Origin of the sequence: Xanthomonas sp. NCPPB 4467, from assembly GCF_041475665.2 — a bacterium.
GTDB lineage: Bacteria > Pseudomonadota > Gammaproteobacteria > Xanthomonadales > Xanthomonadaceae > Xanthomonas > Xanthomonas dyei.
In genome coordinates this window covers 2,122,075-2,178,335 of record NZ_CM191260.1, presented here as the reverse complement: position 1 = coordinate 2,178,335, position 56,261 = coordinate 2,122,075, and the positions used below count along the sequence as shown (strand labels likewise).

General features: G+C 65.4%; 53 protein-coding genes and 3 other RNA genes (2 of these 56 only partly in view). 29 read left to right on the top strand and 27 right to left on the bottom strand.

What is annotated here, in order from left to right; genetic code table 11:
- Nucleotides 1–1,624: the 5' portion of an NAD-dependent DNA ligase LigA gene (ligA, locus tag ACCQ06_RS09605; RefSeq protein WP_316692038.1), read on the bottom strand. 878 nt of this gene lie to the left of the window's left edge; only the first 1,624 of its 2,502 coding nucleotides appear in the window; the start codon lies at nt 1,622–1,624; its stop codon lies off the left edge, out of view.
- 345 nt (nt 1,625–1,969) lie between these two features.
- On the opposite strand from ligA, the gene ACCQ06_RS09600 reads away from it, so the two are divergent.
- Nucleotides 1,970–3,094, top strand: coding sequence for a pyridoxal phosphate-dependent aminotransferase (locus tag ACCQ06_RS09600; protein WP_316692036.1), 1,125 nt, complete (start codon nt 1,970–1,972; stop codon nt 3,092–3,094).
- Between the two features lie 237 nt (nt 3,095–3,331).
- Here ACCQ06_RS09600 and ACCQ06_RS09595 read toward each other — a convergent pair whose 3' ends face one another.
- The 7 genes from ACCQ06_RS09595 to ACCQ06_RS09565 all read right to left on the bottom strand — a co-directional run bounded on the left by ACCQ06_RS09595 (nt 3,332) and on the right by ACCQ06_RS09565 (nt 10,259).
- Nucleotides 3,332–3,715, bottom strand: coding sequence for a hypothetical protein (locus ACCQ06_RS09595; protein WP_104617384.1), 384 nt, complete (start codon nt 3,713–3,715; stop codon nt 3,332–3,334).
- A gap of 8 nt (nt 3,716–3,723) precedes the next feature.
- Complete coding sequence (gene zipA, locus ACCQ06_RS09590) at nt 3,724–4,458, bottom strand: cell division protein ZipA (RefSeq protein ID WP_228323437.1); 735 nt, start codon at nt 4,456–4,458, stop codon at nt 3,724–3,726.
- 56 nt (nt 4,459–4,514) lie between these two features.
- On the bottom strand, nt 4,515–8,018 hold the full coding sequence (smc, locus tag ACCQ06_RS09585) for a chromosome segregation protein SMC (RefSeq protein WP_316692034.1): 3,504 nt from the start codon (nt 8,016–8,018) through the stop codon (nt 4,515–4,517).
- Nucleotides 8,019–8,228: 210 nt separating this feature from the next.
- The gene (gene rplI, locus ACCQ06_RS09580) at nt 8,229–8,678 is read right to left on the bottom strand and encodes a 50S ribosomal protein L9 (RefSeq protein ID WP_104617381.1); all 450 of its coding nucleotides are present in this window, start codon (nt 8,676–8,678) and stop codon (nt 8,229–8,231) included.
- A gap of 233 nt (nt 8,679–8,911) precedes the next feature.
- Nucleotides 8,912–9,142 carry a 30S ribosomal protein S18 gene (gene rpsR, locus ACCQ06_RS09575; RefSeq protein ID WP_005991243.1) on the bottom strand — a complete coding sequence of 77 codons (231 nt, stop codon included), beginning with the start codon at nt 9,140–9,142 and terminating at the stop codon, nt 8,912–8,914.
- Nucleotides 9,143–9,153: 11 nt separating this feature from the next.
- Nucleotides 9,154–9,585: a 30S ribosomal protein S6 gene (gene rpsF / locus ACCQ06_RS09570; protein WP_039411444.1), complete on the bottom strand. Its 432-nt coding sequence runs from the start codon at nt 9,583–9,585 to the stop codon at nt 9,154–9,156.
- 335 nt (nt 9,586–9,920) lie between these two features.
- The gene (locus tag ACCQ06_RS09565; protein WP_055844665.1) at nt 9,921–10,259 is read right to left on the bottom strand and encodes a HesB/IscA family protein; all 339 of its coding nucleotides are present in this window, start codon (nt 10,257–10,259) and stop codon (nt 9,921–9,923) included.
- Nucleotides 10,260–10,446: 187 nt separating this feature from the next.
- On the opposite strand from ACCQ06_RS09565, the gene asnS reads away from it, so the two are divergent.
- The 14 genes from asnS (at nt 10,447) to ACCQ06_RS09495 (ending at nt 23,238) form a co-directional block, all read left to right on the top strand.
- Entirely contained in the window at nt 10,447–11,841 is a 1,395-nt protein-coding gene (asnS, locus tag ACCQ06_RS09560) for an asparagine--tRNA ligase (RefSeq protein ID WP_316691950.1), read from the top strand.
- Nucleotides 11,842–11,869: 28 nt separating this feature from the next.
- Nucleotides 11,870–12,220: a hypothetical protein gene (locus ACCQ06_RS09555; protein WP_104617388.1), complete on the top strand. Its 351-nt coding sequence runs from the start codon at nt 11,870–11,872 to the stop codon at nt 12,218–12,220.
- Nucleotides 12,217–12,522 (top strand): hypothetical protein, encoded by a 306-nt coding sequence (locus tag ACCQ06_RS09550; protein ID WP_104617378.1) that lies wholly within the window; start codon nt 12,217–12,219, stop codon nt 12,520–12,522. Before ACCQ06_RS09555 ends, ACCQ06_RS09550 begins: the two co-directional genes overlap by 4 nt.
- Nucleotides 12,519–12,854, top strand: a complete 336-nt coding sequence (locus ACCQ06_RS09545; RefSeq protein ID WP_104617377.1) for a hypothetical protein — start codon at nt 12,519–12,521, stop codon at nt 12,852–12,854. The genes ACCQ06_RS09550 and ACCQ06_RS09545 overlap by 4 nt, the downstream gene beginning before the upstream one ends.
- Nucleotide 12,855: 1 nt before the next feature.
- On the top strand, nt 12,856–13,488 hold the full coding sequence (locus ACCQ06_RS09540; RefSeq protein ID WP_316691947.1) for an FMN-binding negative transcriptional regulator: 633 nt from the start codon (nt 12,856–12,858) through the stop codon (nt 13,486–13,488).
- Nucleotides 13,489–13,581: 93 nt separating this feature from the next.
- Nucleotides 13,582–14,244 (top strand): carbonate dehydratase, encoded by a 663-nt coding sequence (gene can / locus ACCQ06_RS09535; RefSeq protein WP_005996458.1) that lies wholly within the window; start codon nt 13,582–13,584, stop codon nt 14,242–14,244.
- 85 nt (nt 14,245–14,329) lie between these two features.
- Complete coding sequence (locus ACCQ06_RS09530) at nt 14,330–14,860, top strand: 3-hydroxyanthranilate 3,4-dioxygenase (RefSeq protein ID WP_104617376.1); 531 nt, start codon at nt 14,330–14,332, stop codon at nt 14,858–14,860.
- Nucleotides 14,861–14,920: 60 nt separating this feature from the next.
- Nucleotides 14,921–17,050 carry an FUSC family protein gene (locus ACCQ06_RS09525; RefSeq protein WP_316691943.1) on the top strand — a complete coding sequence of 710 codons (2,130 nt, stop codon included), beginning with the start codon at nt 14,921–14,923 and terminating at the stop codon, nt 17,048–17,050.
- A gap of 32 nt (nt 17,051–17,082) precedes the next feature.
- Nucleotides 17,083–18,357, top strand: a complete 1,275-nt coding sequence (kynU, locus tag ACCQ06_RS09520) for a kynureninase (protein WP_316691941.1) — start codon at nt 17,083–17,085, stop codon at nt 18,355–18,357.
- 169 nt (nt 18,358–18,526) lie between these two features.
- A complete protein-coding gene (locus ACCQ06_RS09515) occupies nt 18,527–19,894 on the top strand; it encodes an FAD-dependent oxidoreductase (protein ID WP_316691939.1) in 1,368 nt (455 codons plus the stop codon).
- Nucleotides 19,895–20,234: 340 nt separating this feature from the next.
- Nucleotides 20,235–21,680, top strand: coding sequence for an exodeoxyribonuclease I (sbcB, locus tag ACCQ06_RS09510; protein WP_316691937.1), 1,446 nt, complete (start codon nt 20,235–20,237; stop codon nt 21,678–21,680).
- Nucleotides 21,677–22,363 carry a DUF2461 domain-containing protein gene (locus ACCQ06_RS09505; protein WP_316691936.1) on the top strand — a complete coding sequence of 229 codons (687 nt, stop codon included), beginning with the start codon at nt 21,677–21,679 and terminating at the stop codon, nt 22,361–22,363. Before sbcB ends, ACCQ06_RS09505 begins: the two co-directional genes overlap by 4 nt.
- A gap of 121 nt (nt 22,364–22,484) precedes the next feature.
- Nucleotides 22,485–23,051: a DUF2939 domain-containing protein gene (locus ACCQ06_RS09500; protein WP_316691935.1), complete on the top strand. Its 567-nt coding sequence runs from the start codon at nt 22,485–22,487 to the stop codon at nt 23,049–23,051.
- 110 nt (nt 23,052–23,161) lie between these two features.
- Nucleotides 23,162–23,238: non-coding RNA, sX9 sRNA (locus ACCQ06_RS09495), on the top strand.
- 33 nt (nt 23,239–23,271) lie between these two features.
- On the opposite strand, the gene ACCQ06_RS09490 is transcribed toward ACCQ06_RS09495, so the two are convergent.
- From ACCQ06_RS09490 to ACCQ06_RS09445, 10 genes are all read right to left on the bottom strand, one after another.
- Nucleotides 23,272–24,015 carry a spermine/spermidine synthase domain-containing protein gene (locus ACCQ06_RS09490; protein ID WP_316691933.1) on the bottom strand — a complete coding sequence of 248 codons (744 nt, stop codon included), beginning with the start codon at nt 24,013–24,015 and terminating at the stop codon, nt 23,272–23,274.
- Entirely contained in the window at nt 24,012–24,977 is a 966-nt protein-coding gene (locus ACCQ06_RS09485) for a 5'-nucleotidase (protein ID WP_228323448.1), read from the bottom strand. The genes ACCQ06_RS09490 and ACCQ06_RS09485 overlap by 4 nt, the downstream gene beginning before the upstream one ends.
- Nucleotides 24,978–25,144: 167 nt before the next feature.
- A complete protein-coding gene (locus ACCQ06_RS09480; protein WP_316691932.1) occupies nt 25,145–25,921 on the bottom strand; it encodes an NAD kinase in 777 nt (258 codons plus the stop codon).
- Nucleotides 25,922–26,080: 159 nt separating this feature from the next.
- A complete protein-coding gene (rlmKL, locus tag ACCQ06_RS09475; RefSeq protein ID WP_316691931.1) occupies nt 26,081–28,216 on the bottom strand; it encodes a bifunctional 23S rRNA (guanine(2069)-N(7))-methyltransferase RlmK/23S rRNA (guanine(2445)-N(2))-methyltransferase RlmL in 2,136 nt (711 codons plus the stop codon).
- 166 nt (nt 28,217–28,382) lie between these two features.
- Entirely contained in the window at nt 28,383–29,996 is a 1,614-nt protein-coding gene (locus ACCQ06_RS09470) for an ABC-F family ATP-binding cassette domain-containing protein (RefSeq protein WP_316691929.1), read from the bottom strand.
- Between the two features lie 256 nt (nt 29,997–30,252).
- Nucleotides 30,253–30,328: non-coding RNA, sX9 sRNA (locus ACCQ06_RS09465), on the bottom strand.
- A 181-nt stretch (nt 30,329–30,509) separates the two neighbouring features.
- Entirely contained in the window at nt 30,510–31,469 is a 960-nt protein-coding gene (locus ACCQ06_RS09460) for an SAM-dependent methyltransferase (protein WP_316691927.1), read from the bottom strand.
- A 164-nt stretch (nt 31,470–31,633) separates the two neighbouring features.
- Nucleotides 31,634–32,140 carry a GNAT family N-acetyltransferase gene (locus ACCQ06_RS09455; protein WP_228323505.1) on the bottom strand — a complete coding sequence of 169 codons (507 nt, stop codon included), beginning with the start codon at nt 32,138–32,140 and terminating at the stop codon, nt 31,634–31,636.
- 44 nt (nt 32,141–32,184) lie between these two features.
- Nucleotides 32,185–32,712 (bottom strand): alpha/beta fold hydrolase, encoded by a 528-nt coding sequence (locus tag ACCQ06_RS09450; protein ID WP_104613846.1) that lies wholly within the window; start codon nt 32,710–32,712, stop codon nt 32,185–32,187.
- A complete protein-coding gene (locus tag ACCQ06_RS09445; RefSeq protein WP_316691921.1) occupies nt 32,709–33,200 on the bottom strand; it encodes an MOSC domain-containing protein in 492 nt (163 codons plus the stop codon). The genes ACCQ06_RS09450 and ACCQ06_RS09445 overlap by 4 nt, the downstream gene beginning before the upstream one ends.
- Nucleotides 33,201–33,223: 23 nt before the next feature.
- Here ACCQ06_RS09445 and ACCQ06_RS09440 point away from each other — a divergent pair, with 23 nt between their 5' ends.
- Nucleotides 33,224–33,799, top strand: coding sequence for an N-acetylmuramoyl-L-alanine amidase (locus ACCQ06_RS09440; RefSeq protein WP_104613848.1), 576 nt, complete (start codon nt 33,224–33,226; stop codon nt 33,797–33,799).
- A 46-nt stretch (nt 33,800–33,845) separates the two neighbouring features.
- Here ACCQ06_RS09440 and ACCQ06_RS09435 read toward each other — a convergent pair whose 3' ends face one another.
- The 4 genes from ACCQ06_RS09435 to ACCQ06_RS09420 form a co-directional block, all read right to left on the bottom strand.
- A complete protein-coding gene (locus ACCQ06_RS09435; protein WP_104613849.1) occupies nt 33,846–34,796 on the bottom strand; it encodes a DUF1684 domain-containing protein in 951 nt (316 codons plus the stop codon).
- Between the two features lie 87 nt (nt 34,797–34,883).
- On the bottom strand, nt 34,884–35,756 hold the full coding sequence (locus tag ACCQ06_RS09430; RefSeq protein WP_316691918.1) for a sulfurtransferase: 873 nt from the start codon (nt 35,754–35,756) through the stop codon (nt 34,884–34,886).
- Nucleotides 35,753–36,550, bottom strand: coding sequence for a CoA pyrophosphatase (locus ACCQ06_RS09425; RefSeq protein ID WP_316691916.1), 798 nt, complete (start codon nt 36,548–36,550; stop codon nt 35,753–35,755). Before ACCQ06_RS09425 ends, ACCQ06_RS09430 begins: the two co-directional genes overlap by 4 nt.
- A gap of 115 nt (nt 36,551–36,665) precedes the next feature.
- Nucleotides 36,666–37,364: an FKBP-type peptidyl-prolyl cis-trans isomerase gene (locus ACCQ06_RS09420; RefSeq protein WP_104613852.1), complete on the bottom strand. Its 699-nt coding sequence runs from the start codon at nt 37,362–37,364 to the stop codon at nt 36,666–36,668.
- A 164-nt stretch (nt 37,365–37,528) separates the two neighbouring features.
- Between ACCQ06_RS09420 and ACCQ06_RS09415 the strand changes: the two genes are divergently transcribed.
- The 4 genes from ACCQ06_RS09415 to ACCQ06_RS09400 all read left to right on the top strand — a co-directional run bounded on the left by ACCQ06_RS09415 (nt 37,529) and on the right by ACCQ06_RS09400 (nt 39,550).
- Nucleotides 37,529–38,311, top strand: a complete 783-nt coding sequence (locus ACCQ06_RS09415; protein ID WP_316691913.1) for an enoyl-CoA hydratase/isomerase family protein — start codon at nt 37,529–37,531, stop codon at nt 38,309–38,311.
- Between the two features lie 8 nt (nt 38,312–38,319).
- On the top strand, nt 38,320–38,691 hold the full coding sequence (locus tag ACCQ06_RS09410; protein WP_316691911.1) for a hypothetical protein: 372 nt from the start codon (nt 38,320–38,322) through the stop codon (nt 38,689–38,691).
- Entirely contained in the window at nt 38,688–39,398 is a 711-nt protein-coding gene (gene nth / locus ACCQ06_RS09405) for an endonuclease III (RefSeq protein ID WP_316691909.1), read from the top strand. Before ACCQ06_RS09410 ends, nth begins: the two co-directional genes overlap by 4 nt.
- A gap of 76 nt (nt 39,399–39,474) precedes the next feature.
- Nucleotides 39,475–39,550, top strand: a non-coding RNA gene (locus tag ACCQ06_RS09400) — sX9 sRNA.
- Nucleotides 39,551–39,789: 239 nt separating this feature from the next.
- On the opposite strand, the gene ACCQ06_RS09395 is transcribed toward ACCQ06_RS09400, so the two are convergent.
- The 3 genes from ACCQ06_RS09395 to ACCQ06_RS09385 form a co-directional block, all read right to left on the bottom strand.
- Nucleotides 39,790–41,349, bottom strand: a complete 1,560-nt coding sequence (locus ACCQ06_RS09395; RefSeq protein ID WP_104613856.1) for a SulP family inorganic anion transporter — start codon at nt 41,347–41,349, stop codon at nt 39,790–39,792.
- Between the two features lie 11 nt (nt 41,350–41,360).
- A complete protein-coding gene (locus ACCQ06_RS09390) occupies nt 41,361–42,041 on the bottom strand; it encodes a carbonic anhydrase (RefSeq protein ID WP_005996719.1) in 681 nt (226 codons plus the stop codon).
- Nucleotides 42,042–42,154: 113 nt separating this feature from the next.
- Nucleotides 42,155–42,475, bottom strand: a complete 321-nt coding sequence (locus ACCQ06_RS09385; protein WP_211287624.1) for a hypothetical protein — start codon at nt 42,473–42,475, stop codon at nt 42,155–42,157.
- Between the two features lie 337 nt (nt 42,476–42,812).
- Between ACCQ06_RS09385 and ACCQ06_RS09380 the strand changes: the two genes are divergently transcribed.
- The 9 genes from ACCQ06_RS09380 (at nt 42,813) to rnt (ending at nt 52,064) form a co-directional block, all read left to right on the top strand.
- A complete protein-coding gene (locus ACCQ06_RS09380) occupies nt 42,813–44,063 on the top strand; it encodes an OprO/OprP family phosphate-selective porin (RefSeq protein ID WP_316691901.1) in 1,251 nt (416 codons plus the stop codon).
- A 197-nt stretch (nt 44,064–44,260) separates the two neighbouring features.
- On the top strand, nt 44,261–45,280 hold the full coding sequence (gene pstS, locus ACCQ06_RS09375) for a phosphate ABC transporter substrate-binding protein PstS (RefSeq protein ID WP_104614217.1): 1,020 nt from the start codon (nt 44,261–44,263) through the stop codon (nt 45,278–45,280).
- Between the two features lie 336 nt (nt 45,281–45,616).
- Nucleotides 45,617–46,708 (top strand): phosphate ABC transporter substrate-binding protein PstS, encoded by a 1,092-nt coding sequence (gene pstS, locus ACCQ06_RS09370; RefSeq protein WP_316691900.1) that lies wholly within the window; start codon nt 45,617–45,619, stop codon nt 46,706–46,708.
- 112 nt (nt 46,709–46,820) lie between these two features.
- Nucleotides 46,821–47,795, top strand: coding sequence for a phosphate ABC transporter permease subunit PstC (gene pstC / locus ACCQ06_RS09365; protein ID WP_039420811.1), 975 nt, complete (start codon nt 46,821–46,823; stop codon nt 47,793–47,795).
- Entirely contained in the window at nt 47,795–48,664 is an 870-nt protein-coding gene (gene pstA, locus ACCQ06_RS09360; protein WP_039420809.1) for a phosphate ABC transporter permease PstA, read from the top strand. The genes pstC and pstA overlap by 1 nt, the downstream gene beginning before the upstream one ends.
- Before the next feature lie 22 nt (nt 48,665–48,686).
- A complete protein-coding gene (pstB, locus tag ACCQ06_RS09355) occupies nt 48,687–49,517 on the top strand; it encodes a phosphate ABC transporter ATP-binding protein PstB (protein ID WP_039420807.1) in 831 nt (276 codons plus the stop codon).
- 110 nt (nt 49,518–49,627) lie between these two features.
- Complete coding sequence (phoU, locus tag ACCQ06_RS09350; protein WP_005994733.1) at nt 49,628–50,338, top strand: phosphate signaling complex protein PhoU; 711 nt, start codon at nt 49,628–49,630, stop codon at nt 50,336–50,338.
- A 125-nt stretch (nt 50,339–50,463) separates the two neighbouring features.
- Nucleotides 50,464–50,856, top strand: a complete 393-nt coding sequence (locus tag ACCQ06_RS09345) for an RcnB family protein (RefSeq protein WP_316691890.1) — start codon at nt 50,464–50,466, stop codon at nt 50,854–50,856.
- A gap of 566 nt (nt 50,857–51,422) precedes the next feature.
- Nucleotides 51,423–52,064, top strand: a complete 642-nt coding sequence (gene rnt, locus ACCQ06_RS09340; protein WP_104613860.1) for a ribonuclease T — start codon at nt 51,423–51,425, stop codon at nt 52,062–52,064.
- Between the two features lie 254 nt (nt 52,065–52,318).
- Here the strand turns inward: rnt and ACCQ06_RS09335 are convergent, their stop codons facing one another.
- Both ACCQ06_RS09335 and rlmB read right to left on the bottom strand, forming a co-directional pair.
- Nucleotides 52,319–55,351, bottom strand: a complete 3,033-nt coding sequence (locus ACCQ06_RS09335) for a diguanylate cyclase domain-containing protein (protein WP_316692535.1) — start codon at nt 55,349–55,351, stop codon at nt 52,319–52,321.
- A 237-nt stretch (nt 55,352–55,588) separates the two neighbouring features.
- On the bottom strand, nt 55,589–56,261 hold the 3' portion of the coding sequence (gene rlmB / locus ACCQ06_RS09330) for a 23S rRNA (guanosine(2251)-2'-O)-methyltransferase RlmB (protein WP_104613862.1). Its footprint extends 77 nt past the window's final position; only the last 673 of its 750 coding nucleotides appear in the window; its start codon lies off the right edge, out of view; it ends in the stop codon at nt 55,589–55,591.

The window sequence follows — 56,261 nt, the reverse complement described above, 5'->3', positions numbered from 1 at the left end:
GCAGCAGATCGGCCTGCCAGGTCTGCGGCGCCTCATGTTCGCCAGCCAGATCTACACCGATGCGCGCCACGGTGGTTTCGAGCTGCGCATACGCACCGGTTGCCAGATGCTCGCGCGCCTCGCGCAAGAACGCATGCGGACTGTCCGCGGTGCTGATCAGGCGCAGTTGCAGCAGTTGATCGACGTTGAGCAGATACAGATCGGCCACACCTTGCACCAGCCCGCTATCGACCAGCACCTCGATGAATTTCTCGCCCAGACCGTCGACATCCATCGCACGCCGCGACACGAAATGCCGAAACGCCTCCTTGCGCTGCGCCGGGCAGGTCAACTCGCCCGAGCACCGCCATACCGCCTGGCCTTCTTCGCGCACGATCTCCGACCCGCACACCGGGCACTGGGTGGGCATGCGCCATTCCTGCGTGCCCGGCGGGCGCTGGTCGGCGACCACGCCGGCCACTTCCGGAATCACATCGCCGGCACGGCGCACGATCACCGTATCGCCCACGCGCACATCCAGCCGCGCAATCTGGTCGGCGTTATGCAAGGTCGCGTTGGTGACGATCACGCCGGCCACATGTACCGGCTTCAGTCGCGCCACCGGCGTCGCCGCACCGGTACGCCCGATCTGGATCTCGATCGCCTCCACCGTGGTGGATTGCTCCTGCGCCGGGAATTTGTGCGCAATCGCCCAGCGCGGCGCGCGCGAGACAAACCCCATCTCACGCTGGCCGGCCAGATCGTCGAGCTTGTACACCACGCCATCGATATCGAAGGCCAGCCCATCGCGCGCCGCACCAATGCGTTGGTAGTACGCCAACAAACCCTCGCTGCCCTGTACCACTTCGACCAGCTGGCTGACCGGAAATCCCCAGTCGCGCAATTGCGCCAGGATGGCCGAATGCGTCTGCGGCAAGGCGCCGTCGCGCACTTCACCCACGCCATACGCAAAGAAACTCAACGGGCGCTGCGCAGTGATGCGCGCATCCAGCTGCCGCAGCGAACCGGCCGCACCATTGCGCGGATTGGCCAGTACCTTGCCGCCCTGCGCGCGCATCTGCGCGTTGTACGCCTCGAACGCGGCGCGCGGCATGTAGACCTCGCCGCGCACTTCCAGCACCTTCGGCCACCCCTGCCCGCGCAGGCGCAATGGAATCGCCTTGACCGTACGCAGATTGGCGCTGACATCTTCGCCGGTGGCGCCGTCGCCACGGGTCGCACCCTGCACGAATTCGCCGTCTTCGTAGCGCAGGCTGATCGCCAGGCCATCGAGCTTGGGTTCGGCCGAGAACACCGGCTGTTTGAGCTCCAACCGCTCGCTGATGCGACGCACGAACTCGCTCACTTCCTCATCGCTGAAGGCGTTGCCCAGCGACAACATCGGCAGCGCATGCCGCACTTCGGCAAAGCGCGACGCGGCCAGATGGCCCACCCGTTGCGTTGGCGAATCGGCAGCGGCCAGTGCCGGGTGCTCGGCTTCCAGCGCATCCAGCTCACGCATCAGGCGGTCGTAATCGACGTCGGCCATCTGCGGCTCGTCGAGCACGTGATAGCGGTAGTTCGCGTCTTCGATTCGACGACGTAAGGCATCGATGCGCTGAGCGGGATCCGGGCTGACAGTCATACGATCGCTGGGCTGGCACTGGGCCGCCCATTCTAACGGGCCATGCCGATGCGCAAGCGATGATACGCCTGACTCCGGCGCCCGATCTGGTGCCCCTGACCGGATCGACCGATCCAGGCAAGCGCGCAAGCCCAGAGGCGATGCCGCCGCCAGCGCCTGGGTCGCGACCGGCCAGCAAACCCGGCAGGATGTGCCCGCGCGTGGTTGGGCGCGATGGGCGCGCCGGACCACCGGATCTGCCCGCTGACGGCCGACAGCTTGCCGCCCGGAGATTTCCCGATAGGCAGACCGGCACAAACCCGCTAGCGTGGCGCCCTCTTCGCCGTCCCCGTCTGGAGCTCACCCGTGTCGTTGCCCGTCTCGCGCCGTTCGTTTCTCAGCCTTGCCACCACTGGCGTGGCAGTTTCCGCATTGGGGCTGGCACCCGCGGCTGAGGCGGCCCGCAAACGCGCAGCCGCGCCGGCAGCGCCGGGCGTCGCACCGGCGGCAGGGACGGTGTTGCTCAATCTCAACGAACACCCGCTTGGGCCTGCTCCGGCAGCGCTGGATGCCGCAACGCGGTCGCTGGCGCGGTCGGGCCGTTATCTGCAGGAGATGGAGCAGGACCTGCGCAATCTGATGACCGGCGAACTGCAACTGCCCAACGACCATCTGGCGCTATTTCCCGGGTCCAGGGACGCACTGAATCGCGCCAGCAACCTGTTCACCTCGGCGCGTGCCGGCCTGGTGGTGGCGGACCCGAGCTTCGACCCGGTGATCGACAGCGCCACTGCCCGCGGCGTGCCGGTGCGCAAGGTGCCGCTGCGGGCCGATGGCGCACACGACGTCAAGGCGATGGCCAAGGCCGACCCGAGCGCCGGCCTGATCTATCTGTGCAATCCCGGCAATGCCAGCGGCAGCATCACCCCGCGCAGCGACATCGAATGGCTGCTGGCCAACAAGCCGGCCAGCGCGGTGCTGGTGGTCGACGAGGCCTACATTCACTACAGCAACGAGCCGTCGGTGGTCGACCTGGTGCGTCAGCGCCAGGACCTGATCGTGCTGCGCAGTTTCTCCAAACTCTATGGCATGGCCGGCCTGCGCCTGGGCGCGGCGCTGGCCCCACCGGGTCTGCAGACCAAGCTCGCCAGCTTCGGCAGCAACCCGTTGCCGGTGCCGGCGATGGCCGCCGGCATCGCCAGCCTGCGCGACCCGCAACTGGTGCAGACCCGGCGCGCGGACAACGCACGCGTGCGCGATGAAACCATTGCCTGGCTCAAGAGCAAGGGCTACACCTGCCTGCCCACGCAAGCGAACTGCTTCCTGCTGGACGTCAAGCGCGAGGCCGGCGTGTTTGCCGATTCGATGCAGAAGCAGGGCGTGATCGTCGGCCGCAGCTGGCCGATCTGGCCCAAGCGCGTGCGCGTGACCGTCGGCACCGAGGCAGAGATGGTGCGGTTCCGCGAGGCGTTTACCAAAGCCAAGCGCTAACCCTTCTCCCCTCGGGGCATTGTCTGCCTTTATGGGGGAGAAGGTGCCCCGCGGAGATCAGCCACCACCTGCCATGACAAACGCGTCGCCACGCGCTGTCAGACATGCAGCACCGACTGCTCTGCTGCCTCGCCTTCCGTACCCTCCAACTCTGGCTCGCGCTTGTGCCGCGCGCGCCCGAAGGCACGCGCGCCGATGGCGCGCAAGCGGCGTCTTATCGCCCCGTCGAGAGACTAGCTACTGCTCCAACGCGTCGCGCTGCGGTGTGCGCAGCGTGCGCCGTATCCACAGATAGCTGATGACGAAGGTCAGCCCCATCGAGCCTGCATTCCACAGCAACAACTCGCGCAGCATCGGCGGGCCTTGCAGGATGTGCGCGTAGTAACGGCGATCCAACAGCGCGATCGCATGCGGCAGGAATACGCTGATGAAGGGCGTCGGCACTGGCGCGACCAGCAGGGTGATGGCAGCAGCAAAACTGCCCACCACCCACGGCGAGTTGCGCGGGCGTTTGCGCAGGCGCGCGGTGATCAACGAAAAGATCCACAACAGCGGCATTGCCAGAATCGCCCACAGCACCAGCAGCAATGCCACTGCCAACACGCCCTGCAGACTCAACATCGCTCAACTCACCAGCGCGGGGACTTGGTCAGCGGCGGTGCCTGATGCTGACGATCGTAGGCACGTAGTTCGTCGCGGATATGCGCCACGCGCTGGCGACCCAGCGCATTGCGGCTGTCGTCCAGCACCACGCCATCCAGCAACTCGGCCATGCGCTGCACGGTCGGCAGCATCTTTTCCCAGGCATCCAGCGCGGTCATCGGCGCCGGCAGGGTCAGGAAGAACGCAATCGCCGGGGTCTGCATCTCGCGGATGTTGGCCATATCGAAGCTCCCCGGCTTGAGGATGCTGGCCATGCTGAAGATCGGCCCACGCTCCGGGTGCCCTTCCACCAGGCGGTGGAACACATTCATGTGGCCGAACACCAGGCCGGTTTTTTCCGCGGCAACCACCACGTCTTCGCCACGCAGGATCTGGCCGGCCTTGGCCGCCACGAACAGCGACACGATCTTGTCGAAGTCCTGATTGGGGCGCTTGCCGACGTCGTTGCCGCCGGCCGCATCCTGGTCGTCCAGGTTGAGCTCGCTCTGTTCGGCGCTGCCTTCGCTGCGCGCGAATGGGTCTGCGTCAATCCCCGCATCGCCGGAAATCACCGGCTCGCGGCGTTCGCGCGGTTGGCCGTCGTCCTTGTCGACGCGACGCCCCTGCGGCGATTTCTTCGGGCGGCCGAACAGAAAAATTGCAGCGACCAGCAGCAATCCCGCGATCAGGATCCCGATCCGGATCATGGCCATGTCGGACATTCAGCGTGCCTCCGCATAAGAGTGACAGGTGTCGATATTCCAACAAGCATGGCACGTCATGCCGCACCCGCCAAACGTGCCGCCTCTTCCAGGTCCACGCTGACCAGACGGCTGACGCCCGGCTCGCGCATGGTCACGCCCGACAACTGGCGCGCCGCTTCCATGGTCGCCTTGTTATGGCTGACGAACAGGAACTGCACCTTCTCGCTCATCTCGCGCACCATGTTGGCCAGGCGGCCGACATTGGCTTCGTCCAGTGGCGCGTCCACCTCGTCCAGCAGGCAGAACGGCGCGGGATTGAGCTGGAAGATCGCAAACACCAGCGCCACGGCAGTCATCGCCTTTTCGCCACCGGACAGCAGCGAAATGCTGGACACGCGCTTGCCCGGCGGGCGCGCCATGATGGTCACGCCGGTGTCGAGCAGGTCTTCGCCGGTGAGTTCCAGATACGCGTGCCCACCGCCGAACAGGCGCGGATACAGCGCCTGCACGCCGGAGTTGACGCGATCGAAGGTGTCCTTGAAGCGGCCGCGGGTTTCGCGGTCGATCTTGCGGATGGCGTCTTCCAACGTTTCCAGTGCGGTATTGAGGTCCAGGTTCTGCGCGTCCAGATATTCCGAGCGCTGCGCGGCCTCGCCGTACTCCTGGATCGCAGCCAGATTCACCGGCTCCAGGCGCCGCATGCGCCCGTCGATCTGGTTCACCGCCGCTTCCCATTCGGCCACGTTGGCGGACTCGGACAGGCCGTTGACCACGTCTTCGAGCACGAAGCCGGCCTTGACCACCGCAGCAGACAACTGCTCGGCGTTGAGCACCAGTGCCTGTTGATCGAGCTTGCGCTGGTTGATGCGCTCGCGCTGCGCCAGCGCCTGCTCGTCGCGCTGCTGGCGGGTCTGCTCGAAGCTGCGCAACTCACCGTCGATGCTGTCGAGCAACGTGCGCGTCTCGCTGAGCACGCGCTCGGTGCGGACGCGCTCGCTGAGCGCGGCCTGATGTTCGTGCTCCAGCGTTTCCACCGGCGAATCGCCGTCGCTGAGCTGGGCCACCAGATCTTCCAGGCGCGTATCGAGCTGGCCGCGCTGGCTGTCCATGCGCTCCAGGGTCTGGCTGAGCGAGGTGATCTGGGTGCGCTGCGATTCCAGCGTGAGCGCCAGCGCATGCATCGCATCGCGCACGCCGCGCGCGGCATCGCGCGCCTGGTCGCGCGCATCGGTGAGCCGGCGGCGTTCGTCTTCCAGCGCCTGCCGCGTGCCCTGCAGATCGCCCATCAGGGTGACCGCGTCTTCGAGTTTCGCTCGGGCCTCGCGGGCCTGTTCGCGGCTGGTATCCAGCGTTTCCAGCAACTGCGACAACTCGTTTTCGATGCGCTCGATGCGCGTGCGCGCCGCATCGACCTTGCCCTGCTGGCTCTGCAACTGACCAGCCAGTTCCGACACGCTGCGGTGCGCCATGTACAGCTGGCGCTGCGCGTCTTCGCGCTGCTGTTCGGCGGCCAGCGATTGCTCGCGGAAGCTGGAAAGACGCTGTTCGAGCTCGGCTTCGCGCTCCTGCAGGGTGTCGATCTGCGTGCGCAGTTCCTGAATGTCGCGCTCGCGCAGCAAGGCGCCCTGCTTGGCCGCGCCGGAGCGCGACACGCGCACCCAGCCCTCGCCCAAGCGCTCGCCATTGCGGGTGATCACCGAGTCGCCTTCCGGCAACGCGGCTTGCAACGCGCGTGCGGCCTGCAGGTCGTCGGCGGCGTGCAGCCGCGCCAGCAGACGACGAATCGCGATCGGCCCCTGCACTTTCGCTGCCAATGAGGTCGGTGCAAAGGTGGCGGCATCGGCGGCGGTGGACACCAGCGCGATGCGGCCTTCGCCCAACTCGCCCAACGCGTCGACCAACTGTTCGGGCGCCTCCACCAGCACGCCTTCGATCAACTGCCCCAGCGCGCTTTCGACGGTGTTTTCCCAACCGCTTTCCACCGTGATGCGCTCGCCCACGCGCGCTGCCGAATCCAGCCCGCGCGACTTCAGCCACGCCACCGCCGCACCCTGCTCCTGGCCGAGGGCGGCCTGCTGCAGGGTTTCCAGCGACGACAGCCGACCGCGCGCGGCCTGCGCCTGCTTGCGCACTTCGGCCAGCTCGCCCTGGCTGGCGCGCTGCTGTTCCTGCAGACCGCTCAATGCGTGCTTGCGCGCCTCGACCTGCTCGGTCAACCCGTCCAGCGACGCCTTTTGCGTTTCATGGCGCAGCTCGATCTGCTCGAACGCCTCGGCCAGCGCATCCAGATCCAGCCCGGCGCGTTCGTTGACCAGCGCTTCGCGGCGGCGGTCGGCCTCCAGCGATTGGCGGTCCAGATAATCGACACGCGTGCGCTCCACTTCGCCGGCGCGCGAGGCTTCGCCGGTGTCGCGGTTATGGGTTTCCCAGCGCTGCTGCCAGTCGGCCAGCCGCGCCTCGGCTTCGCGCAGCGACTCCTGGCGGAATTCATGGTCCTCGCGCAGCTGTTCCAGCTGCGGTTCGGCCGCATCCACCGCCTCGCGCAGCACCGCCAGTTTTGCCGAGTCGCCGCTGATGTGCTGGGTCAGTTCCTGCAGCTGGCTCTGCGCCTCATCGCGCGCCTTGTGCAAGCGATGCGCCAGTTCGCGCTGATGCTGAATCTGCTGCTCGATGCGCGCCAGCGCGCTGCCCACCTGGTAGACGTCGGCCTGCGCCTTGGCCACCGCGTCGGCGGCTTCTTCGCGGCGCACGCGCCCGGTTTCGATCCGCGCTTCGGCATCGCGCTGGTCGGCGATCAGCTGCTGCAGGCGGGTTTCTTCCTGATTCAACTTTTCGCGCAAGCCCTGCAATTGCCCGTCCAGGCCGCGGTACTCCAGCGCCTTCCATTCGGCATCCTTGATCCGGCGTTCTTCCTGCAAGGCCTGGTATTGCTCGGCCTGACGCGCCTGGCGCTGCAGATGCGCCAGCTGCTTGGTGATCTCTTCGCGCAGGTCGCCCAGGCGGTCGAGGTTTTCGCGGGTGTGGCGGATGCGGGTTTCGGTTTCCTTGCGGCGTTCCTTGTACTTGGAAATGCCGGCGGCTTCTTCCAGATACACGCGCAGATCTTCCGGGCGCGCCTCGATGATCTGGCTGATCATGCCCTGCTCGATGATCGAGTAGCTGCGCGGCCCCAGGCCGGTCCCCAGGAACAAATCGGTGATGTCGCGACGCCGGCACTTGGTACCGTTGAGGTAATAGGCGCTGTTGCCGTCGCGGCTGACCAGGCGCTTGACCGAGATCTCGTTGAACGAGGCGAACTCGCCGGTGATGGTGTGATCGGAGTTGTCGAAGATCAGTTCCACCGTCGCTTGCGACACCGGCTTGCGCGCCGAGGAGCCGGAAAAGATCACATCGGTCAGCGAGTCGCCGCGCAGCCGGCTGGCCGAGCTTTCGCCCATCACCCAACGCACCGCATCGATGATGTTGGACTTGCCGCAGCCATTGGGGCCGACGATGCCGGTCATGTTGGTGGGCAGGTGCAACGTGGTCGGGTCGACGAACGACTTGAAACCGGACAGCTTGATCGTGGACAGGCGCATGGGACGGACGGGTTCCGGGCACCGCGCGGACACAGCCGGCAGGCGCTTTTCCTGTGGAGCCGGCACCCAAGCCCTTGATCGGCAAGATCTGCAGGCCGTGGAACCGACAATGGGGCATGAGTATAACGGTGCCGTCGCTACGCTGCGGCTGGCCGTAAAAGACGAAGGGCGCCTAACAAGGCGCCCTTCGGTTCACACATGCAGCAAGGATCAGGCGTCGGATTCGACGATGACCTTGACCGAGGTTTCCACATCGGCGTGCAGGTGCAGCACAACGTCGTACTCGCCGACATTGCGGAATGCGCCTTCGCCCAGGATCACTTCGCTCTTTTCCAGCGGCAGGCCGGCGGCGGTGAACGCCTCGGCGATGTCGCGCGGGCCAACCGAGCCGTACAGCTTGCCTTCGGTGGACGCGTGCGCGCCGATGGTGACGCTGGCGCCTTCGAACTTGGTGGCGCGGGTCTGTGCATCGGCCAGGATGGTGTTGGCCTTGGCTTCGTACTCGGCGCGCTTGGTTTCGAACGCTTCGACGTTGGCAGCGGTGGCAGGAACGGCCTTGCCCTGCGGCACGAGGAAGTTACGGCCGTAGCCCGGCTTGACGCTGACCTTGTCGCCCAGGTTGCCCAGGTTGGTCACTTTCTGCAGAAGAATCAGATCCATGGTGGTGCTCCGTTATTCGTTAGCGCTGGCGCTTTGGCCGACGCAACGTTTGCTGTCCGAAAAGACGGGATTCGGGAATCGGGATTTGGGAATCGCAAGAGCACGATCAACACCGCATCTCGAATGACCGGCCTCTGTATTTTAATAACCCGCACATGGATGTGCGGGCTTTTGTGAGGGACTCACACAAAACCGTGCGGGCTCTTGTGAGGGACTCACATCAACGACTCGGATTAGACGTCGTGGTTGTCCGTGTACGGGATCAGCGCCAGGAAACGCGAGCGCTTGACGGCCGTCGCCAGCTGACGCTGGTACTTGGACTTGGTACCGGTCACGCGGCTCGGCACGATCTTGCCGTTCTCGGTGAGGTACTGACGCAGGGTGTTGAGATCCTTGTAATCGATCTCTTTGACGCCCTCGGCGGTGAACTTGCAGAACTTGCGACGACGGAAGAACTTGGACATGACAGCGCTCCTTAAGCGGCTTCGGCGTTGTCGCCGTCGGTATCGGTGGCAGCGGGGGCTTCGCCCTCTTCATCGTCGCGACGACGACGCTCGCTACGCTCGGGCTTGTCGCCCTTCTCGTCCTTGCTCTTCATGATCAGCGACTGCTCGGTGTCCGGGCCATCGCGCTTGACGACCAGGTGACGCAGCACCGCATCGTTGAAGCGGAAGCTTTCCACCAGCTCGCTCAGCACGGCCTGGTCGACTTCGATGTTGAGCAGCACGTAATGCGCTTTCACCAGGTTCTGGATCGGGTAGGCCAGCTGACGACGGCCCCAGTCTTCCAGACGGTGGATGGTGCCGTTACCGCCCTCGATCAGCGACTTGTAGCGCTCGATCATGGCCGGAACCTGCTCGCTCTGGTCCGGATGGACCAGGAACACGACTTCGTAATGACGACTCATGTTGTTTTACCTTTCGGATGTGGCCACGTGGGCCGGACAGCTCCCCGGTGGTCCGCGCGAAGCGGCCGGTGGAGCAAGGGTTCCCACCCGGAACCGGGCAGGAAGCAGGAAAGTATGGCAGTTCAAGCGCTTAGCCGCAACCGGCTAGCCTGGGAGCGGAACTCTAAAGCCCCTCTCCCGCCTGGAGAGGGGTTGGGGTGAGGGTACGGAGGCGATGCCCTGGCGACTTTCGACCGCGCTTGGCTTCGCCTCCGTCCCCTCATCCGCTCCTTCGGGGCAGCATCTCCCGATAGGAAAAGGAAACACTCCGACGCTGCTTGGCTTAACTCTTTAGATCAGCGGTGCTCGGCTTCGGTGGTGAAGCTTTCGCCGCAACCGCACTCGGCGGTGGCGTTGGGGTTGCTGAAGGTAAAGGTCTCGCTCAGCCCGTGCTTGCCGAAGTCGATGCAGGTGCCGTCCACCAGCGGCAGGCTGGTCGGGTCGACAAAGATGCACACCCCGCCCTGCTCGAACACCGCATCGTCGTCGCGCTTCTCGCGCGCCAGGTCGGTGATGTGGCCCCAGCCGGAGCAACCGGTCTTGGTCACGCCAAAGCGCAGACCCAACGCACCCGGGGTCTGCTGCACGAAACGCTGCACGCGCTCCAGCGCGGCGGGGGTGAGGCTGATGGTCATGCGGGTACTCCAACACAATGGCGTCAAGTATAGGGGCCGACCGGGCGGATCGGCATGCAGTCCAGATGGGGCCGGCCACGCCTGCACGCAAGCCGCTACGTCGCCTGCCTGTTCAGGCGCTCGCGCCAGCGCGGTCGCAGCCAGTAAACTCGCAGGCCATTCAAGATCGCTACGGCGAGGAACAGTCATGACGGTGGTCAGCGTTGAACATGCGCTTGCGGGCAAGCTCCCCGACGGCGGCGAAGTCACGGTACGGGGGTGGGTGCGCACGCTGCGCGGATCTGCCGGACTGGCCTTCATCAACGTGACCGATGGCTCGTGCTTCGCTCCGATCCAGGTGGTGGCCAACGACACGCTGGCCAATTTCGACGAGATCAAGCGCCTGACCAGCGGCTGCTCGCTGATCGCCAAGGGTGTGCTGGTGAAGTCGCAGGGCAAGGGCCAGTCGTTCGAGATCCAGGCCAGCGCTGTCGAAATCGTGGGCTGGGTCGAAGACCCGCTGACCTACCCGATCCAGCCCAAGCCGATGACGCCGGAGTTCCTGCGCGAAGTGGCGCATCTGCGCCCACGCACCAATCTGTTCGGCGCGGTGACGCGCATCCGCAACTGCCTGGCGCAGGCGGTGCACCGCTTCTTCCACCAGAACGGCTTCAACTGGATCAGCACCCCGATCATCACCACCTCCGATGCCGAAGGCGCCGGGCAGATGTTCCGCGTCTCCACGCTGGACATGGTCAACCTGCCGCGCGATGCCACGGGCAACGTGGATTTCAGCCGCGACTTCTTCGGCAAGGAAACCTTCCTCACCGTGTCCGGCCAGCTCAACGTGGAGGCGTACTGCCTGGCGCTGAGCAAGGTCTACACCTTCGGGCCGACGTTTCGCGCAGAAAACAGCCACACCACGCGCCACCTGGCCGAGTTCTGGATGATCGAGCCGGAAATCGCTTTCGCCGATCTGGCCGAAGATGCGCGCCTGGCCGAGCAATTCCTGAAGTACCTGTTCCGCGCGGTGCTGGACGAACGCGGCGACGATCTGGCGTTCCTGGCCGAGCGCGTGGACAAGAACGCGATCAGCAAGCTGGAGGCCTTCATCAATGCGCCGTTCGAGCAGATCGATTACACCGAGGCGGTGAAGCTGCTGCAGAACTCGGGCAAGACGTTCGACTTCCCGGTCGAATGGGGCCTGGACCTGCAGACCGAGCACGAACGCTGGCTCACCGAAGAGCACATCGGCCGCCCGGTGGTGGTGACCAATTATCCCGAGCACATCAAGGCGTTCTACATGCGCCTGAACGACGACGGCAAGACCGTGGCGGCAATGGACGTACTGGCGCCGGGCATCGGCGAAATCATCGGCGGCAGCCAGCGCGAAGAGCGCCTGGATGTGCTGGATGCGCGCATGGCGCAGTTCGGTCTGGATAAGGACCACTACAGCTGGTATCGCGATTTCCGTCGCTACGGCTCGGTGCCGCATGCCGGCTTCGGCTTGGGCTTCGAGCGCCTGGTGGTGTACGTGTGCGGGCTGAGCAACATCCGCGACGCGATCCCCTACCCGCGCGCGCCGGGCAGCGCGGAGTTCTGATGTGAGCACAGCGGCGGCCACCGTCACGATGTATCGCCCGTTGGGGCCGGAGGAATACGCACTGGTGCGTGACTCCGGCTTCCGACGCTGGCCACCGCGATTGCCGGAGCAGCCGATCTTCTATCCGGTCACCAATCAGCGCTATGCCGAAGAAATCGCATCACGCTGGAACGTCAAGGACAGCGGCGTGGGCTATGTGGCGCAGTTCGATGTGCTCGCCGCGTTCGTCGACCAGTACGCCATTCAAAAAGTCGGCGGCGCGCATCACACCGAGTGGTGGATTCCGGCCGAAGACCTGGACAAGTTCAACGAGGCGATCGTCGGTCTTATCACGATCATTGCCCGCTTTGACGCTCCGCCTGCCGAGCCCCGCACATGACCCTGTTCTTCGCGCTGTGTTTTGTCGGTGTCGCCGTTGCCGGGCTGACCGCGCTGCTGATCTTCTGGCCGCTGACCCTGGTGCACCTGCGCGACCGACACCCAGATGCGTTGGCCAGCTTCGGCGACCCGGCCTTCATCAGCCCGACCGCGTGGCGCTGGTTGTTGGCGCGCCGCTACCGCAGCTACCGCGACAGTGCCCTGTCCGGTCTGGCCACACCCGCCTGGCTGTCGCTGCTGACCATTTTTTTCGGCCTGGGCATGGCGGCCCTGCTCGGGCTGCTTTCCAAGGTACTGGCATGAACATCATCGACATCGACGCAGCCCACAGCTCCGACGGCCGCGATCAGTGGTGGCTGGCGACCATCGGCCGTACGCTGATCTGGGCGCGCCTGCGCATCAAGGAAGCCGGCACTGCCGAAGTGCTGGACAGCGATGGCAAGACGTTGGCCTACGACAGTGAAGACACCGCACGCGCGGCCTTGTTCGATGCCGAATTCGTGGCATTGGACGGGCTGGACGAAGAAGATGCGCTGATGCGCGGCTTTTCGCTGCATGAGGTGTCGCCACCGCGCGGCGATAACGATGCCGACCTGCGCGCACGCATGGTGGTGACCATGGGCGGCCGCGCCTGAGATGTACGCACCGCGCGCGTTCGCACAGACCGATCTGGCGCTGCTGGACTGGCTGCTGGCGCACGACCCGTTCGTCACCCTGATCAGTCAGAGCGACGACGGACAACCAGCCATCTCGCACCTACCGGTGCTGTATCGGCGCGACGACCAGCAGGTGCTCATCGAGGGCCACTGGGCACGCCCCAATCCGCAAGCGCGCCATGCGGGCGATGCGGTGATCGTCGTGCAGGGGCCGCACGCCTATGTGTCGCCGGGCTGGTATCCAGACAAGGAAGCGGCCGCGCGCGTGCCGACCTGGAATTACGCCATCGCGCATCTGCATGGGCAATGCACCGAGCTTGCCGATGAAGATGCGGTGAGCGATTTGATCGGCCGGATGAGCACGCACTTCGAGCAACGCATCGGCAGCGACTGGCAGTTCGAGATGGAGCGCGACAGCCATCGTCGGCAATTGCGTGGGCTGATCGGCTTCCGTTTCGTGCCAAGCCGCATCGAACTCACCTTCAAGCTCAGCCAGAACCATCCGGCCGGCAATGTTGCAGCAGTGGCCGATGCCCTGGAGCAGCAACGTTCAAGCGATGCGCAGGACGTGGCCGCACTGATGCGCAATGCATTGCGCGCGCGCCAGAGCTGATCGCCTTGGCATTGCGTTCGCGTTCCTGCACCACCGCTTTATGGCCCACCTCTGGCTTGCTTCCTCCCCGTCGTCATCTGGAATACTGCACGCATGAACGAGCTCAACCATTTACTTGAAAACAACCGCGCCTGGTCCGAGCGTATCCGTCGCGAAGATCCGGAATTCTTCTCCAAACTGTCGACGCAGCAGACCCCGGAATATTTGTGGATCGGCTGCTCCGACTCGCGCGTGCCGGCCAATCAGATCATCGACATGGCACCGGGCGAAGTGTTCGTGCATCGCAATATCGCCAATGTGGTGGTGCATACCGATCTGAACTGCCTGTCGGTGATCCAGTTCGCCGTCGACGTGCTCAAGGTCAAGCACATCCTGGTGGTGGGCCATTACGGCTGCGGCGGCGTGTTCGCCAGCCTGACCCAGAAGCGCATGGGCCTGGTCGACAACTGGATCCGCCACGTCACCGATGTGGCCGACAAGCACGAAGCCTGCCTGCACGATGCCGGCGATCTGCCGGTGCAGCATGCGCGTCTGTGCGAGCTCAACGTGCTGGAACAGGTGGTCAACGTCTGCCGCACCACCATCGTGCGCGATGCGTGGGAGCGTGGGCAGGAGCTGTGCGTGCATGGCTGGGTCTACAGCCTGCGCGACGGCCATGCGCACGATCTGGGCATGTCCATCGACCGCGCCGACCTGCTGCAGGAACGTTACGACGCGGCACTGGCGAAAATTCAGGCCGACCACGCCGAACGCTGAGTCGGCGCTGCATGTGTGACCGACCGCGGCGCCCATCGGCGTCGCGGTTGGCTATGCTGGAGACCTTCTGCGCCGAGGAATGTCGATGCTGGTCCCGCCGATCAACCTGCATGCCTGGATCGAGCAATACCGCCACCTGCTCAAACCGCCTGTCGGCAACAAGTGCATCCAGCAGGATGGCTTCATCATCATGATCGTCGGCGGGCCCAACGCGCGCACCGACTATCACTACGACGAAGGCCCGGAGTGGTTCTTTCAGCTCGAAGGCGAGATGGTCCTGAAGGTGCAGGATGCGGGCATGCAACGCGACATCCCGATCCGCGCCGGCGAGATCTTTCTGCTGCCGCCGAAGGTGCCGCATTGCCCGCAGCGCGCCGACGGTTCGATCGGCCTGGTCATCGAGCGCGAACGTCTGCCGCACGAACAGGATGGCCTGCAGTGGTATTGCCCGCAGTGCAATCACAAGCTGTATGAGGCGATGTTTCCGCTAGAAAATATCGAAACCGACTTCCCGCCGGTGTTCGATCACTTCTATCGCTCGCTGGCACTGCGGACCTGCACGCAGTGCGGGCATCTGCATCCTGCGCCGGAGCGCTATGCTGCAGTCGAGGCCTGAGTTGCGCTGGCGCCAGCGCATGCAATACACACGCCGGTCGCACCCACACAAGCACACAGCATGCTGCGCGCACTGATCGACCTCAAGCCGCGCGATGTGCCGCTGCGCGTGGCCTTGCGCAACACCGCAGCGGTCGTACTGCCGCTGGCGATCGGTGTGGCCACCGGGCATGTCGCCGCAGGCCTGGCGGTGTGTAGCGGCGCGCTCAACACGATGTTTTCCGATCAACCCGGGCCCTACCGCGCGCGCTTGCAACGCATGCTGATGGCGGCCCTGGCCGCTGGCCTGGCGGCCTTGCTGGGCGTGTGGGTCGGCCACAACACGCCTGCCCTGGTGATCGCCGGGCTGCTGCTCGGCCTGGGTGGTGGCCTGCTGGTGGCGCTGGGCCCGGTTGCGGCGCGGGTCGGCCTGACCAGCATGATCCTGCTGGTGGTGAGTGCAGACATGCGGCTGCCGGTGGAACAGGCGCCCGGCGTGGCTGCGCTGATTTTTGCCGGTGGCCTGCTGCAGGTGTTGCTGGCCTTGGCGGCCTGGCCCTTGCAACGGTATCGCCCGGAACGCTTCGCGCTGGCCGACCTGATGCGCCAGCTGGCAGCAATCGCACGGCAACGCCCGGAAGCCAGCGCGGCGCCGCCGGCAACCCAGGAAGTGCTCGATGCCATGGTGATGCTGCACGGCGAACACCGCTCGCGCGCGATCGCGGTGCAGAGCTTTCGCATCATTGCCGAGCTCTGCGACCGCGTGCGGCTGGAGCTGCTGTCGCTGGCCGATGCCCACACCCGCCTGACCGACTCGCAGGCGCGCCCGGCGATCGAGCGCGTGCTCGAACGCAGCGCCATCGTGCTGGAGCAGCTGGCCCACACTATGACGGTGGGCGAGGACCCGGTAGCGGCCAATGCGTCGATGACCGGTTTCGACGATCTGGTCGGCGCGCTGGCGCAGTTTCAGCACGACAACGCCGATACCCGCGAGCGCCGGCTGGTGCGTGTGGCGGTGGCTCGCGCGCAGGGATTGGGCGGGCAGTTGCGCGCCTTGATCCGCAACGCGCACTGGGCCAGCAGCCGCGGCGAAATCCAGGCGCAATTGGCCGAAGCGCAACTGCCGGCAGCGCTGCGCCCGGCAGCGACCTGGGCAACGCTGCGCGCAAACCTGGATCTGTCGTCGGTGGCGTTTCGGCATGCGCTACGCTGCGGCGTGTGCCTGGCACTGGCCATCGCGTTCCAGCGCTGGCAACAGATACCGCATGGCTTCTGGATCCCGATGACCACCGCCATCGTGCTCAAGCCGGATTTCGGCGGCACGTTCAGCTTTGGCGCCTTGCGCGTGGCCGGCACCTTCATCGGGTTGTTGGTGGCCACACTGCTGGCCCATTTTGCGATGGATGGCGCCGGTATCCGCATGGCCTTGCTGGCGCTGTTCTGCCTGGGTTTTCGGTTGTTGACCCAGGTGAACTACGGCATCGGCGTAGCGTTTCTCACCGGCATGCTGGTGCTGTTGCTGTCCTTCGAAGGCATGACGCCCGGTGAGGCGGTCGGTGCGCGGCTGCAGGCCACCGTGGCCGGCAGCGCACTGGCGCTGATCGCCTACGCGCTATGGCCGACGCGCGAGCGTCGGCATATCCGCGCCTCACTGGCGCAGTTGCTCACGGCCTATCGCGAGCATCTGCACAACCTGCTGCTGGGCCAGATGGATCGGCTGAGCGACAGCCGCGCCGCCGCACGCGTGGCGCGCACCAATGCGCAGGCATCGATCGAACGCCTGCGCGGCGAGCCACGCAGCCGCCGCAATCTGCACGAGCTCAAGCTGGCCGAATCGCTGCTGGCCAACGGCAACCGGCTGATCCGCGCCACCCTGCTGTTGGAGGCGGTGCTGCGCGATGGTCACCCGTTGCCGTCGCTGGATGCACTGCCCGCCTTCGCCGATGACGCCGACCAGGCGCTGGCCGAGCTGATCGCGTGCCTGCGCAACGGCGGCACGCCGGCTGCGGCAACGCTACGCAGCGCCGAGCGCAAACTCTCCGACGCGTTGGCCGCGCTGCCGGATGGTTCGCCGACCACCGCCGCGCTTGCCGACACCATCGACCGCGTCACCGACAGCATCGGCACGCTCACCCATCTGCTGCGCCCTGCCCGACCGGCCTCGACCGAGGCGCCTGCGGTGCATGACGGCGCGCAAGGTGCCGGCGGGTAAACTGCCGTATCGATCCAAAGCATGCGAGCCCGATGACCACCGACCCGCTGTCCCGTTCCCACGCCGTGGCGCTGGATGCCGCCGACCCGCTGCGCAGCCTGCGCGACGCCTTTGTGTTCCCGCAGCACGATGGCCGGGATCAGACCTATTTCGTCGGCAATTCGTTGGGCCTGCAACCGCGTCAGGCACGTGCGATGGTGAGCGAAGTGCTCGATCACTGGGGCGCGCTTGCGGTGGAAGGCCACTTCACCGGCCCCACCCAATGGCTGACCTATCACCAGCTGGTGCGCGACGGCCTGGCGCGCGTGGTCGGCGCGCAACCGGGCGAAGTGGTGGCGATGAACACCCTCAGCGTCAATCTGCATCTGATGATGGCGAGCTTTTATCGCCCCACGCTCGAGCGCGGCGCGATCCTGATCGAAGCCGGCGCATTTCCGTCCGACCGCCATGCGGTGGAATCGCAGTTGCGCCTGCACGGGCTGGATCCGGCCACGCAGTTGATCGAAGTGGACGCCGATGCGCCCAACGGCACGTTGTCGATGGCGGCCATTGCCGATGCCATCGCCACGCACGGTGCGCGTCTGGCCCTGGTGCTGTGGCCCGGCATCCAGTACCGCACCGGCCAGGCCTTCGACCTGGGCGAAATTGCGCGACTGGCACGCGCGCAAGGCGCTGCGGTGGGTTTCGATCTGGCGCATGCGGTCGGCAACATCCCGCTAACCCTGCACGACGATGGCGTCGATTTTGCAGTGTGGTGCCATTACAAATATCTCAATGCCGGCCCCGGTGCGGTAGGCGGCTGTTTCGTGCACGCGCGCCATGCCAATAGCGATCTGCCGCGCATGGCCGGCTGGTGGGGACACGAGCAGCAGACCCGCTTCCGCATGGACCCGCAGTTCGTGCCCTCGCCCGGCGCCGAAGGCTGGCAGCTGAGCAACCCACCGGTGCTGGCATTGGCACCGCTGCGGGCATCGCTCGACCTGTTCGATCAAGCCGGCATGGCTGCGCTGCGCGCCAAGTCCGAGCAGCTCACCGGACATCTGGAACAGCTGATCCACGCACGCGTGCCGCAGGTGCTGCAGATCGTCACCCCGGCCGAGCCGGCGCAGCGCGGCTGTCAGCTGTCGTTGCGGGTGGCCGGCGGACGCGCGCAAGGGCGCGCGTTGTTCGAGCATCTGCATGCAGCCGGCGTGCTTGGCGACTGGCGCGAACCGGACGTGATCCGCATCGCGCCGGTGCCGCTGTACAACCGTTTCGGCGATCTGCACACCTTTGTGGAACAGGTGGAAACCTGGGCCGCCGACTGAGCGCCGCACGCTGACTGCAACATCACCGGCCACGTGGCAGGCACGCGCGAAACCCGCAGACGCCCACGTACACTCCGAGCGCGCCTTCGGCAACGCAGGCGCGCTATAGCCAGCTGCTTCTTTCCTCACCTTTGCCGGCTCCCGCGTCCGGCCGCTGCCGGACATTGCATTGAGCCCCGTCTCCCCTCGCTCCCTGACCCTGATCGGCGCCGGCCTGGCCGGTTGCCTGCTCGCCATCCTGCTGTCGCGTCGCGGCTGGCAAGTCACCGTGTATGAACGGCGTGGCGACCCACGCATCAAGGGCTATGAATCCGGCCGTTCGATCAACCTGGCGCTGGCCGAACGCGGACGCCACGCATTGCGTCAGGCCGGTGCCGAAGAGGCGGTGATGGCCAAGGCGGTGATGATGCGCGGCCGCATGGTGCACCCGATCGAGGGCGAACCGCAGCTGCAGCGTTACGGACGCGACGACAGCGAAGTGATCTGGTCGATCCACCGTGCCGCGTTGAATATCGCCTTGCTGGATCTTGCCGAACAGGCCGGCGCGTCGGTGCATTTCTATCGCCGGCTGCACACAGTCGATTTCGACGCCGGCTACGCGCGGTTTATTGATGACCGCGACGATCAGCCGCACGAGATCCACTTCCAGAGCCTGATCGGCAGCGACGGTGCCGGCTCGGCACTGCGCGCGGCCATGCAACGCAAATCGCCGTTGGGCGAGCGCACCGAATTCCTGGATCACTCGTACAAGGAACTGGAAATCCCGCCACTGCCCGGCGGTGGCTTCCGCATCGAGCGCAATGCACTGCACATCTGGCCGCGTGGGCGCTACATGTGCATCGCGCTGCCCAACGATGGCGGCACCTTCACCGTCACCCTGTTTCTGCCCAACGCAGGCGACCCCAGCTTTGCCACCACCCGCACCGGCGAAGAAGCGCATGCGCTGTTCGCACGCGATTTTCCGGATGCGCTGCCGCTGATTCCGCAGCTCGAAGAACACTGGGAAGAACATCCGCCCGGCCTGCTCGGCACCCTCACCCTGGAGCGCTGGCACCTGGATAACCGCGCCTTGCTGATCGGCGATGCCGCACACGCGATGGTGCCGTTCCACGGCCAGGGCATGAATTGCGCCTTCGAAGATTGCGTGGCATTGGCCGAGCAGATGGACGCGCACGACGATATCGGCAGCGCGTTCGCCGCGTTCGAAGCTGCACGCCGCGACGATGCCGCCGCGATCCAGCAGATGGCGCTGGAAAACTATCTGGAAATGCGCGACCGCGTCGGCGATGCCGACTTCCTGCTGCAGCGCGAACTCGAGCAGCAATTGCAGGCGCGCTGGCCCACCCGCTTCGTGCCGCATTACACGATGGTGACCTTTCTGCGCACGCGCTATTCGATAGCGTTGGCACGCAGCGACATCCAGCGCGAAATCCTGGTCGAGGCCACGCGCGGACACAGCGATCTGTCGCGTATCGATTGGGCAGCGCTGGAAGCGGTGGTGCACGCACGTCTGGAGCCGCTGGAAGGCGCGCACTGAGAGCGGCCAAGACAACGACTGCGCTCACCACCAGGCGGGCGCGGCCAGTGCTCGGTGAGGTATGGACCATTCGTACCCGCTGGCCCTGAGAGGGACGTCCGCATCCACCTGATGACTGCTCGCCCTGTGGTGTTAGCTGCCTCAAGATCATGCTCAGGTTTGCGCCCTGTGCGCAGACGCTCACGCCGCGCTCGCAACACACGCCAAATGCAGCCCCCGAACAGCAAGCGCCTGCCCCAGCGCACAGCTGCGCCTCAGCGCGCCGGCGCTGCGATGAGAGATACTAGCGGCCACTGGCGGCGCATACGCCGTGCGCCGCGGATCTGGATCTCGCACCCGCATGCCTGACAGCTTTCTCTTCTACGACCTGGAAACCTTCGGCCAGGACCCGCGCCGCACCCGCATCGCGCAGTTCGCCGCCGTGCGCACCGACGCGCAACTGCGCGTGATCGACGAGCCGATCAGTTTCTTCGTGCAACCGGCCGACGACCTGCTGCCCTCGCCGTACGCCACCATGGTCACCGGCATCACCCCGCAGCACGCGCTGCGCGAAGGCGTGACCGAAGCCGAAGCGTTTGCGCGCATCGCCGAGCAGATGAGTCGCCCGCAGACCTGCACGCTGGGCTACAACTCGATCCGCTTCGACGACGAGTTCGTGCGCTGCGGGCTGTTCCGCAATTTCTACGATCCCTACGAGCGCGAGTGGCGCGGCGGCAATTCGCGCTGGGATCTGCTCGATGTGCTGCGGCTGGTACACGCATTGCGCCCGGACGGCATCACCTGGCCGCAGCGCGAAGACGGCGCCACCTCGTTCAAGCTCGAACATCTGGCCGATGCCAACGCAGTGCGCGAAGGCGATGCGCATGAGGCCTTGTCCGACGTGTACGCCACCATCGGCATGGCGCGCAAGTTTCAGCAGCATCAACCCAAGTTGTGGGAGTACGCGTTACGCCTGCGCGACAAGCGCTTTGCTGCCAGCTTGCTCGATGTGATCGCGATGGAACCGGTGCTGCACATTTCGCAGCGCTACCCGGCCTCGCGCATGTGCGCCGCCGCCGTGCTGCCGCTGACGCGGCATCCGCGCATCGACAGCCGCGTGATCGTGTTCGATCTGGACGGCGACCCGGAGGTGTTGTTGCGGCTAAGCCCCGATGAGATCGCCGACCGGCTGTATATCCGCGCCGCCGATCTACCCGACGGTGAGCAGCGCATCCCGCTCAAGGAAGTACATCTGAACAAGTCGCCGGCGCTGGTGGCCTGGCAGCATCTGCGCGCGCCGGATTTCCAGCGCCTGGGCGTGGACCCCGATGCGGTGCTTGCCAAGGCTGCACGGCTGCGCGAACTGGGCCCGCAGCTGGCAGAGAAGGTGCGCCAGGTCTACGGCAACGAACGTGCCGCGGCGCCGGCCGTCAACGATGCCGATGCCTCGCTCTACGACGGCTTTCTGGCCGAAGGCGACAAGCGCCTGCTTGCCCAGGTGCGCGCCAGCGCGCCGGACGAACTGGGCGCGCTGGAAACACGGTTTCGCGACCCACGCCTGATCGAGCTGCTGTTTCGCTATCGCGCACGCAACTGGCCACAGACGCTGTCATTCGACGATCAGGAACGCTGGAACCAGTACCGCCGCAAGCGCCTGCTCGAAGACCATGGGTTGGGCGAAGTCACCCTGGACCAGTACAACGCGCAGATTGCGGATTTACGGCTCGCTCACCCCGACGATGCTACCAAGCAAGCCCTGCTCGACCAGCTCGCCGCCTGGGGTTCGGACCTCAAACGCACGCTATGACCACCTATTTTTCAGACGCCAGCTTCAAGTTCCTGCGCGCCCTGGCCCGCCACAACGACAAGACCTGGTTCGCCGATCATCGCCACCAGTACGAGGCGCACGTGCGCCAGCCGTTTCTGCAGCTCATCACCGATCTGCAGCCGGCGCTTGCCGAGGTCAGCGAACACTATCGCGCCGACCCCAAGACCCAGGGCGGCTCGCTGTTTCGCATCTATCGCGATGCGCGCTTTTCCAACGACAAATCGCCCTACAAAAACTGGCAGGGCGCGCGCCTGTTCCATGAGCGCCGCCGGCAGGTGCCGGCACCGTCGTTCTACATCCATCTGCAACCGGGCGAGAGCTTTGTCGGTGCAGGCCTGTGGCACCCGGAGCCGGACACCCAACGCAAGCTGCGGCAGTTCATCTTCGAAAACCCGGGCAGCTGGAAGACGGCCGCATACGAGCCCAAATTGCGGCGCAAGTTCGCCCTGGACGACAGCGAAAAACTGGTACGCGCACCGCGCGGGTTTCCCACCGATTTCGAGTTCATCGACGATCTTAAGCACCGCAATTGGGCGTACCTGCGTCATCTGGACGACGCCATCATGACCGGGCCGCGCCTGCGCCAGACCATCGAGGCAGACCTGGTGACGCTGGCGCCGTTTGTGGATTATCTATGCGCCGCCCTGGACCTGGAATTTTGAGGCGAGCTACGGCGCAGGTATATCGCGCCACGGCGTTGCGGCGCCATCGGCGGCCTGGTGCTAGCGTCTGGATGCAGTCGAACACCCTCCCCTCACCGCGCATGGCAACGGAGTGCGAACGATGAAAAAGCGCTGGTGGATCGTGCCGCTGCTGGCCGTGGTGCTGCTGGCGAGTTATGTGGTGGCGGGGCCGTATCTGGCCATCCGCGGCATCAGTCAGGCCGTTGCCGATCGCGATGCCGCGCAGCTGGAAAGCTACGTGGATTTCCCCAGCCTGCGCGTCAATCTCAAGGCGCAACTGGACGATTATCTGGTCCGTCGGGCCGGCAGCAGCATGCAATCGAGCCTGCTCGGCGGCTTCGCGCTGCAACTGGCCAGCGGCATTAGCGGCGCCGGCGTGGATACCTTGGTCACCCCGCTGGGCATCGGTGCCCTGCTGCAAGGCCACAGCGTGTGGAACCGCGTCATCGGCGACACCGTCAGCGCCGATACCTACGCGGCACCGGCACCGGCGCGCCCGCTGCAAGGCGCCACGCAGCGCTTCGAATCCACCCGCCGCTTCACCGCCACCACGCAGACCGCCAACGGTGCGCCGGTGACCTTCGTGCTGACCCGCCAGGGCCTGCGCTGGCGACTGACCGATATCCAGCTGCCCTTGTCGACCGCACCGAGCGAGCAAACGCCGTAATCGCGTAGCGTGAAAGCCCAGATGCGGCGATGCACACGTGCGCATCCCTGACGCTGCCAATTAAACGCCTGCGTCGCCGCAGGCGGACGCGGCCGGTGCGCGACATCGGCATGTCCCACGCGTGCACTCCGTTTCTGCGCACGCCGTCCACGCCCAACTGACGACTGCTCGCGACGTTTTGTTAGCCGCTGTTGGCCGGATCTGCAGGACAAGCGACGCCTCAGGAAAACCGCCAGGCCCGTTCCTGCCACGCCGCCTGCAAACGCAGCATCGACGGCCGCAATTGCCGGCGTGCCGACCATGCCAACCCGGCCAGCGCGGCGTCCGGCGTCCCCGGTGTGCGTCGGCCGTTCCAGGCGAACACCACCTGGTTGCGCAGATCCGGTTCGGGCAGCAGCAGCACCAACCCATCGAACAGCTCGCGCAGCTGCGCCAGATGCTCGGCCATCGGCACCTGAAAGAGATTCAGCGCCAACACCCCGCCCTCGCGCAAGGCCGCGCGACAATCGGCGTAGAACCGAGGCGTGCACAAGGCCGGTGGAATGCCATGGGCGTCGTAGGCATCCAGCAATAACAGGTCGTAGCGTCCGGCGCGGTTGCCGATCCAGTCGGCGCCATCCCCCAGCGTGATCTCCAGCCGCGCGTCGTCGCGCGGAATTGCGAATGCATCGCGCAACGCCAGCACCTGCGGGTCGGCTTCCACCGCTTCCAGACGCGCGCTGCGCAGGTAGCGATGACAGAACTTCACCTGCGCACCGCCACCCACGCCGATCAGCCCGATGCACTCCGGGCGCGGTTGCAGCCACAGCGCAGCCAGCATGCTGCGCGTATACGGCAGCATCAGCCGATGCGGCGCCCAGCGCGACATGCGGGTCTGCACCGTGTCGTCGGTGAAGGTCAGTTCCAGCGTGCGCCAGGTCCGCAGTAGCCCAGCACGCGCTGACGACTGCGGCGACTCGCTCATCGGCTCGGCGGATCGTTGGCCACGCCGTGCGGCACGTGGCCGGCCGCCACATGCTGGTGCTGGCGTGCGCTGTCGATGTTGTGCTGCGAGTCGTCGAAGAAGATATCTGCGCCAAACGCTTCCAGAAACGGCCCCTTGTGCCGGCCGCCGAGAAACAGCGCTTCGTCCAGGCGCACGCCCCACTCGCGCAAGGTCCGGATCACCCGCTCATGCGCAGGCGCCGAACGTGCGGTGACCAGCGCCGTGCGGATCGGCGACGCTTCGCCCGGCGGGAACGCCGCCTGCAGCGCATGCAACGCCGACAGGAAATTGCGGAACGGCCCAACCGACAGCGGTTCGCGTGCGCGCTCGCGCTCATGGCGCCCGAACGCCTCCACACCTTGCTCGCGCGAGATGCGTTCGCTCTCGTCGCCAAAGATCACCGCGTCCCCGTCGAAGGCGATGCGCAGCTGCGTGGGCAGACGGCTCTCATCGTTGTCCACGATCGCTGCGGCCGCTTCGGCACGCTCGCCCGGCGCGCGCGGCATGATGGTGGCCGCGGCAATGCCGTGAGTGAGCGCACGCCGTACCGATTCCGGATTGGCCGACAGGAACAGATCGGTACCGAACGGTTTTACGTACGGCCAGGTCGGCTGCCCAGACGTGAAAGTCGCGCGCACGATGCCAAGGTTGTAGTGCTGGATCGAATTGAAGATGCGCAACCCGGTATCGGCAGAATTGCGCGACAGCAGAATCACCTCCACGCGCGGGGTTTCTTCGGGCACATCGTGGTTGAGCGCCAACAGCTTGCGAACCACCGGAAACGCGACGCCCGGCTGCAGGATGTCGTCTTCGTGCTCACGCTGAAACGCCGAGTAAGCCTCCACCCCGTCCGCCTCGAACAGCGCATGGCCTTCTTCAAGATCGAACAGCGCGCGGGAGGTCACCGCGACGGTCAATAACCTGGGTGAGTTGTCAGCCATTTGGGTGCCGGGAATGAGGAGTGGGGAATCGGGAATCGGTAGAAGCAGGCACGGGAGAGCGGAATTGCATCGGGCATCCGTGCAGCATCGTAGCGTGTAAGGACACGTCTAAAGCGCACGTGCGCTGCCCTTGCCGGTGCAAATCCCGAATGCCCAATCCCCGCGCCTCACACCGCAAACTGTTCGCTGAAGATGCGCTCTTCCAGATTGTGTTCCGGATCGAACAGCAACGTGACGCGGCGCTCGGTGGATTCGCGGATGGTGACTTCCACCACGTCGCGGATTTCGTGCGAGTCGGCGGTGACGCTGACCGGGCGCTTGTACGGGTCGAGCACACGAAAGCGCACTTCGGTATCGGCCTTGAGGATGGCGCCACGCCAGCGGCGCGGGCGATACGGCGCAATCGGCGTCAGTGCCAGCGTGTGCGAGCCCAGCGGCAGAATCGGCCCGTGCGCCGAATAGTTGTAAGCGGTGCTGCCGGCCGGCGTGGCGACCATCACGCCGTCGCCGATCAGTTCGGCGATGCGGGTCTGGCCGTTGAGATCCACGCTCAGATGCGCGGCCTGGCGGGTCTGCCGCAACAGCGAGACTTCGTTGTACGCCAGCGAGCCGGCACTGGTGCCGGATTCGGTCTGCACCAGCATTTCCAGCGGCCGCAAATGCGCAGGTTCCGCACGTTGCAAACGCACCAGCAGGTCGTCTTCGTCGTCGCGGTACTGGTTCATCAAAAACCCGACCGAACCCAGCTTCATGCCGAACACCGGCTTGTCGGCGGCACCGTGGCGATGCAGGGTCTGCAGCATGAAGCCGTCCCCACCCAGGGCGCAGACGATCTCGGCGGTCTCCAGCGGATGATCGCCGTAGCGCTGCACCAGACGCGCCCGCGCGTTCACGGCGGACTCGGTGTGACTGGCCAGAAAGGCAATGCGGGGTGATGTGGTCATCGTTGACTCCAAAGCATGCGAATCAGCATACCGCAGCGCTGTGGTGGGCTTGTTGGCGGCGCGCCCTGCCCTCGCACGCACGGCCGCCGCTGCGCAGTGGCCACCGCGACGCACGCAGCGGTCGCCACGCGGCACACCGCCACATCGGCCTGCCTCGGCTCAGGCCGTCAACCGCCAGGCGCGATGGATGCGTGCATGGCGTTCGAAATCCGGGTCGATGGTGCGTGGGCTGATTTCCTCGCACTGCGCGAACTCGGCCACCGCTTCTTCATCCAGCTTGAAACGGCGGAAGTTGTTGGAGAAATACAGCACGCCGCCCGGCGCCAGACGCGCCACCGCCGCGCGCAGCAAACGCACATGCTCGCGCTGGATATCGAAATCCTCTGCGCGCGCGGAGTTGGAGAAGGTCGGCGGATCGCAGAAGATCACGTCGAAGTGCGCGCGCTCGGCTTCCAGCCAGGCCAGCGCATCGGCCTGCACCAGCTTGTGCTTGCTGCCGGCCTGGCCGTTCAAGGCCAGGTTGTCGGCGCACCACTGCAGATAGGTGCCGGATAGATCCACGCTGGTCGTGGCGCTGGCGCCAGCCACCGCCGCCTGCACGCTGGCCACGCCGGTGTAGCAGAACAGGTTGAGGAAGCGCCGCCCCTTGGACTGCTGCGCCATGGTGCCGCGCAACGGGCGGTGATCCAGGAACAGGCCGGTATCGAGGTAATCGAACAGGTTGACCCGCAACAACGCGCCATGCTCGCGCACGTTGACGATTTCGTTGCGCTGCTCGAAGCGGCCGTACTTGCTGCCGCCCTTGCCACGCTCGCGCGACTTCAGTGCAACGCGCTCGGCCGGCACCTCGAACACCTCGCGCGCAGCCGCCAACAACTCGCCCAGACGCCGGCGCACATCCGCCTCGGGAATGGTCGCCGGCGCTGCGTATTCCTGCACATGCAGGAAGCTGCGTCGGTCGCCATCGGCTTGCTGATACACGTCGATGGCAGCGGAATATTCCGGCAGGTCGGCATCGTAGACGCGGAAGCACTCGATGCCTTCGCGGGCGCGCCACTTCTTGAATTTCTGCAGGTTCTTGCGCAGGCGGTTGGCCACCATCTGCGCGCCTTCGCTGAGCGCGGTGGGCGCTGCCAACGGGGTGCGCCGCGGCACCGCGATCGGGTCGCAGACGATCAACGCGCACTCGATCGCGCCATTGAACAACTGGTACTTCTTGCCCGCGCGCAAGCCAGTGGCGTAGGCCAGCTCGGCATTGCCGCACAGCAGGCTCGCGCGCCACTGCGGTACCACGCGCTGCAAGGTGTCGCCAAGCTTGCGATACAAGGCCGCATCGGCGGCCAGACGCTCGTCGTAAGGCGGATTGCAGACCACCACGCCGGTGGCCTGCGGCGGGGTCTGCAGGTCGCCGACCTCGCGCACGCCGAACCAGATCGCCTCGGCCACACCGGCCACCTGCGCGTTCTCCTTGGCGGCGCGGATCGCATGCGGGTCCATGTCGCTGCCATGGATCACCTGCTTCAGCGCGGCACGGCCTGCGCTGTCGCGTTCGCGTGCTTCATCGACCAGCTGCTGCCAGACCGCACGGTCGAACCCGCGCCAACGGCTGGGCACGTCGCTGCCGTAGCGCTGCAGACCAGGCGCGACGTCGGCGGCCATCAAGGCGCCTTCGATCAACAGCGTGCCGCTGCCGCACATCGGGTCCAGCAAGCCGCCGCCGTCGGCATATGCGCGCGGCCAGCCGGCGCGCAGCAGGACGGCAGCAGCCAGGTTTTCCTTCAGCGGCGCTTCGTTCTGCGCCATGCGCCAACCGCGCCGGTGCAACGGGCCGCCGCCCAGGTCGATCGAGATGGTGGCGCGGCCCTTGCGCAGCGACAGGTTCAACCGCAGGTCGGGGCTTTCAACATCCACCGACGGGCGTTCCAGTCCCTGACGGCGCATGGTGTCGACCACCGCATCCTTGATGCGCTGTGCGGCATAGCGCGCGTGGGTGATCGCGGTGCCGGAGACGTGCGCGTCCACCGACAAGGTGTGTCCCACCGACAGGTGCTCGTCCCACGGCAGCTCGGACACACCGGCATACAGCGCGTCCTCGTCCGGGCAATCGAACTCGGTGAGCGGCCACAGCACCCGGCTGGCCAGGCGCGACCACATGACGGCGCGCAGCGCGTCGCGCGGTTCACCCTCGACATTCACGCCGGAGATGGTGGCGGTGGCCTTGCCGGCACCGAGCGCGAGCAGCTCGTCGGCAAGCAGGTATTCCAGGCCCTTGGCACAGGATGCGAAGAATTTCACGTAGGCAGGTATCGATAAAGACGCTGGCGCGGCGGCGAGCGTGGGAGCAGGACAGCGGGCCGGCGCCCGGGTGGGCAGTGCCGTGGTCGCCGTGGATGGGCCGCAAATGGTCGACCATCGGGGCCGGCATTACCACCCCCGCCGTCCGCACCGCCGGGCGCACGGTTCACCAGGGCGCCAGCCGCCACTGCGCCTGCCCGGTGTCCAACCGCTGCTGCAGGCCCAACCGGTCCAGGAAGGCGGCATCGTGCGAGGCCACCAGCAGCGCGCCGGTGCAACTGCGCAGCAGCGTCTCGATCGCCTCGACAGAGGCCAGATCCAGGTGATTGGTGGGTTCGTCCAGCAACAGCAGCTGCGCCGGCTGAGCCCGATACAGCGCGCAGGCCAGCGCTGCCTTGAGCCGCTGGCCGCCGCTGAGCTGGCCGGTGGGCAGGTCGGCGCGCTGCCGGTCCAGCCCCAGCAAGGCCAGGCGCAGCCGCTGGGCGTGCTCGGCCGCGGCGGGGTCGGCATCGCACAGCTGCGCAGCGGCCGAGCGCGCCGGGTCGAGCATGGCCAGATCCTGATCCAGATAGGCCACCGGCACATGTACCTCGCACTGGCCGGCCTGTGCCGCCAGGCGTCCGCCCAACAGCTGCAGCAGCGAGGATTTACCGCTGCCGTTCGGGCCAACCAGCCCGATGCGGGGCTGGCCGTGCAGCAGCAGATCCACACGCCGCCCACCCAGCCGCCCATCCGCCAACTGCACCTGCTGCAGGGTCGCCAGGCGTTGCGACGCGCCTGCCGCCGTCGCTGGTGCCAGCAACGCAATGGCCGGTGGGGCCTCCAGCTGGGCTGCGGCCCGGGTTACCGCCTCGGACAAGCGCGCCTGTTCGGCCTGTCGATGCTGCTGCAGCCGGCCGGCACTGACCTCGCTGCGCTGCCGCTGGCCCCCGAGCAGGATCGGCGCCTGATTGGCCTGCGCCGCCGCGCGCGCGCCACGCGCCTGGCGTTGCTGCTGGCGCATGTGCTGCTCGCGCAATGCCTGTTCGCCGTGCGCACGCGCCTGTTTGCGCTGCGCAAGCAGCTCGCCGGCCGCCTGCTGCTCGCGTGCGTGTTGCTGCGCGTAGTGGGTGTAGTTGCCGCCATAACTGCGTACCCCGTGCGCGGACAGCGCCAGGATGCGCTGCATGCCGTCCAGCAACACCCGGTCATGGCTGATGATCAGCAACCCGCCATTCCACCCCTGCAACTGCGCCAGCAGCCGCTGTCGCTGCGGGCCGTCCAGATGGTTGCTGGGCTCATCCAGGATCAGCAGGTCCGGTTGCGTCAGCCAGGCGCCGGCAAGCGCCACCCGCATGGCTTCGCCGCCACTCAGATGCGCGGCGGGGGCCTGCGGATCGCGGCCACCCAGCCCTTGCTGCTTGAGCGCTGCAGCGAACTCGGCGTGGGCATTCCAGCGCTCGCCCACCCGCTCGAAATCGGCAGGCGCCACGCTCCCGGCGGCGATCCGGTCCAGCGCGTCCAGCAACGGCGCAACCCCGGCCAGATCGGCGATGCGCTGGCCCGGTGTCGCGCTCACGCGCTGCGGCAGGTAATGCACGCTGCCACGGCGTACGCAGCGGCCGCTGCTGGGGGCCAGCTGGCCGGCCAGCAGACGGCCGAGCACGCTCTTGCCCACGCCATTGCGCCCGACCAGGCCGGTGCGGCGCTGATCGATGTGCAAGGTCAGATCGGAAAACAGCGTGCTGCCATCGGGCAGCACGAACGCGACGCTTTCCAGCGTCAACGACGGACAGGTCATCAGTGACTCCATTGCATGCCAGGACACGTCGCGTTCCAGACGGAACGGCAACGGGTATGGCCGTCATCGCGACGGCGGCATCAATGGCGCATTGGACCAATCCTCGAACAGTGGGTGCAGCACAAGTGTAGGCCGGTCTGCGGCTGCACCGAAACCCCTGGACATCACTGGGCCGAACAATCCGCTCAACAACAGCGAAATATCCGCAGGAAAAACGCATGCCTGCACGCTTGCAGTCCGCCCTGCCGCTTAGGGCGGCTCACACCACGTAGCGACCAGTCGTCAGGTCGGTGCGGGGGGCGCGCAGAAACCGGAGTGTACGCGTGATACATGCCGCACAGAGCACCGGCCGCGCCCGTCTGGTAGTGAGCACATTCGTTTTGTGAGCTGCTCTTAGCCGACGCGCGCGCCTGGCGTTATCGGCATCCGCAATCGCGCGCCAACGCAGCGGACACTCCACTGCAACGTACCGACACGCCATGCCGCGAGAGAGTCGGTGCCTGGTCGCTCCCCTCAGGCATGCATCGGCTTTTGCGCAATCACAGTGGGAAAGATGCTGGCGCGATCGTCGATGAAGCGCACGCTTGCAAAGCCGGCACTTTCCAGCTGCGTGCGCGTCTGCGCATGGGTGCGAAACGATGCCCAGCGCGCCTGGACGACATCGATAAAGACCTGGCTCTGCAGCACCAGCGATGCCTGGTCCATCAGCGCCAGTTTCCACGGGGATTGCGCGCACAGGCTGGGCGGAGGCGTCAGGAAACTCGCCACCAGCGTGCCGCCCGGCCGCAGCCTGTTGAAGAACGCGCGATAGAGCGCGACCACACGCGCATCATCCGGCTCGTAGAGATTGAGGCCGTTGCTGGTCACCACGTCCACACTCTCTGCATCGCCCTGCGCCCAGGCATCTTCCAAACGCAGCGACAGCTGCTGCTCCAGCCCGTAGCGACGCGCCAGCTGCAGCGCGCCGTCCAGCGCTTGCGGGTCCAGATCGATCCCGATCAAGCGCACATCCGGGCACTGCCGGTAATCCAGACTCAACACATCGCCCATCCATCCGCATGGCACCGACGCGAGCGTCATGCCGGGCCGCAACAAGGCCTGCAATTGCGCACGGAAAATGCCGAACCGCTCGCGGGTTGCGAGCACGGCCGGCGTCTTCTCGAAAATTTCGTACTCCAGTGCCGGTGTGGTATCCGGCGGCAGGGTCCCCGCCTCATAGCTCACCAGCCGATGCGTCCATTCCGCATTGAGCCCGCGATTGCGTAGCAGGAATCGCCCGAGCTCCATCTCCCACAGCGCATCGACCAGTTGCAGCAGACGCTCCACTTCGGCAGCAGAACGGCCGGTGTCCTGCCGCAGTCGCGACCTGATCGACGCGAGCAGGGTCGCATCATCGTGCAAGGCGTCGCCCGCATGCGAAATCAGGCGCGCATGCGCCGCGTTTGGCGGCATCGGTGACTCGTCGTGTTGCATCTTTCACCTCGGCAAGCGTCGATCGCTGGTGCCGACCATGGTGACGAACGCGGCAATACGCTGCGGCCGGAAGCGCGATGCAGGGTGCCGGTGAGCGAACGGGCGCCGCGTGCGCGCAGCATCGCGACTGCATCCGGTCACGCGTGTGCAGCGCAGCGCGCGACTCAGCCCAGACCGAAAGCCGGGTGATAGGCCACATCGGCCAGCGGCAACAGCCGGTCGCCGAACGCCAACGCCTGCAATTCCGATACCGGTGCGTCGGGCATGCTCAGGCCCGGCTCGACGGCGAACCCAAACCGCCGGAAAAAACCGGGTTCGCCAAAGGCAACGCATCCCGCCGCGCCGCGCTCGCGCAAGGTCGCCAGGGCTGCGTGCACCAGACGGCTGCCCAGGCCCTGACGTTGGTGGCCCGGGCCCACCGCCAGCGGCCCCAGCGCGAACCAGCCGGACGAGCCGTCGGACAAGCTCACCGGCGACACTGCCAGATGGCCGACCACATACCCCTCGTGGTCGGCGACCAATGACAATGCCAGCGCATCGTCACCACGCAGCGCGGCGATCACATGCTGTTCGTCATGACGGCTGTGCTCGGCGCGCATGAACGCCACCATGGTCAATATCTCGATGGCTGCCGCGTCGCCGTCGCTGGCCTCGCGGATCAGCACCGCCATCGGCGGCTCGGGCTGCACCGGTGGCATGTCGTCGGCCTCGTGCATCACAGGCGCTGCAACAGCTCGGCGAACGCGTTCGCTGCCGTGTCCACATGCGCGGCAAGATCGTGCTCATCGTCGACCAGCAACAGCCGCGCCCGACGCGCCTGCGCCCAGGCGATGACATCTGCGGCGGGAATCAGCGCATCGCGCCAGGCATGCACCACCGAGATCGGTACCTGCGCAGCATCCAGCGCCGGCAGCGGGCCCATCGTGGTCGGCGGCACCATCAAAAACAGCCCACGCGTCGGCACCTGCAGCGATACCTGCGCGGCGATATAGGCGCCCAGACTGGAACCGACCAGCACCAGCGGCCCCTTGTCCGCGGCGTCGCGTGCGATCTGCAGCAATCGCTGCAGGCGTCCGCGTACGTCACCGAGCGGGCTGACATCGCGCAGCGCATCCAGATCGGTGAAATCCGGGCGTTCGTGGGTCCAGCCCAGGCGGTCGGCAACCTCGGCCAATGCGCTGACCTTGCGCGCCGCAGGGCCGCTCTCGAACCCGTGCGCCAGAATGCAATGGCCGCGGCTCATAGCGCCTGCACCGTATCGCCAATACGCAGCACACCGCCGCGCAGCACGCGCGCGCACAAGCCACCGTGTCCCCGCATCGCGTTGTAGCCGCCCGCGCCCAGCGCATCTTCCATGCGCGAACAGGGGTCGCACGGGTCGGTGCCTTCCAGCTCGACATCGCCGATGCGGAAGCGTCGCCCTTTCAACGCGATCAGCGGAATGCCCGACACCACCAGATTGCGTCGCAGCGTGGCCGGCGCGATCGTCGCATGCCCTGCCAACGCCGCGATCACCGGCAGATGCTCGGCCTGGATCAAGGTGATCCCCCGCTTGCCGCTGCCGCCCTTGTAACGATCGCCCACCAGCCCGATGCCGGTGGTGGCCTGTGCGGCGTCCACCTCCAGCATCTCCACATCACGCGCAGGACGCACGCCGATCCAGGTCACCTGACCGGTCTGCGGCAGCGTCGCCATCAATTTGCCCAGCGGGCTGTCGGGATTCAAAGCCATCGGGCAATGCTAGCATTCGCTTCATGTCCGATGCAGTCCTGCCGTCGCCGCCGATCACCTACGCGCCGTTGCCTTACGAATCGCGACTGGCACGCCGCCGGCTCGAGCAGATCGACATGGTGGTCATCCACTGCACCGAACTGCCGGATATGGCGATGGCACGCGACTACGGCGAGCGCGTGCTCTACGACAGCGGCACCGGCAACAGCGGGCATTACTACATCGATCGCAACGGCAGCATCCAGCAGTACGTGGCGCTGGATCGCGTCGCGCATCACGTGCGCGGCCACAACCCGCATACCTTGGGCATCGAACTGGTCAACAGCGGCCGCTATCCGCACTGGCTCGATTCGCGCCATCAGGCGATGCGCGAGGCGTATCCGGACGTGCAGATCGCCGCGCTGGTGACCTTGCTGCAGTGGCTGCAGCAGCAGCTGCCATCGGTGCGCCGCATCGCCGGCCATCAGGAGCTGGACACCACCCAGGAAGCGGCGAGCGACGATCCGGCACGCAAGATCCAGCGCAAGCTCGACCCCGGCCCGTTGTTTCCATGGCCCCGTATCGAAGCGGCGGTCGGCTGGGCGCACGCATTGCGTTGAGCGCGCGCCGGTTACGCGGCAGGCAACGCACGCAAAACCAGAGCGATCAAGGATCCATGGCGCGATAGGTTTTTTCGCCTGCATTCACCGCTACCGTCAGCCGATTTTCCGGCGGCGCGATCGGGCAGACCACATGCGGGGTGAACGCGCAGGGCGGATTTTCGGCCAGATTGAAATCGAGCAGCACGCGGCCATCGCGCGGCATCTCCGTGAACAGATAGCGCGCGCCGCCATAACTTTCCTTGCCGCTGGTGCGATCGGTAAACAGAAAAAACAGGCCGCTGCCATCGTCCTGCGCGAGCGGCTGCAGATGGTATTCCCGACCATCGCGGATAAACACCGCCTCGCCTGGAACCTCCGCCGTCAGTGGCGTGCCGATGGATGTCAGCAAGGTCACCGACCGTGGCGTGGCATACGGCTGCCAGCGCGCATCGACCCGCCACTGCGGGTCGATCGGAAAATACTCAAAGCCCTGAAATGCAGTCAATGCCGGCGCTGCCGGGTCGCGAAAACGCCAGCCAAACAACGTACCGGTCTGCACCAGATAGAACTGCCGGTTGCCCACATCGAGCCGGTCGCCACGCTGGTCCGCCCGCTCAGGCTCCAGACTGACGTCATCCACAGGCTGCCCGTTCAACCTCACCGACGCGCCGGCTGCCGCCTTGAAGCGCACATGACCCTGCCCATCCAGGCTCAATTGGCCCAGCTGTGCTGGGCCGGCAGGCAAGACGAGATCGTTGTGCGAATCGCTGCCCACCTGGTACTGACCTGCACGCACGCGACCGGAGCCGGTGTAGCTCAGCCAGCCATCGGGCGCACGCACCTGTGCCAGACGCTGCGCGCGCGCTCGTTCCAATGCAAGCCGGTACACCTGCTGCTTATCGGTCGTCGAACGCTTGGAGACACGCACATCGCCAGCGTCACCAGAGCTTGCCGAACACGCAGCCATCGCCATCACTGCGACGCACAAGGCGCCCTTCTGCAACTGCAACCGCATGCATCCACCCACCACTGCAAGAAACTGCGCTCCGCGCAGCGAGCCTGCGTCCCCACAGACCACCCTTCCTGCCGGTATTGTGCCTGATCAGGAAGCGGTCGCGACCGGACGTGCCGGATCCTGCAGCCAGCCGCTCCAGGAACCGGCATACACGCGCGCACCTGACAAGCCAGCCACTTCCAACGCCAACAGCAGATGGCAGGCGGTCACGCCCGATCCGCACATCACCACGGCCTGCTCGGGCGTGTAAGCGCCCAGCAATGCAGACAGCTCGGCACGCAATTCATCGGCCGGTTTGAAGCGGCCATCGCGGAGGCTCAGGCCCAGCGGGCGACTCACCGCGCCCGGCACATGCCCGGCAACCGGGTCGATCGGCTCCACCTCACCGCGAAACCGCTCGCTGGCGCGCGCATCCAGCAGCCAACCCGGAGCCTGCCCCAGCCGCGCCAGGATCTGTTCGGCATCCACCACGGCATCGGCATCGAAACTGCCGGGATACGCGGCGCCATCGCGCACTGCCGGCGGCTCGGTGGTCTCGGCCAGGCCGGCGGCACGCCATGCGGCCAGCCCGCCATCGAGCACCGCCACGCGGCGATGCCCCATCAGCCGTAGCATCCACCACGCGCGTGCCGCGGCCATGCTGCCATCGCCCGCGTCGTAGACCACCACCTGGCTGTGCGGATCGATGCCCCACGCGCCCAGGCGCCTGGCGAAGTCGGCGCTGCGCGGCAATGGGTGCCGCCCTTGATCGACACGCGACAGGTCGGCCAGGTCATGATCGAGATCGACGTGATGCGCGCCGGGCAGATGCCCTTGCGCATATGCCTTGCGCGCCGCCTGTGGATCGGGGGCGGTCGGCGGCGCGGCGCGCGCATCCAGCAGCCGCAGCTGTGGGTGCGGCAATGCCGCGGCCAGGGCGGCGCTATCGACCAGCGTGGTCCAGTTCGGATCGGCACTCATGCAACCTGCTCCAGGCGACGACGAAGATTGAGAAGAATGGCCGCGGTGGCGCCCCAGATGCGCTGTCCCGGCCAGGCGTATTCCAGCACGCGACGCGCACGGCCGCGGAATTCCAGCTCCACGCTGCGCAGATTGTCCGGGTCCATCAGATAGGCCAGCGGCACTTCGAAGATCTCGGCCACTTCCTCCGGTTGCGGCACGGCCACGAACGCGGGATCGATCACCGCCACCACCGGCGTCACCCGAAACCCGCTCACGGTCAGGAACGGATCCAGATATCCCAACGCGTGCACCTGCGGCGCACCCAGCGCGATCTCCTCGCAGCTCTCGCGCAATGCCGCCGCTGCCGCATCGGCATCGGAGGGCTCCATCCGCCCGCCCGGGAAGCTGACCTGCCCGGCATGGTGGCGCAGGCTGTCGGTGCGCCGGGTCAGCAGCACCATGGTGCCCTGCTCGCGCGGCACCAGGCCGCACAGCACCGCCGCTTCGGCGGACGCGCCACCTTCGCTCAGGTCGATCATTTCGGCATGGTTCCAGCCTGGGCCGTCGGGTGCGGTGTCCAGCGGATACAGCGCCCGGCGCAACTGCGCATACTCCGGCAGCGCTGCCATGAGCCCACGTGCAGGCAACACTGTGTGCAACAACTCCTGGCGTTCGGCGTCACTCATGCTCATCCAGCGTGCAATTTCATCCAGGCTGCGCAAGCAGCCGACACAGTGCGACTGCGCGTCCAATGAACATACACCGATACACGGGCTGGGCAGATCCCCGCGATTGGAATCGGTGTCGCTCATCGCGCGTTTCCGCAGCCGCGGCGTGGGTGTTTCATCGGTCTCTTCAGCAAGATTGGGACGCCAAAACGACAACGCCGGCCTGGTGGCCGGCGTTGTCAGTGCAACAGCACAAGAATTACTTGACGCTGACCAGCTTGATTTCGAACTGCACCGCGACGTTCGGCGGGAACGGCGTACGCGGGTCGGCGCCATAGGCCTGATCCGACGGCAACGTCACTTCCCACTTGGAGCCGGCCGGCATCTGCAGCAGGGTCTCGCGCATGGCCTTCATTTCGACTTCGCTGACCTTGATGGCCGGGATCTGCTGCGCCGGACGCGCCTTCTCGCGATCGCCGAAGGGGAACGGGCCGGCCACTTCCAGCTGCACGGTGCTGGCCTGGGTCGGCTTGGCGCCCTTGCCCGCTTCGATCACGCGGTACTGCACGCCGCTCGGCAGGGTCTGCACGCCAGCAGTGCCCTTGTTCTTGGCCAGGAACGCTTCGCTCTTGGTCTTGTTGGCAGCAGCGGCCTTGTCGTACTCGGCCTTGGCCTGCTGGGCACGGCCCTGCTCACGCTTCTGGAACGCTTCGACCGCCGGCTTGAGCTGGTCGGCGGTGATCGCCGGCTGCTTCTTGGCATAGGCGTCCTGCAGACCCTTTACCACCGCGTTGATGTCGAGCTGCTCGCCGCGACCGGTGAGCTCGGCAAGGTTATTGCCGTAGTCGTAACCGAAGTAATAGCTCAACTTGCCCTTTTCGGACGTCGTGTCCTGGGCCAGTGCATTGCCCGTCAGGGCCAGGGCCGCCACAGCGACCGCGATAGAACGCAACTTCATCAAACAATTCTCCAGGGTGGTGGCACAGGACGGGTCTGCCGCCTGAGATGACGCGCTAGGATAGCGGCCGCGATACCGAACCGCTACTTATCACGAAAGCTATGACCAGCAAGGCTTTCGGAAGTTCCGTATTTACTATTTTTTTACGTTCGCAAGGGTGTGCCATGTCCAATGACGTCATTCTGATCGCCGATCACGCCAGTGTCCGGACCATTACGGTCAATCGGCCGGACAAACTGAACGCATTGAACCGCGACACCATGCTGGCGCTGGACCAGGCGTTCCTGGACGCGGAAAACGCCGACGACGTGCGCGTGGTGGTCCTCACCGGTGCCGGGCCCAAATCCTTCGTGGCCGGCGCCGACATCGCCGAAATGAGCGCGTTATCGGCGATGGATGGCCGGGAATTTTCGCTGGTCGGGCAGCGTTTGATGCGCCGGATCGAACGCATGCCCAAACCGGTGATCGGCATGATCAACGGATTTGCGCTCGGCGGCGGGCTGGAGCTGGCAATGGCCTGCCATCTGCGCATCGCCGCATCCACCGCACGGCTGGGGCAGCCGGAAATCAATCTCGGCCTGATTCCCGGCTTCGGCGGCACCCAGCGCCTGTTGCGCCTGACCGGCCGTGCCGCGGCACTGGAACTGTGCCTGCTCGGCATGCCGATCGATGCAGCGCGCGCACTGCAACTGGGCCTGGTCAATCGCGTGGTCGAGCCCGACGCCTTGCAGGAAGAAACCCAGACCCTGGCCCAACGCCTGGCGAGCGCCGCACCGCTGGCATTGCGCGGCATTCTGGACGCGGTGGTGTTCGGCGGCGAATGCGGCATCGAAGAAGGCCTGCAGCTGGAAACCGCGCAATTTGCGCTGTTGTTCGCCAGCGAGGACATGCGCGAAGGCACCCGCGCGTTTCTCGACAAGCGCCCCGCACAGTTCCACAACCGCTGAGCACCCTGATGCCGCACGACCACCTACCGGCACCGCGCGCACTGGCCATGCGCTTGTTCGACTGCGTGCAGGCGGACGATCTTGATCGCGCACTGCAACTCGGCCTGATGGACTACCAGCCAGATCCGCACCTCGATGCAGCGGATGTAACGGTCGTGGCGGCCCTGCTCGCCGCACAACAGCGCCTGCGTACTGCATGGGCGGCGCGCGAACGCTATCGCGCACGTGCCGCACGGCTGCAACGCCGCGCTGCCGAGCGCGACGCACGGCGTGCACCCGCACCGGTGCCCAGCCAGCCGGCAGCGGCGGCGTTGCCACCGTTGGCCGCGGCGATCCTGGCGCGCGCCAAAGCCAAGGCAGCGGGAGGGACGCGGCCATGAACGCTGCACGCCCTGCACCGCCGGCACGCCGCGGCAGCACAATGCGCAAGCCCGAAATACAGGAAATGTTCGAGCGTCTGCGCGAACTCAATCCACACCCGACCACCGAACTGGAATACACCACGCCGTTCGAGTTGTTGATCGCGGTATTGCTGTCGGCGCAGGCCACCGATGTGGGCGTCAACAAGGCCACCCGCAAGTTGTATCCGGTCGCCAATACACCGCGCGACATTCTCGATCTTGGCGAAGAAGGGGTGAAGCGCTACATCGCCACCATCGGCCTGTTCAATGCCAAGGCCAAGAACGTCATCGCCACCTGCCGCATCCTGCTCGAGCAATACGGCGGCGAGGTGCCGCACGATCGCGCAGCGCTGGAAGCCTTGCCCGGCGTCGGCCGCAAGACGGCCAACGTGGTGCTCAACACCGCATTCGGCGAACCGACGATGGCCGTGGATACGCATATCTTTCGCGTCGCCAACCGCACCGGCCTTGCACCGGGCAAGGACGTGCGCGCGGTCGAAGACAAGCTGGTCAAGGTCATCCCTGCAGAATTTTTGAACGACGCACATCACTGGCTGATTCTGCATGGCCGCTACGTGTGCAAGGCACGCAAACCCGATTGCCCGGGCTGCGTGATCCATGACCTGTGCCGCTACCGCGACAAGACCGCGGCGCCAGCCGAACGGCCGCCAGCTTCGAAGCGCTGACCTGATCCAAGAACAGCTAACGACACGACTGCGCTCACCGCCCGCCCGGCGCGGGAGCTACCGGTGCTCGGTGCGGCGGTACCACGCGTCCCTTCCGGTTCCGAGCGCGCCGCCCACCTCCAACTGCAGACTGCTCACTACGTTTGTCAGCCGCTCCAATGCGGCGACATGGCTGACACTCTCTAGCTATTACATACGCGGTCGGGCACAAGCAGGTGCGCGGTAGGCATCACGTCCAGCCAACGCAAATACAAGCCGTCGCGAATCCCCAATCCCGAACTCCCACTCCCGGCCCAAAAAAATCGTGACCGGATGATGCGTCTTTCGGCGCCATGCATCATCCGGTCACGACAGATGTCACCCGGCGCGAACGCCCGGCGTTTATCACTGATTACGCCGCTTTGCGCGGTTCCGGTACCGGCACGCTTTCTGCGGCCGCTCGCCCTTCGACGCGTCGCTCCAGTTCCTTCCAGTCCACCACCAACTCGCATCCGCGCGAGGCCGCATTCCGGCTCCAATCGCGCAGCAATTCGATGCAGGCATGGTCGACGTGATGCAGCTTGGCCACGTCCAGATGCAGCGCGGTGTTCGGCGGCACGCTTTCCAACGTCCGCGCCATTGCCGGCACCTTCAGGAACGTTGCCGAACCCTGCAGGGTCAGATGCATCTCGTCCTTCTTGTCGGCGTGCTCGCGCACTTCGACCTTCAGACGCGAGGAATGCAACGCCAGGCGGAACAGCGACAGGCCGAAGCCGATCAGCACGCCGGTCAACAGGTCGGTCGCCACGATCGCGAAGGTGGTCGCCAGGTAGATGGCCGCAGTTCCACGACCATAGGTCGCCAACTCCTTGACCTGCCCGATCTTGATCATCTTCACGCCGGTATAGACCAGTATGCCGGCCAGACACGCCACCGGCGTCATCCGCAACAACCACGGCAGCAGCATTGCGAACACCAGCAACCAACTGCCGTGCAGGATGGTCGACGCACGCGTGGCCGCACCGGCCTGCACATTGGCCGCACTGCGCACGATCACGCCGGTCATCGGCAACGCACCCAGGAAGCCGCACAGCATATTGCCCACGCCCTGCGCCGCCAGCTCACGGTCGTACTGCGTCCGTGCACCCTGATGCATGCGGTCCACCGCCGCTGCCGAGAGCAACGTTTCGGCACTGGCGATGAAGGCAAAGGTCACCGCCGACACCAGCAAGGTGTGGTTGAACACACCAAAGATGTCGGAGAAGCTCGGGATGGACACCGCGGAGAACAGGTTGGTCGGTACATCGACCTTGTTGACGTTCAATCCCTGTAACTGCACGGTCGCGGTCACCACCACCACTGCGATCAACGCACCCGGCAAAAAGCGCAGACGCTGCGGACGCAGCTTGTCCCAGGCCAGGATGATGCCGATCGTCGCCAGACCCACGAACAATGCCGTGCGGCCGGTACCTTCGCTGATCGCCTGCCACAACACGGCAGGCAATGCGGCGAAGTTCTCCAGACCACGCGCCTTGGGTGCGGCGTCCATCAGCACATGCGCCTGCGATGCCACAATCAGGATGCCGATGCCCGACAACATACCGGCCACCACGGCCGGCGATGTCATGCGGAACCACACACCGGCCCGGCACAGACCGGCCACCAACTGAATCGCACCGGCCACCAGAATCACCGGACCAAGCGCGGCAGCGCCGTGCTCACGCACCAGTTCGAACACCAACACAGCCAGGCCGGCGGCCGGACCGCTCACCTGCAAAGGAGAGCCCGCCAGGAAGCCAACGACCAGACCACCGATGATGCCGGTGATCAGACCTGCGGCCGGTGGCATTCCGGAAGCGATCGCGATACCCATGCACAACGGTAGCGCGACAAGAAAGACCACCACAGACGACAACAAATCACGCCCAAACAGTCCCTGACGGAAATATCCGCCGATACCTGATGTGTTCATGGTCGACTCCGTCAGGCGAGTTCAGCGCGGACGACTTGCTGCAGTCGTGGGCGCGGAGTGGCTTCGGGGGTGCTTTCGGCCAGCAATGGGCGGAAGCCACCCTTCTCGGCATCGAAGGCGCGGATCTCCCCGTGGGCGATATCGTAGATCCAGCCATGAATGCGCAAGGTGCCCGCCGCCAGACGGGCTGCAACCACCGGCTGGGTCCGCAGGTGATCGAGCTGCGAGACCACATTCTCTTCGGTCATGCAGCTCAATGCGTCCTGGCTGGCCGGATCGTGGCCGTGATGCGCGGTGACGTGACGCGCCGCATCGGTGTGCTTGAGCCACGCCGCCACGGACGGAACATCTTCCAGCGATTCCGGCTTGAGCACGGCCTTCATGGCGCCGCAGTCGGTGTGGCCGCAGATCACGATGTGACGTACGCCGAGCACGGCGATGGCGTACTCGATTGCCGCCACCACGCCACTGACGTGCTGGGAGTAAGGCGGGACGACATTGCCGATATTGCGGTAGACGAACAATTCGCCGGGCTGCGCGGAGAAGATCAGCTCCGGCATGACGCGCGAGTCGGCGCAGGTGATGAACAAGGTATGCGGGCTCTGGCCGCCGGCCAGTTCCTGAAAGCGCGCACTCTGGCGCGGATACACTTCCTTACGGAAATGGCGAAAACCTTCTAGCAAACTTTCCATGGGAGATTCCTCTAGGCAACGGATGGCGACCCGCGGCGCAAACCGCGAATTGCAAAGACAAACAAATCAATCGGAAATCCGGCGCAGCGCACCGGGTACAGCGACAGCGGGGATCAGCCAAGCAATGCGTTTGGAGGACGCAGTTGCGGGATCAGGTCGCGTTTTTGATTTGCCGGCGCATGATGCGCGTGCCAAGAAGGGGAATACCGCGCCAGCATCGGCCATGCTTGGGAGAGCAAGGGGATATCGTCCGCAGGGTGGGTATCGACTTGGCTTTGCGTATCGCCTTCGTCCTGCGGATCTTCTGCTGCGTCGCGTTCTTCGCCAGCATCCACCATCACCGCCACGCCGCCGCCCACCAACGCATCGTAGATGCGCGTGTGTGCGTTGGCTGCCGACCACGCGGTGAGCGCGAGCAGGCAGACCAACAGCAATTGGAGGAATCGAGGAAACATGGCCTCGAAACTAACAATTTAGAAGCTGCAAGCGCAAGTGGTGCGTTGCACAACCTGACACATATGTTCAGTGGGCAATGGTTGCGGTTCAGGTCGCTACGCCAGGCAGCCTCGACAGCCGCCAATTCAGAGTGACGTGCAGCATTGTCACAGAGCAGCGTCGTTCAGGTATTTGACACGCGATGACACAGTCTAAACACGCGTAAACTCTTGTCTTTGTTGGCAAAAATCATTTATGACGTTTCTGTGGTTTTGTCACATTAACGCAACTTTCACACCATAGCCTGCGCCCACTTTCTCAGGTCGCAAGGCATCTATGAAACTCGCTCCCACCCTGCTTGGTTCGGCCCTATTGCTGGCACTGGCCGCACCCGCCGCGCATGCCGAAATCGCCATTGATGTCATTGGTGGCTCGGAGGTCTCGCTGGAAGGCCTGGTCCAGGCCGACGGCAACTGGTTCCACAACGATGTGCAGGACCTCAATGGTCCGATCGGTGCCAATGGCGACAATTCCGAATTCAGCATCCGTCGCGCCGAGCTGGTGCTCAAGGGCAAAGGCCCGGGCAACGTCGAATGGGTGGCCGGGTACGACCCGAGCGTGCTGAAGGAAGTGACCATCCGCGGCACCACCATCCGCAGCACCGGCCGTTTTCTGGACAACAACGTCAAGTACAAGTTCGGCGGCAACGCCAATAACTACCTGCAGATCGGTCAGTTCAAGCAGCCCAACAGCCTGGAAGAACTGTCCAGCACCAAGAACAACGATTTCGTATCCAAGGCGTCGGTGACCAATACCTACGGCATCTCGCGCCGGCTGGGCGTGGCGTACGGCATGGGCGACAACAACTGGAGCGTGACTGCCAGTGCATTCGGCCGCGAGCTGACCCGTAACCAGGCCCATGGCAGTGGCTACGGTGCGCGCGGCACCTGGGCCCCGATCAACGAAAGCGGCAACGTGCTGCACTTCGGCCTGAGCTACCTGGGTTACGACACCGATGACGACACCCTGCGCCTGCGCGCACGTCCGGACGCCGACCTCACCACCATCCGTCTGATCGACAGCGGCGCCATCACCAATGTGGATCGCGTGGGCGTGGCCGGTGCCGAAGCGATGTGGGTCACCGGGCCGTTCAAGCTGCAGAGCGAATATTTCCAGGAGAGCGCCAAGCGCATCGGCAACAACGCGCAGGATTACAAGAGCGACGGTTGGTACGTCAGCGGCGTGTGGAACATCACTGGCGAAACCTGGGGCTACAAGGCCGGCGTGCCGACCACCCCGCTGCCGAACGAACCGGCATCGGGCCTGTGGCAGTTGGCCGTGCGCTACGACACCCTTGACCTCAACGATGGTCACCTGATCGCCAATGGCAACACTCCGTTCGTGGACGGCGTGCTGGGCGGCAAGATGAACGTGTGGACCATCGGCGCCAACTGGTACTGGCGCTCCAACTTCAAGTTCGCGCTGGACTACGCGAAGGTGGAAAGCACGCGTTACAGCAGCGCCACGCGCGGCCTGGTCGATGACAACCCGTCGATCATCGAGGCACGTGCGCAGTTCTATTGGTAAGCGTCTGCGTCCCTGTCCACCGCGTGCGCTCGCCTGAGCGCACGCGGTGGCAGGATTCGCGTCAACGTACTCCGGCGCGCGCTGGCATAACGCCATTTTATTTCTGTCATCTCTCCGACACCTCACGGTCATGCCCTTGCCCTGCAATGGCGCAACCGCGGGACGTCGTGATCCCCACCCTCTTCTGGAGCTGTTCCGTGACCCACTCCTTCAAAACCCGTCTGGCCGTCGGCGTGCTCGCCGCTTCGCTGGCACTGTGCGCCCAGGCGGCCGATGTCACCGGCGCCGGTGCGTCCTTCATCTACCCGGTGATGTCCAAGTGGTCGGCCGACTACAACGCCGCCACCAAGAAGCAGGTCAACTATCAATCGATCGGCTCGGGCGGCGGCATTGCCCAGATCAAGGCGGCCAGCGTGGACTTCGGTTCCTCCGACGCCCCGTTGAAGCCGGAAGAACTGGCCGCTGCCGGCCTGGCGCAGTTTCCGTCGGTGATCGGCGGCGTGGTGCCGGTGATCAACGTGGCCGGTATCGCACCGGGCGCGCTCAAGCTCGACGGCAAGACCCTGGGCGATATCTTCCTGGGCAAGGTCAGCACCTGGAACGATCCGGCCATTGCCGCGCTCAACCCGGGCGTGAAGCTCCCCGACGGCAAGATCACCGTGGTGCATCGCTCCGATGGCTCGGGCACCAGCTTCAACTTCACCAACTACCTGTCCAAGGTCAACCCGGACTGGAAGAGCAAGGTGGGCGAAGGCACCGCCGTGCAGTGGCCGAGCGGCATCGGCGGCAAGGGCAACGAAGGCGTGGCTGCCTACGTGAAGCAGATCAAGGGCGGCATCGGCTACGTCGAGCTGTCGTACGCGCTGCAGAACAAGATGGCCTACACCGCGATGAAGAACGCTGCCGGCAAGTTCGTGCAGCCGTCCGATGAAACCTTTGCTGCGGCGGCCAACAGCGCTGACTGGGGCAATAGCAAGGACTTCTACCTGGTCATGACCAATGCCGCCGGCGATAACGCCTGGCCGATCACTGCCACCAACTTCATCCTGGTGCAGAAGAAGCCGAAGAATGCCGCGGGCCTCAAGAACACGCTGGAGTTCTTCCGCTGGGTCTACAGCAAGGGCGATGCGCAGGCCAAGGCACTGGACTACGTGCCGCTGCCGGACAGCCTGGTGACGCAGATCGAAGGCTATTGGGCCAAGAACCTGCCGCGCTAACCGCGTGCAGTGACGCCGCCGCGTGCATCGCCAGGTGCACGCGGCGGCCGTTGAAGACGGTGGTTGCGCGCGAGCACGGGCTTTGCGTGCATCCACCGGGCACGGCTGACACCTGCGTGTCACGTTGACTGGCCACTCTCAGCACGACAGGAACGACGCCGTCTCTCTCCCCGGCGTCGGGACCGGGACGCGGATCCCGGGGGGTGCGATGCCCTCCGCGGTCCGCGTCTTTTTTTGTGATGCCTCTCCAGAAGGCACTGTCATGCGGGTGTAACAAAAACATCATTTCATAGCATGGTCTGCCGGACACCCGGCCAATCCAGCCTCGGAGCTTCCATGAAATTGCAGTCGGCCAGCCTGACCGCCCTGTCCCTCACCATCGCCCTTGCCCTGGCTGCGTGTTCGCCCGGCAAGGACGCGCAGTCCGGCGAAGCCGCCAAGGGCGCCCCCGGCGCAGGCGCCACCGCCAGCGACAGCAAGGCCGCGGAAATCTCCGGTGCCGGTGCGTCCTTCATTTACCCGCTCGTGTCCAAGTGGTCGGCCGACTACAACGCCGCCACCGGTAACAAGGTGAACTACCAGTCGATCGGTTCCGGCGGCGGCATTGCCCAGATCAAGGCCGGCACGGTGGATTTCGGCTCGACCGACAAGCCGCTCGATAGCGCCGAGCTGCAACAGGCCGGCCTGGGCCAGTTCCCGTCCGCCATCGGCGGCGTGGTGCCGGTGGTCAATCTGGAAGGCATCGCGCCGGGCAAGCTGCGCCTGACCGGCGCGCTGCTGGGCGATATCTTCCTGGGCAAGGTCAGCATGTGGAACGACGCGGCGATTGTCGCGGCCAACCCGGGCGTGACCCTGCCGGCGACCAAGATCAATCTGGTGCACCGCTCGGACGGTTCGGGCACCACCTTCAACTTCTCCAACTACCTGTCCAAGGTCAGCCCGGAGTGGAAGAGCAAGGTCGGCGAAGGCACCTCCGTGCAGTGGCCCGGTGGCGTCGGCGGCAAGGGCAACGAAGGCGTGGCCTCGTACGTGCAGCAGATCAAGGGGTCGATCGGCTACGTCGAGCTGGCCTACGCGCTGCAGAACAAGATGCCGTACACCTCGCTGCAGAATGCCGCCGGCCAGTGGGTCGAGCCGAATGCAGACAGCTTTGCCGCCGCTGCAGAGAGCGCCGACTGGGCCAATGCCAAGGACTTCAATCTGGTGATCACCAATGCGCCGGGCGAGAAGGCCTGGCCGATCACGGCCACCAACTTCATGCTGATGCACAAGCAGGCCAAGGATGCGGCGCGCAGCAAGGCGACGCTGGACTTCTTCAAGTGGGCGCTGGAAAACGGCCAGGCCCAGGCCAGCGAGCTGCATTACGTGCCGCTGCCGCCTGAGCTGGTGAAGCAGATCGAAGCCTATTGGGGCAGCGAGTTCAAGTAATGCCTGCATCCCGCCTGCATGGCGGGCTGCGCGGCGGTGAGGTGCCTGCGGGCGCCTCACCGTTCCTGATGTCTCACGCTCCCGCCAATGCGCGGGTGACGAGTTCAATCGAATGAATGCCACCGCCCTTCCCGAAGCGATGACCGCCCCCCGCGGCCGCGACCTGCGCGATGCGCGCGCCGATCGCCTGTTCAAGCTTGCGCTGGCCGCCACCGTCGTATTCGTCCTGTTGGCGCTCGGCAGCGCAGCGCTGTCGATGTTGTGGGGCGGACGCCACGCACTGCAGATGCAGGGCCTGAGCTTTTTCTATTCCGCCGACTGGAATCCGGTCGAAAACAAGTACGGCGCGCTGGCGCCGATCTACGGCACCTTGGTCACCGCCCTGATCGCGATGGTGATTGCGGTGCCGGTGAGTTTTGGCATCGCCTTCTTTCTCACCGAAGTGGCGCCGCGCTGGTTGCGCGGGCCGGTAGGCACGGCAATCGAATTGCTGGCCGGCATCCCGTCGATCATCTACGGCATGTGGGGCCTGTTCGTGCTGGTGCCGGTGATGACCGAGCACGTGACGCCGTGGCTCAACGATCACCTGGGCACGCTGCCGGTGATCGGCCCGTTATTCCAGGGCCCACCGCTCGGCATCGGTTTGCTCACCGCAGGATTCGTGCTGGCGATCATGGTGATCCCGTTTATCTCCTCGGTGATGCGCGAAGTGTTCCTGACCGTGCCGACGCGCCTCAAAGAATCGGCGTATGCGCTGGGTTCGACCAAGTGGGAAGTCAGCTGGGACATCGTGCTGCCGTACACGCGCTCGGCGGTGATCGGCGGGGTGTTTCTGGGCTTGGGACGTGCGTTGGGCGAAACCATGGCGGTGGCCTTTGTGGTCGGCAACACGGTGCGCCTGTCGCCGTCGCTGCTGGAGCCCGGCACCACCATCGCGGCATTGATCGCCAATGACTTCGGCGAGGCCACCGAAACCTATCGCTCTGCCTTGCTGCTGCTGGGCTTTGTGTTGTTCATCGTGACCTTCATCGTGCTGGCGATCGCGCGCTTCATGCTGATGCAGCTGTCGCGTCGGGAGGGCAACTGATGTCTGCCTCTTCGGTCTCGCAATCGCTGTACAACCGGCGCCGCATCACCAATGTGGTGGCACTGTTGTTGTCGTGCATCACCGCGGTGTTCGGGCTGTTCTTCCTGGCCTGGATTCTGTGGACCTTGTTGTCCAAGGGCGTGCCCGGCATCGATCTCAATCTGTTTACCAAGATGACGCCGCCGCCGATGCAGGAAGGTGGCCTGCTCAACGCCTTCTTCGGCAGTGCGGTGATGTGCGGGCTGGCGCTGGCGATCGGCACGCCGTTGGGCGTGGCGGCCGGCACCTGGCTGGCCGAGTATGGCAATGCGCGCAAGGCCGGCATCGTGGTGCGCTTCGTCAACGACATCCTGTTGTCTGCGCCGTCGATCGTGCTCGGCCTGTTCGTCTACACCTTGTACGTGATGCAGACCGGCGGGCGGTTCTCTGCGTTTGCGGGCGCGTTGTCGCTGGCCTTCATCGTGTTGCCGGTGGTGGTGCGTACCACCGACGAGATGCTGCGGCTGGTACCGGCGCAGATGCGCGAAGCGGCCTTGTCGCTGGGCATTCCGCAGTGGAAGGTCACCGTGCAGGTGCTGTACCGCGCGGCATCGGCCGGCATTCTCACCGGCGTGTTGCTGGCGCTGGCACGCATCAGCGGCGAAACCGCACCGCTGCTGTTCACTGCATTCGGCAATCAATACTGGAACAGCAACATCTTCCAACCGATGGCCAGCGTGCCGGTGATCATGAACCAGTTTGCTGGCAGCCCGTACGAATCCTGGCAGACCCTGGCCTGGTCCGGCGCGCTGGTGCTGACCGTGTTCGTCTTGTTGGTGAGCCTGGGCGCACGTGCGCTGCTGTTGCGTAACAAGATTTCCAATGACTGACCTTTCTTTCCGGACACCCGACATGAACGATCTCCAAAACGCCAAGCCGATGCATCGCATCGCTGTTCCGGCCGCCAAGGGGGCGCCGACGGCGCAGGCGCCGGTGAAGGTGGCCGCACGCAATCTGGATTTCTATTACGACAAGTACCACGCGCTCAAAAGCATCGACATCGAGATTCCGGAAAAGCGCGTCACCGCGCTGATCGGCCCCTCCGGTTGCGGCAAGTCGACCCTGCTGCGCATCTTCAACCGCATCTACGCGCTCTACCCGAAGATGGAAGCCCGCGGCGAAGTGCTGCTGGATGGCGAAAACATCCTGTCGCCGAAGTATCCGATGAATCGTCTGCGCAGCAAGGTTGGCATGGTGTTTCAGAAGCCGGTGCCGTTTCCGATGACCATCTTCGAAAACGTCGCCTACGGCATCCGCCACCACGAAAAACTGTCCAAGCCCGACATGCAGAACCGCGTGGAACAGGCCTTGCGTCAGGGCGCATTGTGGGACGAGGTCAAGGACAAGCTGGGGCAAAGCGCGCTGGGCCTGTCTGGCGGCCAGCAGCAACGCTTGTGCATTGCGCGTGCAGTGGCGTTGCGGCCGGACGTGCTGCTGCTGGACGAACCCACCTCGGCGCTGGATCCGATTTCCACCAGCCGGATCGAACAGTTGGTGGAAGAACTCAAGCGCGACTACACCATCGTGATCGTGACCCACAACATGCAGCAGGCCGCGCGCGTGTCCGATTACACCGCCTTCATGTATCTGGGCGATTTGATCGAGCACGACCGCACCGAAACGATTTTTTCCCAGCCGTCCAAGCAGCAGACCGAGGACTACATCACCGGCCGTTTTGGTTGATGTAAGGCGACGCACCGCAACGCCCGCACTGAAGCAGCTCCGTCGCCCTGCCCTGCACGTCATTCGGCGCGGCTGACGGACATCCACCACTGCCACGAATCGAGATCACGATGAACCAGCACCTCAACGACCATATCGTCAAAAGCTACGACGAGGAGCAGCACCGTCTTGTCGCCGAGATCGTGCGCATGGGCGACACGGCGGTGGCGCAGCTGGAAGCGGCGCTGGATGTGGTGGAGCGTCGCGACGACAACGCCGCGCATCGCATCGTGGTCAACGACGAAGCGATCGACGCACTGGAACACGCGATCAGCCACGACGTGATGCGTCTGGCGTTGCGCGGCCCGATGGCACGCGACCTGCGCGAAATCCTCGCCGGCCTGCGGATTCCTGCGGATATCGAGCGCATCGGCGATTACGCGGCCAACGTGGCCAAGCGCTCAATCGCACTCAACTCCGCGCCGCCGCTGCCGCAGACGGTGGGCTTGCGCGCGCTGGGTCAGATGGCGGCCGATGCGGTACGCGAGGCCGTGCAGGCGTATCGCAACAAGGATGCCGATGCGGCGATCCGTGTGCGCGACGAAGATGCACGCCTGGACGCGCAGTACACCGCGCTGTTCCGTGAGCTGCTGACCTACATGATGGAAGACCCGCGCAACATCACGCCGTGTACGCACCTGCTGTTCATGGCCAAGAACCTGGAACGCATCGGCGACCATGCGACCAACATCGCCGAGAACGTGTGGTTTTTGGTGCATGGCGAACAGCCGCTGCCGCCGCGTCTGAAGCGCGACGACACCAGCACCACCGGCGTGATCTGATCGCCGTTGGGTACCGCCACGCGCTGTCGATAAGCAGCGAAAAGCTTCATTTAATTACGTATTCAGCTAAAAATCCCTACGGTGGGATTGCACACAGGCCGTTCCTGTGACGCAGGAGTACGCAGATGAAACGTCTCATCGGATCTTTCATGGTTGTCTCGCTGCTGACCTCGGGTGCCGCCTTCGCCGCACCCCAGCAGCATGACGATCACGACCGCGACCGCATCGAGCAGCGTCACGACAATCGCGGCCCGGACCGGCATGACGAGCATCGCAACGACAAGCACGACGATCGGCGCAGCGCATACCACGACGATCATCGCAACGATCGCCATGGCCCGCCCTTCCATCGCGGCGAGCGCCTGGCCCCGGACCATCGGGGCAGCCACGTTGCCGATTACCGCAAGCATCACCTCAAGCAACCGCCGCGTGGACATGAGTGGCGGCGCGTGGACAATCAATATGTACTGATTGCCATCGCGACCGGCCTGATTGCCAGCGTGGTCGGCGGGAGCTGATTCCGAGGCATCCGTATTCATTAGGCAGGCCTGATCCGTGGCAACGCGGATCGGGCTTTTTGTTGCGTGCGGTTGTGACTGTGGATGGCGGAATGAAGCAGGAGTGGCCTTTAGCGCATCCAACGAAAGCCGTGCAATACGGTTGATCGATGCTGGTTTATCGGCGGGAACGCATGCGGACGAAGTTGTGACAGGCCACGCTCTGGTAGGGACGCGGCCTCCCCTTGGAGCAACTGACAACACTCTTGCGCTCACCTCCGGATGGGCGCCGCTGGTGCTCGGTGCGGCGTGTACCACGCGCACTCCGGTTCTGTGCAGACCTTACACACCCTGCCGAGGACTACTCGCCCAGGCTTGGTCGCCGTTCTGAGCTATAGCGCCGGCCGTCATCGGCGCGTTGCCGTGCTGTCCATCCGCCTTGTCACTGCACAATCCACCGCTGCTGTCTCGACAGCATCGTGGCGATGACCGGCGATACTTTGCCTGCCGAGCAGATGCGCCAGACCGAAGACGCAGACACTGCGGGCGGGTGCACCGATCGGGCTCAGGGTGCGACCTGCTAGGCTATGCGGATGAACGAACCGGTCGATCCGCAGCCTGCCCCCTCCTTTCTGCCCATGTCGCGGCGTTTCCGCGGCTATCTGCCCGTGGTGGTGGATGTGGAAACCGGAGGGTTCGACTGGAACAAGCACGCATTGCTGGAAATCGCCTGCGTGCCGATAGAAATGGATGCCCACGGGCGTTTTTTCCCTGGCGAAACCGCCAGCGCGCACCTGGTCCCGGCCCCAGGACTGGAGATCGACCCCAAGTCGCTGGAGATTACCGGCATCGTGCTCGATCACCCGTTCCGTTTTGCCAAGCAGGAAAAGGACGCGCTGGACCATGTGTTCGCGCCAGTGCGCGCCGCAGTGAAGAAATATGGGTGCCAGCGCGCCATCCTGGTCGGGCATAACGCGCATTTCGATTTGAACTTCCTCAACGCCGCGGTCGCGCGCGTGGAGCACAAGCGCAATCCATTTCATCCCTTCAGCGTGTTCGACACGGTGACCCTGGCTGGCGTGGCGTACGGGCAGACCGTGTTGGCGCGTGCTGCGCAGGCGGCCGGTCTGGACTGGAACACCGCCGATGCGCACAGCGCGGTCTACGACACCGAACAGACCGCACGGCTGTTCTGCACCATCCTCAATGCCTGGCCCGGGCCTGTTTAGGGCTGGGATTGGGCATTTGGGATTCGGGATTGGCAAAAGCGGGGCGTTTGCGCGGCCGAAAGATCAGCCGGGTGCGGCAGCAACAGAGCAACTACTGCCCACCGCATGACCGCATGCAGCGTTGCCGGGCGTGCGGTTGGGGCCTTCGTACTTCCTAACCGCCCTACAGGAGCAGCAAAGCGCCAGACACAGCGCTTTTACGATTCCCGATTCCCGATTCCCCAATCCCCAATCCCGATTCCCCAATCCCAGCTCTAACCAGCACAGATCCGGTCGCGCCCTGCGCTCTTGGCTTCGTATAACGCGTGGTCGGCGCGCTGCATCAACGATGAGCCGGTGTCGTCGTCGCCCAACTCGGCCAGGCCGGCGCTGAAGGTCACCTGCAACCCTTCCACATCGCCCCAGTCGGCGCGCGCATGGAACAGCATGCGAATGCGCTCGCACAGCAGCTGTGCATCGCTCAGCGCGGTCTCGCCCAACAGCAGCGCGAATTCTTCGCCGCCCAGGCGCGCAGGAAGATCAGAGGTGCGTGCGGCTGCGGTCAGCAGCTCACCGACGTCATGCAGCACCGCGTCGCCAATGGCGTGCGAGTAGCGGTCGTTGATGCGCTTGAAATGATCGATGTCCAGGATCGCCAGCACTAACGGCCGGCCACTGCGACGTGCGCGGCTGATATCGCGCGCCAGCGCTTCGTCGAAGTGGCGACGGTTGGGCAAGCCGGTCAGTGCGTCCTCGTGCGCCTGGCGCTCGAACACATCGGACTTGATGCGCAGGCGCGTCAACAACTCGCTCTTTTCCTGATTGGCCTGCAGCAGGCGCTGCGCCTGCAGTTGCAGATCCTGCGTACGCTTGCGCACCAATTCGGCCAGGCGGGCGCTGTGGGTCCTGTAGCGATGCAGCAGCGCCCGATACAGCAGCGCCAGCGCCAGAATCGCGGCCAACGCCGCAACAAAGCGCACATCGTGGCGTTGCCACCACAGCGGCAGGACATCGAAGGTCCAGCGCGCCTCCTGCGGGCTCCAGGCACCGCCCGGATGGCGGGCGGCCACGCGCAGGGTGTAGTGCCCCGGCGGCAAGCCGATGAATTCCACGCTGCGCTGCCGGCCACGCGCGATCCACACGTTGTCCAGGCCGTCCAGACGGGTGCGGTATTCGATCCGCTCGGACAGCAGGAAACTCATGCCCACATACGAGACATTGATCCGATAGCCGCCAGGTAATTGCGCTTGTTGTCGCCAGGCCAGCGGGCGGCCGTCCTGTTGCACGCTTTCGATCAGCGGCGGCGGCGGGCGGCGCTCGCGAAACCGCTGCAGGCGCGCCGGGTCCACCGCGCTCACACCGCCAGCGGTGACCACCCACAGCGTGCCATCGGCACGTTCGATCATGCTGGGGCCGGAGCTGCCGTTGGCCTGCGCGTTGCCCATGCCGTCGATCTCGCCATAGCGCTCGATGGCAAGCTGGCCGCGGCCATCGGCCACCGCATCGAGCGCGGCAAACTCCGTGCGCAGCACGCCGCGATTGCTGCTGATCCACGCATTGCCCAGCCGGTCGTTAACGAGCTGGAACACCGTGTCCACCGGCATGCCCTGCTCCAGGCCCACGCGTGCAAGCGTGCCGCCGCGCACGCGATACAGACCGCGATCGGTGGAGATCCACACTGCATCGCCAATCGCCTGGAAACCGAATACGCTGCGCGCGCCGCCCAGGCGCTCCAGGTCCAGCTGCTGCAGCTTGCCGTCGCGCAACACCGCCGCGCCATCGACCGAGCCGATCCACAGCGCGCCATCGATGCTGGCCAACGCGGTGATCACGCCATCGGGCAAGCCCTTGATCGTCATCGGCACGCGCTTGCCATTCAGCAGTTGCACTACGCCGCGTTGAGTGGCCAGCCACACCGCAGCGTGCGCATCGATCACGATGGCGCGGATATGACCGCTGGGGATGCCGTCGGCCTCACCGTAGTGCTGCAGCACGCGGCCATCGCGCAGCACGAAGACGCCGTCGGCATAGGTGCCCACCCATAAGTCGCCCTGCCGATCGAGCGCCAGACTGAGCACCGACAGCCGGCGTCCCGACGGCGTGGCGACAGGGACCGGCACGATCCGCCCGTCCGGCAGCATGCGATCCAGACCGGCGGTGCTGGCGATCCACAGACTGCCGTCGCGATCTTCGAGCACTGCGCGGGCATAGTCGCCGCTCATCCCGTCGCGCTGGCTGTAGCTGCTGAACAAGGTCTCGCGCAAGCGGAACAGACCACCGTTGGCGCCGACCCAGATGCTGCCTTCTGCATCTTCGCGCAGGCTGACGATGCGCCCGGTGGGCAGGCTGCGGCCCGCCGGCAACTGCTCCACCCCGTGGCTGCCGATCCGCAACAGGCCCTGGTTTTCGCTGCCCAGCCACAGATCGCCATTGCGATCCTGCAGCATCGCAGTGAAGTGGCCCTGCCCCGGCAGCCGATGCACCAGCTCGGCGCGCTCGTCGTGCAGGCGATACAGTTGCTCGCCTGCGACCACCCACACCGTGCCATCCGGAGCGCGATACGGCCACGCCAGGCCCGGTGGCAGGCCGAATGACGCTGGCGCACGATGCATGCGCCCGTCCGGTTCGCGATAGATCAGCCCGTCCAGCGTCCCGATCAGCAACCGCCCCTGGCCGTCGAACAACATGCGCGGAAAACTGCTCTGCAGCGGCACGCCATCGCGCGGCGGAAAATAGTCGAAACGTCCATCCGGCCACAAACACCCAAGCCCGTGCCCTTCGAACAGCAGCCACATCCGGCTTTCGGCATCCATGGTCATCGCGTGGATCAATGCCTGCGGCCACTGGCCCTTGCGTTGCCACTGCCGCCACTGCCCATCGACGCCGTGACGCACCAGATTGCCGCGCGCATCGCTCAGCCACAGCGCGCCATCGCGATCCACGTACAAGGCGCTGACGCCGTTATCGGGCAGGCCCGGGCGCGTGCTGCGATCGATGACGTTGAATTCCAGGCCGTTGTAGCGCACCAGGCCTTCCCAGGTGGCGAACCACAGGTAGCCGTCGCGGGTCTGGGCGATATCGCGCAGCGAGTTGTGCGGCAGGCCGCTGCGCGAACTCCAGCTGTCGATGGCGTAGTCGCGTAATCGCGCGGTCCCGATAGGTGCGGCGATCGCCGCCAGCGAATACAACGCCAACAGCATGCAGATGCCAGCGCCGAGCCAGCGCCGCCACTGCCCATGCCGTCGTGCCGACGCCGTATCGGCATCTCTGTTCTCGCCCGTACCGCACGCGCCCACCCCAAGTTTCATCAGACACGACACGCCGGTTGCTGGCGATATGGTAGGCAAAAAGTTGTACCGGCGCTGCGCGTTTGCGCCAGCTGACGCCAACATGTCTGCTGCGGCGGCGTTGTGCCCGCCCTCGGTGGCGACTGTTCGCCAATCACCACACCGCACTCTGCGTGGATTGCCAGGTGCACGGCTCCGCGCAGCGCACCCATTGCATGCCGGAAGCAGCGCTCGATCGCGCGCTTCAATCCCGCGTACTCAGGCACCAAGACGCTGGCGCACGGCCTCGAACAGGGTCACGCCGGTTGCGACCGACACGTTGAGGCTTTCGATATCGCCGGGCATCGGAATCTTGACCAGACCATCGCAATGCTCGCGGGTCAGGCGACGCAGGCCATCGGCCTCGCCACCGAGTACCAACCCGACGTTGCCACGCAGGTCCACGCTGTACAACGACGCCTCGGCCTCGCCGGCCAGGCCGTACAGCCACACACCCTGCTTCTGCAGGTCGCGCAGGCAGCGCGCCAGATTGGTCACCGCCACCACCGGGATGCGGTCGGCGGCGCCGGCCGAGGTCTTGCGCACGGTCGCGTTCACCGTGGCCGACTTGTCCTTGGGGATGACCACCGCAGTGGCGCCTGCGGCCGCGGCGCTGCGCAGACAGGCACCGAGGTTGTGCGGGTCCTGCACGCCATCGAGCACCAGCACCAGCGCGCGACCTTGCGCAGCCTCGACCAGGCCTTCCAGTTCGTTCTCCGCCCACAGCCGTGCGGCGGCGTAGCGTGCGGCAACACCTTGGTGGCGTACCTGCCCGCCGACGCCGTCCAGCGCCTGGGTGTTGACCCGGCGCACGTCGATCCCCTTGCGGCGCGCCTGTTCTTCGATCTCGGTCAGACGCGGGTTCTTGCTACCGGCCTCGATCAGGACCTCG

What these genes read in the sequence shown, in the direction of transcription:
- rplI (WP_104617381.1), bottom strand. Translation starts at nt 8,678, where the DNA reads ATGGATCTGATTCTTCTGCAGAAAGTGACCAACCTGGGCAACCTGGGC.
- smc (WP_316692034.1), bottom strand. Translation starts at nt 8,018, where the DNA reads ATGCGCCTGTCCACGATCAAGCTGTCCGGTTTCAAGTCGTTCGTCGAC.
- can (WP_005996458.1), top strand. Translation starts at nt 13,582, where the DNA reads ATGAACGAGCTCAACCATTTACTTGAAAACAACCGCGCCTGGTCCGAG.
- ACCQ06_RS09445 (WP_316691921.1), bottom strand. Translation starts at nt 33,200, where the DNA reads ATGGCTTTGAATCCCGACAGCCCGCTGGGCAAATTGATGGCGACGCTG.
- pstA (WP_039420809.1), top strand. Translation starts at nt 47,795, where the DNA reads ATGTCTGCCTCTTCGGTCTCGCAATCGCTGTACAACCGGCGCCGCATC.
- kynU (WP_316691941.1), top strand. Translation starts at nt 17,083, where the DNA reads ATGACCACCGACCCGCTGTCCCGTTCCCACGCCGTGGCGCTGGATGCC.
- ACCQ06_RS09545 (WP_104617377.1), top strand. Translation starts at nt 12,519, where the DNA reads ATGAACATCATCGACATCGACGCAGCCCACAGCTCCGACGGCCGCGAT.
- ACCQ06_RS09425 (WP_316691916.1), bottom strand. Translation starts at nt 36,550, where the DNA reads ATGAGCGACACCGATTCCAATCGCGGGGATCTGCCCAGCCCGTGTATC.
- ACCQ06_RS09335 (WP_316692535.1), bottom strand. Translation starts at nt 55,351, where the DNA reads ATGAAACTTGGGGTGGGCGCGTGCGGTACGGGCGAGAACAGAGATGCC.
- ACCQ06_RS09380 (WP_316691901.1), top strand. Translation starts at nt 42,813, where the DNA reads ATGAAACTCGCTCCCACCCTGCTTGGTTCGGCCCTATTGCTGGCACTG.
- ACCQ06_RS09500 (WP_316691935.1), top strand. Translation starts at nt 22,485, where the DNA reads ATGAAAAAGCGCTGGTGGATCGTGCCGCTGCTGGCCGTGGTGCTGCTG.
- ACCQ06_RS09555 (WP_104617388.1), top strand. Translation starts at nt 11,870, where the DNA reads ATGTATCGCCCGTTGGGGCCGGAGGAATACGCACTGGTGCGTGACTCC.
- ACCQ06_RS09455 (WP_228323505.1), bottom strand. Translation starts at nt 32,140, where the DNA reads ATGGCGGTGCTGATCCGCGAGGCCAGCGACGGCGACGCGGCAGCCATC.
- ACCQ06_RS09550 (WP_104617378.1), top strand. Translation starts at nt 12,217, where the DNA reads ATGACCCTGTTCTTCGCGCTGTGTTTTGTCGGTGTCGCCGTTGCCGGG.
- ACCQ06_RS09440 (WP_104613848.1), top strand. Translation starts at nt 33,224, where the DNA reads ATGTCCGATGCAGTCCTGCCGTCGCCGCCGATCACCTACGCGCCGTTG.
- ACCQ06_RS09395 (WP_104613856.1), bottom strand. Translation starts at nt 41,349, where the DNA reads ATGAACACATCAGGTATCGGCGGATATTTCCGTCAGGGACTGTTTGGG.
- ACCQ06_RS09420 (WP_104613852.1), bottom strand. Translation starts at nt 37,364, where the DNA reads ATGAAGTTGCGTTCTATCGCGGTCGCTGTGGCGGCCCTGGCCCTGACG.
- ACCQ06_RS09490 (WP_316691933.1), bottom strand. Translation starts at nt 24,015, where the DNA reads ATGAGCGAGTCGCCGCAGTCGTCAGCGCGTGCTGGGCTACTGCGGACC.
- rpsF (WP_039411444.1), bottom strand. Translation starts at nt 9,585, where the DNA reads ATGAGTCGTCATTACGAAGTCGTGTTCCTGGTCCATCCGGACCAGAGC.
- ACCQ06_RS09530 (WP_104617376.1), top strand. Translation starts at nt 14,330, where the DNA reads ATGCTGGTCCCGCCGATCAACCTGCATGCCTGGATCGAGCAATACCGC.
- asnS (WP_316691950.1), top strand. Translation starts at nt 10,447, where the DNA reads ATGACGGTGGTCAGCGTTGAACATGCGCTTGCGGGCAAGCTCCCCGAC.
- ACCQ06_RS09410 (WP_316691911.1), top strand. Translation starts at nt 38,320, where the DNA reads ATGCCGCACGACCACCTACCGGCACCGCGCGCACTGGCCATGCGCTTG.
- ACCQ06_RS09390 (WP_005996719.1), bottom strand. Translation starts at nt 42,041, where the DNA reads ATGGAAAGTTTGCTAGAAGGTTTTCGCCATTTCCGTAAGGAAGTGTAT.
- ACCQ06_RS09345 (WP_316691890.1), top strand. Translation starts at nt 50,464, where the DNA reads ATGAAACGTCTCATCGGATCTTTCATGGTTGTCTCGCTGCTGACCTCG.
- ACCQ06_RS09480 (WP_316691932.1), bottom strand. Translation starts at nt 25,921, where the DNA reads ATGACCACATCACCCCGCATTGCCTTTCTGGCCAGTCACACCGAGTCC.
- pstB (WP_039420807.1), top strand. Translation starts at nt 48,687, where the DNA reads ATGAACGATCTCCAAAACGCCAAGCCGATGCATCGCATCGCTGTTCCG.
- pstS (WP_316691900.1), top strand. Translation starts at nt 45,617, where the DNA reads ATGAAATTGCAGTCGGCCAGCCTGACCGCCCTGTCCCTCACCATCGCC.
- zipA (WP_228323437.1), bottom strand. Translation starts at nt 4,458, where the DNA reads ATGTCCGACATGGCCATGATCCGGATCGGGATCCTGATCGCGGGATTG.
- pstC (WP_039420811.1), top strand. Translation starts at nt 46,821, where the DNA reads ATGAATGCCACCGCCCTTCCCGAAGCGATGACCGCCCCCCGCGGCCGC.
- ACCQ06_RS09505 (WP_316691936.1), top strand. Translation starts at nt 21,677, where the DNA reads ATGACCACCTATTTTTCAGACGCCAGCTTCAAGTTCCTGCGCGCCCTG.
- ACCQ06_RS09525 (WP_316691943.1), top strand. Translation starts at nt 14,921, where the DNA reads ATGCTGCGCGCACTGATCGACCTCAAGCCGCGCGATGTGCCGCTGCGC.
- rnt (WP_104613860.1), top strand. Translation starts at nt 51,423, where the DNA reads ATGCGGATGAACGAACCGGTCGATCCGCAGCCTGCCCCCTCCTTTCTG.
- ACCQ06_RS09595 (WP_104617384.1), bottom strand. Translation starts at nt 3,715, where the DNA reads ATGTTGAGTCTGCAGGGCGTGTTGGCAGTGGCATTGCTGCTGGTGCTG.
- ACCQ06_RS09415 (WP_316691913.1), top strand. Translation starts at nt 37,529, where the DNA reads ATGTCCAATGACGTCATTCTGATCGCCGATCACGCCAGTGTCCGGACC.
- nth (WP_316691909.1), top strand. Translation starts at nt 38,688, where the DNA reads ATGAACGCTGCACGCCCTGCACCGCCGGCACGCCGCGGCAGCACAATG.
- ACCQ06_RS09435 (WP_104613849.1), bottom strand. Translation starts at nt 34,796, where the DNA reads ATGCGGTTGCAGTTGCAGAAGGGCGCCTTGTGCGTCGCAGTGATGGCG.
- ACCQ06_RS09460 (WP_316691927.1), bottom strand. Translation starts at nt 31,469, where the DNA reads ATGCAACACGACGAGTCACCGATGCCGCCAAACGCGGCGCATGCGCGC.
- sbcB (WP_316691937.1), top strand. Translation starts at nt 20,235, where the DNA reads ATGCCTGACAGCTTTCTCTTCTACGACCTGGAAACCTTCGGCCAGGAC.
- ACCQ06_RS09470 (WP_316691929.1), bottom strand. Translation starts at nt 29,996, where the DNA reads ATGACCTGTCCGTCGTTGACGCTGGAAAGCGTCGCGTTCGTGCTGCCC.
- phoU (WP_005994733.1), top strand. Translation starts at nt 49,628, where the DNA reads ATGAACCAGCACCTCAACGACCATATCGTCAAAAGCTACGACGAGGAG.
- rpsR (WP_005991243.1), bottom strand. Translation starts at nt 9,142, where the DNA reads ATGTCCAAGTTCTTCCGTCGTCGCAAGTTCTGCAAGTTCACCGCCGAG.
- ACCQ06_RS09450 (WP_104613846.1), bottom strand. Translation starts at nt 32,712, where the DNA reads ATGAGCCGCGGCCATTGCATTCTGGCGCACGGGTTCGAGAGCGGCCCT.
- ACCQ06_RS09565 (WP_055844665.1), bottom strand. Translation starts at nt 10,259, where the DNA reads ATGACCATCAGCCTCACCCCCGCCGCGCTGGAGCGCGTGCAGCGTTTC.
- ACCQ06_RS09540 (WP_316691947.1), top strand. Translation starts at nt 12,856, where the DNA reads ATGTACGCACCGCGCGCGTTCGCACAGACCGATCTGGCGCTGCTGGAC.
- ACCQ06_RS09430 (WP_316691918.1), bottom strand. Translation starts at nt 35,756, where the DNA reads ATGAGTGCCGATCCGAACTGGACCACGCTGGTCGATAGCGCCGCCCTG.
- ACCQ06_RS09485 (WP_228323448.1), bottom strand. Translation starts at nt 24,977, where the DNA reads ATGGCTGACAACTCACCCAGGTTATTGACCGTCGCGGTGACCTCCCGC.